Raw genomic sequence first — 44,500 nt, forward strand, 5'->3', positions numbered from 1 at the left:
AGATCCGGTTGTTGGTGCTGGTGATCCACTCACAGAATCTATCCCATACGTTGGCGCTTTCGCGACGTTGAATGGTTGTTGTCATTGTTTTATAAATGCGATTATTTGCGAATGAATTAGGTAGGTTTTACTACCTGTTACACATCTTAAAGGATTTATTGCGTTTTGTAAAGTACTTTCAGAAAAAAATTTTCTCTTAGGATTTACGCACCCGCAACAGAAAATCCCCGATCTACTGAAAAAGGGGATTTTGGGTAATACCATTTTGGATTGCGAAAAACGCACTTTATTCTTCAATTCGCTACTGGCTGCTTGGATATTGACTCTACACCCACTTCTTGTAAAGGTGGACGCACACACAAATAAATCAATGGGCCGAATAGCGGTATCAACGTTATTAACCAGAAAAACTGGGGATTCCAACTGCGACGCGCCATATCATCCCCTAGTAATGCGGGAAATAATAGGCAAAGTAGGCAGAAATCTAAACTCATCACATTGATGAAGCGGTTTGTTTGCCACTGTTGCACAAAATCACCCCAATCTCCTCCTCTTAAACCATAGGTAACTAGAATAACCGTAGCTACAGTCAAGACAACCCCAGTCACACGAGAATCTAGCAGCTTGAGCAAGGCATTCTTTTTACCGACAAACTTGTTATTAGGTTCCCTAAGGGCTAAGTAGGGTAACAAGGCAAATATCCCGACTGCGAAAGAGGCGATCGCAAATAGCCAAGCAGGTATTTTTTGCCCTCTGCCATCAATAAACACTACTGCGCTGTAAATAATAGGCCAGATGCCCATGAGGTTGAATAGTGCTATGACTAACGGGTTAACACCTTGCCACTGACCACTAGAAAGGTTTTTAATTAACTCGAATGTACCGGGTTGCTCAGGAGGAGCGAGGAAAAAAGCATAGACAATGAATCCCAGCCACAGCACGCCAAAGGCAATTTTTCTAACCATAAAAGATTTAAGTAGTATTAATTATTGATTGTGCCGCTACAAATTGAGCTATCTGCCTGCAATGGTATTGTTCACTTGCCTATACCCGTAGCAGCTTGTCACTAAACATCATCTTAAGGATTGAAATAACTGAAAGCTTCTGAGAGGTAATCAGCAGCAGATGCCACAACTGCGATCGCACTTTCATAATCTAGACGCGTTGGTCCCAAAACTCCCACACTTCCTACTGGTATTGAACCTCGGCGATAGGTGGAAGAAATTAAGGTACAGGTACGTATCGGTTCTAGTGGATTTTCGGCGCCAATGCGAACCGTTACCCTTGACTTACCCACATCCTCAGGCTCTGGTTCCTCAAATATTAATCGCCATAGTTGGTCTTGTTCTTCTTCCAGCAGGTGGATAATCGTTTGTACCTGCTGTAACTGGGAAAATTCCGGCTGGCGCAAAACTTCTGACACACCCCGAACCATAATTTGTGTTGTAGTTGGTGCAAGAGTGCGACGAGTCAATTCTGCAACTGAATTTTTCAAGAATTCTCCGTAGCGTTGGAACTCCTGATCTAGTTCGCTCCAGTTGAGGTTGGCTAATTCCAACAGACTTCGCCCCCGCAAGTGGCTATTCAAAAAATTAGAAACAATCTGCAACTCGCGATCAATTACCTCTGAATCCCGTTCTGTTTCCTCTGGTGTTGGCGACAAATCCATCAACTTAGAATGTGTCTCATAACCTTCAGTCACTACAATTAACATGATCCGCCCCGCTTCAATTTGCACTAATTGCAGATGTCGCAATAGCGCTGTAGTTGTTTGCGGCATCGTAATCAAGCTAATGCAACCACTTAAGGTTGCTAAAATTTGTGCGGCTCCTTGCAGTAGGGTTTCTAAACTCCAATCTTCCCACTGGAGGCGCTTTTGTAGTGCAACTTCTACTTCTCGTCCTAAAGTTTCCGTTCGCGTCGGGTCTGTCTGCGACACGCTGCGCGAACGCAGAGAAGGTGTAATTAGCTGGTCAACATAAATGCGATAGCCTGAGTCTGAAGGTATTCGTCCGGCAGAGGCATGTGGTTGGTAGAGTAATCCAGACTTTTCTAAAACGCCCATCACATTGCGAATTGTGGCTGAACTTACACCCAGATCGTACTCTTCGACCAAAGCCTTTGAACCAACAGGCTCTGCTGTAGCAATGTAGTGACGTACTGTTGCCCAAAGTATATGCTGTTGTCGATTTGTTAACTGGACTTCCATAGGGTATGTTTTGCTAGAGGCAAATTTTAATCAAACTCTGGAAAAATTCGTTGATTTGATCGAAAAAAAAGAATATTAATAATTAATTAAGATAATAAATTATACAATTATCTTGTGATAATTAATTTTAAGGTTTACATACAGCACTCTTTAAAAGTGCGCTTTAAAGAGAATTTAGGCTTTTGCAGCAAAAGCTGAAAGTTTGAATTTACAACATCCTTTCTCAACTTATATTTGCATAATTATACAGTGACAAAAGTATTATTAGATACGTAATTTTGCGGCGATCGCAGCTGAGATTAGGGTCGAAAAGTTCCGTAAACCTGTACAAATTTCCGAAAGTGGCAAGCTCCTAAATTTATGTACTGCTGTTTTCACAATAGTAAAAGCCAGATGGAAGTTATTCTTCCATCTGAGTAATGCACCTAAACACAAGCTAATACTGGGGAATTGAATGGTCTACTGAGAGGGAGTAAGCATCAATACCACCCGAAATATTTTGCACATTTGTAAAACCTTGAGCAATCAACCACTGGCACATCTGGGCAGAGCGGATGCCGTGGTGGCATAACACAAGGGTTTCAGCTTGGGGATTGAAGAGGTTAGGGACTTGATCTCCCCATTCGGCAAATTGACTCAGGGGTAGGTTAACAAAGCCCTCAATGCTGGCGATCACCAATTCTTGTGGTTCTCGTACATCTACTAGCTGAATATTTGCATCACCAGAAGAAAGACGTTGTGCCAGTTCTTCTACACTAATCTGGTTCATGGGTTGACTAAAAGAATTCCCTATAAAGAGTCCTAATACTATTTATGGTTACAGAAAATCTCTGCCTTTGCATGAGTATCCATTCTCAAGAAGGCTGATATATCCTGGTAAGCTTTCTGCTTAAATGGCTGTAAATTGTCTTTATCAAAGGTTTAATGTGAATAGGCAACGCTCATTTATTGGTTTTCTCGTCGCAGGTGCGATCGCACTGCTAGTGATTGCGATCGCTGGCTTTTACTGGTTTTTCGCCAAAAGTCCAACTAACCTGATTGCTTCTACCTCTGGGACTAATGCAGCCATATTCGTGTCAAAACTTTCCCCTGTAATGGTTTCATTACTGGAGAATCCTGACCGTTTGCAGGCGTTGGAGCGCGAAGAAGAACTATCTAAACTCAAAACCAGTTTATTCGCCAAGAGTGGCATAGATTACAAACAAGACATTCAACCCTGGTTAGGGAACGAAATTACATTAGCTATCACCACCTTAGATATTGATCGCGATCTAGAAAACGGACAGCAACCAGGGTATCTGTTAGCACTCTCAACCCAGCAATCAGAGAAAAGCCGCGAGTTTGTCGAGTTATTGTTTTCCAAACGGGCGTTAGCTGGAGCAAACTTAACTGTTGAACAATACAAAGGCGTAAAGCTGATTTCTGACAATTCTCAACCAGAGCAGGACTTGCTTGCTGGTGCTGTTGTTGGTAAAGACTTTGTGTTGTTTGCCAACGATCCTAAAGTGTTGCGAGACGCGATTAATAACGTCCAAGCGCCCGATCTGAATTTGACTAGCTCCCCCGAATACCAAAAAGCTACAAAACAACTTCCCAAAGGGAGTTTAGCTGTAGCTTTCTTGAATCTTCCCATTGTGGCAAAATGGCAAGGGTTAGAACTACCAGAACAACTTTATAACAGCCAAATTATTTCCCTGGCGTTGAACCCCAAAGGATTGCTAGCAGAAACTACCTTTCTGACTTCATCGGAAATTGTCCCTCCATCCCTACCGCTATCTAAACCTGTGGGAGCATTGCAATATATTCCAGCGTCCGCAGGTTTGGCAATTTCTGGCTCAAATTTAAGTAATTTGGGTGACAGTGATGTAGCCAAACTTTGGAGACAAGCAACAGCAACTATATATGGTTCTAAGGAAGATGTGGTATCTCGGTTAGCAAAACCTTTAGCGGATGTTCAAAAACGCTGGGGCATAAACTTCCCAGAGGATATTTTCAGTTGGGTACAGGGGGAATATGCTATAGCATTGTTACCAGAAGAGCAAACAACCCCTCATTGGATTTTTGTAGTGGAAAAATCCGAGGCTGTAGAAAAAGGTGTTACTCGATTAAATGCGATCGCCTTATCCAACGAACTCAGCATCAATACCCTGAATATAAACAAGCAAAAAATCTCCGCTTGGACAGAGTTAACTACGGCTACAAAAAAAAGTGATGTTAAAGAGAGAGCATCTTTCAGCATTGAAACAAAAGTGCGGGGATTGCATACAACTTTAGGAAATTATGAAATTTTCACCTCTGACTTAGAGACGATGGATGAAATTCTCACAACCAAGGATAATTCCATAATTGACAATCCCAATTTCAAAGATAGTATCGCTGCGATTCCCTTACCAAACCAAGGCTATATATATCTTGACTGGACAAAGAGCCAGAATTTGTTAGAGCGTCAAGTACCGATTCTCAAGTTAGTGGAAGTCTTAGGTAAACCATTTTTTAATAATTTGCGATCGCTCACAGTTAGTAGTTATGGCACTGACACGCGATCGCTCAAAGGTGGCGTCTTCTTCAAACTCAATAATTCGTGAGATTTTCATAAAAGCTCAAGTGCAGAAGGTTAAAAATTATTTTGCCTTCTGCATTTTATTGCCCCATGATATTTATGTAGATTTTCTGTAGTATTTGCTACTTGTATTTGTAATCTTTGGATAGGTACTGACTGCTGGCCTAGAAATTTAGGTTCGATGTGGCAGTGAGTCTCAAATACATCAGAAATAATTTACACACTACCCAGGTAGCGATCAGTAATGGGCAAGGCAATTGGCATTGATTTAGGGACGACGAATTCTGTCGCCGCTTTTAAGTTAGCAGAAGTTGAAGTGGTGACAGCTAACGATAATACGCCTCCAGACAGGAAACTGACGCGATCGGTTGTTGCTTGTGAGCAAAATAAATTTTTGGTAGGAGATCAAGCTTACAACCAACTCAGGGCTAATCCTGAAAACGTGGTTGTTTCCATCAAGCGCCTAATAGGAAGAGGTTTTGGCGATCCAGCCATACAAAAAAAAAAGTCGGAATTTGGTTACAAAATTACTGAACCGAGTCAGGGAACAGACAACGGTATTGCAGTGTGGCTAGGAGGTAAGGAATATCAACCAGAGGATATTTCTGCTGAAATTCTCAAAAAAGCTGTGCAAAATGCCCAAGCTTATCGCCAAGGAATTGGTAAAACAGGCGAAGTCATAGATCAAGCAGTGATTACCATTCCTGCTTACTTCAACGATAAACAACGCCATGCTACCCGTACAGCTGCATTTAAAGCTGGAATCACTCCCATAGAATTGCTACCGGAACCCACAGCAGCCGCCATATCTTACGGTTTTTCTCCAAATGGGGAAGATTTTAAAACAATTTTAGTTTTTGATTTTGGTGGTGGTACTTTTGATGCTTCGGTGATTCAAGCAGCAGGAACTTCATTTATTGAATTGGGAAAAGCTGGAGATTTATGGTTGGGAGGAGATGACATTGATTCTCGCATTATCAAATTTGTTAAACAGCAATTTGCCCAGCAAGAAAGAATTGTTGATATTGATGGCTTGATTACCAAAATGCCCCACTATCAACGGGTGCGATTTAATGCCGATTTGAAGTTAGCAGTAGAACGCGCCAAAGTTGAATTAAGCACTGCTACAGTATCTTGCATTGCTCCTGCGACTCAAATATTAGATGAATTAGGAATTGCCATTCCCATTGAAGTAGAAATCACCCGCGAGCAATTTGAGGAAATAATTTCTGATTTGGTAGAGCGATCGATTCAAATTTGCCGCCAAGCACTACAAGATGCTGAATATCACTTAGAGATGGTAGATGTAGTGTTATTGGTTGGCGGTTCTTGCCAGATTCCTGTAGTCCAACGCAAAGTCAGAGAAGCTTTTGGAGCAGATAAAGTAGTAGTGCATCCCCGTCCGATGTATGCGGTGGCGGAGGGTGCAGCAATTGTCGCGGCTGGACTAACAGAGAAAGTAACAACAGTTTCTCGTGATTATTTTATCAAGCTGGTGGATGGCAAAGAGAAAGTAATTAAGCGAGGTGAGATTTTACCACTGACCGAACCCCACACTTTTAAAACTGTTGCTGATGGACAACGGTTGATTCACTTTCAACTTTTCAGCCCCGATCAAGTAAGGCAAGATTTGGATGGAATATATGAAGATGAGAGTATTGGGGATATTTGGTTGGGTTTAAAGCAATCCTATCCACGCGGGACAGAAGTTTTAGTCAACTTGGAGTTAGATGAAAAAAATAGTGGGCTAAAGATGACCGCTACATTGAAAAATGCCCCTTCAGAGAGAGTGAGTCGCACCTTTTCGCGGGGAGGCCCAGACGAGAAAATATATAAGGAATTAGAGGAAACGATCGCAGAACTCAATAACCAAAACCTAACTCCTCTCGGTGTGGAAGAAGCCCTGAAGTTAGCCTTACCAGTGGTGGAGTCAGCCAACAAAATCATCGATCCGGATACGGGAGAGGAACGCGGCTATTTACGCGATGACGCTAGTGCAAACTTGAAAAAATTCCAGGTATCCATGTCTAAGGAAAGCCTAGAAGCTGAGTCCCTTGCAAATCAATGCGATCGCATAGTTCAACTCTGCGGATCGATAATTCCCCAACCACAGCAGGAACGATTACAAAAGCTGAGTCAAGAATTGCAAGATGCCATCAACACCAATAACCTCTCTAAGATGAAGTCTAAGAGTAAAGATGCAAGACGAGAACTTGACAATCTACCTGATGAAGTCCAGCTAATTCAAGCTTGTTTTTTAGCAATTCGTCAAGCCCACGCGGTTGCACCAACTCAAGCAAATGCCATGTCTGACAAACTTTATCGGATGCTTGCCGCTATAAAAAGTGATGATGGACAGGAAGCCAATGGCTTGTGGAGTGAATTGCAACCAGATATCCAGCGTTGGCTAAATCAGGAGTTACCCAGTAACAGTATTGTCACAGGATTAACACGATGAAGCTGAACTGTCCTGTGTGTGATTACCAAGAACTTGAAGGTGACACTTGTCCTAACTGTGATACCGACCTTTCTGTAATTCGGATGCTCAAAGAATTACCGCAGGTGGAAAACCCACTGCGGCAAGTAAAAATTACTAAATGGCAATTAGCAGTTGCTTTACTTCTGCTCATTATCGGCATTGGATTGGGAGCAATGGGCAGTTTTATATTCCTACAACCACAGTTACACACATTAACTGTCTCTTCTCCCAATCCAGTTATTAGCGATCGCCCAAAACTACCAGTTAATACTGCCCCTGTTACCGCTAATAAACCCCCAAAACCAATTACCTATACTGTCAAATTGGGAGATCACCTCAGTGCGATCGCTGAAAAATTTTGTGGTAAAGGAACCTCTTGGCAAGTAATGGTTAAAGCTAACCCCCAACTCAAAGGGCGGGAAGATGATATAGACGTAGGAGATGTGTTAAAAATTCCCAACTGCAAGGAGAGCGCTAGATGAGCATCTTTGATGGCTTGAACGCTTTAACTAAAACTTTGCTAAGAGTGGGTATTGTTGATGTCTGGAAGCAAGCATCACAGACTAAAGAAGCCAGCGAGAAAGCAGCACAATTAGCCCAAAACAAACACCTGCGAGAAGCAGTAATTATTGCAGAAAAAGCTCTCGCTGTCTGGTCTAGAAAACCAGGTTTTTGGGAGCGTTTGATTTGTCAATTGCTATTGGGTAAGCTGTTAGACAATTTTACTCAGCAACTAAAGCAATGGCGCTATCAAGTAGCAGAAGTGGATAAACTAGCTGCTAATGCCAAAACCCTTCTCAAGCAAGATACGGGCGACCCTTTAGAAACGCAAGCACTTGCAAATGCGATCGCAATTTATCAGCGCTGTACCAAAATTCTCCACGACGATCGCATATCGCGGGTAATCAAGCAGTGCCAAAAAGAATTGCAACAGCGACAGCAGTTCTTAAGTTTAGTGACACAGGCACAATCTCAGGCAGAAAATCTGTTTTATAAAAATGCGATCGCAGTTTACCGAGAGGCTGAAAAGCTTTATTCTACTGAGTCTTTAGAAAAGGCGATCGCTGCAAGTCTTGCTCAAGTCCAACAAGAAGAAATTTATGAAACTGCTTTTGAAAAGGTGCAACAAGCTGAAAGTGAAGGAAGATTACAGGGAGCGATCGCACTTTTAAAAAATGCCCTGATTAACTTTTCTCGCTCTGACGGACTTGATTTACTACAAAAGTTACAACAAGCACTTAAAGGAAGAGAACAGTTTCGCCAAGGGCTAGCAACAGAAAAAGCGGGTGATTTTAAAGCGGCTGCATCTCTTTATAAAAATGCTAAATTGCTCTTGCCTAACTCTACATCCTGCCAAATCCGGTTAGCACTTGTGGCAATCAAAACTCAAGAATGGGCAACTGCACTAACTCACCTAGAAGCTATACCTGGAGAACAAGCTGCTTATTTGCGGGGATTTATATACGCCCAACAAGAAGATTTACAGGTAGCTTATAAAGAATGGCTTGGGTTATCTACTGCTAACATTGCCAAGCAACGAGAGATTCTCAAAAATATCTCGCAACGTCAACGCCTGCTAAAACTACAGAATATTGAGCAGTTTGTAGCGGCTGAAAATTGGGAGAAGGCTAAAGCAGAGAGTACACAATTTCTCCAAAAATTTGGTTCCGATCCTTTAGTAGAGGAAAATCTCAATGAGCATATTCAGCCACGTTTAGAAGCAGAACTATGGAAAGATAAAGAATGGAAAATTATTGCCGATCAAACTGAAAAAGCTTGGATTTTACAGCCTAATATTACTACATTACATAATTTGGCAGTAGTAAATTATTATCTTGCTCAAACTTCTCCGATAAATCTGTTAAATTTAATATTTTCTTTATCAACAGCCTTAGCAAATCTAACTGAAGATCCTAGCCTTCAAGATGTGCCTTGGCTAGAAAATAAACCTGTAGAATTTGCCGCCGTCTCTTTAGAATTAAAACGTCGAATAGAAACCGCAATAGACATGAAAGATACAAATTTTATTGAGTATTTGTACCTGCGCGATCGCTACCGATTAGAAGCACTATCTCTAAATCTCATGGGTAAGCCGCCAAAGTGGGGAATGAAAATAAAAGATGTATTTATCACACCTATTTGTTATCAGTATTACCTTCCTCAATGGCAAGGGATTTTCGAGAATAGAATACATGCTAACCAAAAAATCTTAAATACCCTTTATACAAATTGGGGATTAGCCGTGGCTGCTTGTTTAGAAGGAGATTATCAAAGAGCAATTCAACTTAAACCTAAACCCTCAACTACAGATAAATCTGATATTACAGCATTTGCTGAGAAATTTGTCGCTTATCATGAAGGTTGCTATCAGCTACAACAAAAATGGCGAGAGGCAATTATTCCTCTCAAGCAAGCAAAGCCAGAAATTCAAGCTAGTCAAGATTGGCAACAAGAAATAGACAGACTTTGTGGATTGCAACGTCAAGTTATATCAGAATTTCAAGAACATTTAGAGTTTGCCCAGTTTTGGTATGATCTTTTAGGAAGTAGAGACGCTAGAAGTTATCTAGCTGAGTATAAGGCAGAACAAATACGCGAACAAATTGCTAGTGAACAAATTTCATCAGCAACAGCCCTAAGAGAACTACAAAAAATTAAAGAAATTGACAATCAAAATCCTATTGTAATTGACTTAATTGAAAGAATTGAATTTAACCAGGAATTAGAACTAGTTGACAATTTACTAAAAAATAATAAATTTGAAGAAGCTGTCCAACGTGCTAAAGAATCCCAGCATCAACGTCTACGTAATATTGTGTCAGACATTTGCGTAGAAATATTAATTAAGGGTTTCAAAAATCGTGATTTAGGATTTGAAGAGATTTATAAATTAGGCTATTGGGCTTATGAACTCTGTCCAGATGATCCAAATGTCCAAGAAGTTTACAGGTTTAGCCAAGAACTGAAGGATATTGAAAATCTAATGAAATGCGATCGCTTTGATGAAGCCGTCCATCGGGCAAAATATTCACAACATGACTCTATTCGTTACTATATCGCTGACTTTTTTATTAAGACATTACTTAAAGGTATCCAAAACCGCAATTTATCTTTTGATTTAATTCAGCAATTAGGTCGTTGGGCTTATGAACTTTGTCCAGACGAACCTGCTTTTCAAGAAAGGTACCGTAGCCTCAACCTTCGTTAATTAAAGGTATTTTATGGAATATAATCCTTATGATATTCTGGGTGTATCCCCAGCAGTATCCAAAGCTGAAATTGCAAAAGCTGTAGCAGTGGCAATGAAGCACAAAAAACATCCTGTGGATATCATTGCTAAAGCCCAAAAAAGCTTACTAAAACCAGAAGAACGGATCATAGCCGATTATTTGCGTCCGATACTGCCCACGATCAAGCACTTCAAATATAGTGATTTATCGGCTTTGCTTCAGCCAGCACCTAGACTGGTATTATTGCCAGAATTTGATAGATTAGAGCAAGTGATCGCTCAATCTGCCCAAGAAGAACGCCTAGAGCGAGAGCCTTTACCAATGACCCTATCAGAGTTATTTACTGAGGGCATTATAGCTTGTAAAGAGGAACGTTACCCCAAAGCGATAAAATACCTCGAAGACTACTGCCAAGGCTGTACAGACCGGAATAGTAAAGATTACATTCAAGCCCAAATGTGGTTGATTAAAGTGTATAAAATAGTTGGACAGTTAGAAAGAGCGATCGCGCTTTGTCAGCTTTTGAGTAATCATACCCATCCGCAAGTGCAAACTTGGGCAACTAAAACTTTACCGATGTTATCAAAAGAGGTTTCTCATGTCTAATTCTATTATCAGTCAAGAAAAGCTCGACTTAACCATACAAGAAATTAATAACCTCAAAAAGGACAAAGTTGTACTACAACAGTCCTTGCGAGAACAGCAAACTCAAACCACAGCAAATACTGAAGATTTATTTTTAGAATTGCTAGAAATTGCTGACGCATTAGAAGCCTTACTGGATTATTTGGAAAACAACCCTAACCCCAGCCCAGAATTTATCCAGCGTTTACCCAAGTCTGTAGGGGCGGTTAATCGTAAGTTTCTCGGTGTACTAGGAAAACGCCAAGTCTTATTTATAAAAATAGAACTGCAAACTACACAGCCAGATTTTAATTTATGTCGTGTTGTTGATCGTGAAGTCAGAAATGATGTGGCAGACCAAACAATTACTAAAATTGTCCGTCGAGGGTTTTCTTTAAAAGACAAGATCCTGCGTCCAACAGAGGTAATCACATCCAAATTAGAAGTTGAAGAATTGTAGCTGCTGTTTATATCAAGAAAAAGCCTAGCAATTAACGGCTTGCTTTCACAACCCTCTATTGTGGCACATTTTAATGTGGCACAAGCAACTGAAATTCCACTAAAATTTCTTCAGTAAAATATGTATATATCATTACTAATTTAAAAGCCTGTTGGAGGGCTACTATGAAATACTGTCGCCCCCGACTTCAGTTTAACGGTGGCTGGCTGTTGGCTATACTTACCACCATCACAGCTACCCCTGTAATAGCAGAGACAGCAAATTTTGGTACTTTCAAATTATCAACAAACTTTGATCCAGCACAAGGAAGAGTGCAGGGGTTTACAGGTGGTTCTTACTCATTGTCTGCCATAAGTAACCGCGATCGCGATCAAAAAGCCTGTATTGGCTTTGCTGATCCCACTCCAGATCACATTATGGTTTTGGAAAAGGACTTTTCCCAGCTGACAATACAAGTCGATAGCAACAACAACGACACCACTTTACTGATCAAAGGTCCAGATCAAACAACAATTCGTTGCGGTGATGACACTGGCAAAAGTAAAGATGCTAGCGTTAGCGATCGCAACTGGAAAAGTGGTACATATCGGATTTGGGTGGGTACATTTAATCCTGGGGTCAAGCGTGATTATACTCTGACAGTGGAGCAGCAGTGATGGAGAGTGTGCAGACGCGATTAATCGCGTCTGTACAGGTTACTAATACCCTAATACAACTCTTGGAGAGGCTGCGCCCTAAGCGTAGCTATGCCGTAGGCTTTACGACGTCGGCTCCATTGAGCGACTTGTGCTGAGTGCAGTCGTTGGCGCAGCCTCTCGAAGAGAAGCAAGCCGAGATGCTCAGTACAAGTGCCCCATTCCCAATTTTTAGGTATAACACCTGAGAGGATAATATGGGAGAGTCACTTGTTGTGCTTTCCGAGGGTGCTATCTCGTGCTATCTATACTACGTGCTGACTTTCGTATCATCTTTGAACGTGACCCAGCTGCTCGTAACTGGTTGGAAGTTTTATTTTGTTACCCTGGTTTGCAAGCCTTGCTATTCCATAGGCTGGCTCACTGGCTTTATACTGTTGGTCTTCCCTTTATTCCTCGCCTGATTTCTCACTTGGCTCGGTTTTTGACTGGAATTGAAATCCATCCTGGTGCAGCAATTGGGGAAAATGTGTTTATTGACCACGGCATGGGTGTAGTAATTGGTGAAACTGCGAGCGTGGGAAACTATGCCCTAATTTATCAGGGTGTCACTCTTGGAGGTACTGGTAAAGAATGTGGCAAGCGCCATCCCACTGTGGGTGAAAATGTCGTAGTTGGAGCTGGAGCGAAGGTACTGGGCAATATCCAAATTGGCAACAATGTGCGTATTGGCGCTGGGTCTGTTGTTCTCAGGGATGTCCCTTCTGACTGTACTGTAGTCGGCGTGCCTGGACGGATTATATATCGTTCTGGAGTCCGGGTTGCACCTCTTGAACACAGTAACTTACCAGATTCGGAAGCTGAAGTAATTCGTGCTTTAGTAGACCGGATTGAGGCGCTGGAAGAACAAATACAAACTCTTCAGCGCACCAACTCTTCTGGAAAAACTCTTGTTTTGACAGGTTGTGTAGCTTCTAACCAAGCTGATTTCTCACAAGATGCTCTTGTGTGTAACCTTAGAGATAAGGCAATACAGCAGTTTCTAGATGGTGCGGGTATTTAAAGAAAGTTAGGAGTTAAGAGTCAGGAGTGAGGAATAAAAATTATAGATGCTAACTTTGCAGATTCCAAATAGACTTGAAAACAACCTATCCGGCCGCACAGGAATGTTTACCTACTTTGATGATTACAACTTCATCACCCGGTAGCAAACATAGCTCGTTCTCATGAAACAAATGCTTGCGGAAAAATAGTCAGAATAAGGTTGCCCAAGGGATGATGTTGTGAAAGAAAACCGAACTGTATTTTCCCCATTCCCCTTTCAAAAAATTAAGGATTAATTTCTTCACAAAACCATTCTTGATTTTCATCGCAATGATAAAACTTTCTATTTTGTGGTTCGCCCTGCAATTCTAAGTGGTCTACCTGCACTGGGTCGAGTAGCAGTAGGCAAAAATTAGGCAATGGTTGCACGGGGTCGGGTGCTGGTGGTGCAAAAGCTTCTGGGGTTTCAACTCTGGGTTTACCAGGATGTGGCCAAGCAAACTGTAAACGTGCAGCATCACTCAGTTCTTGCCAAATGGAAATGCGGGCTGGTTGTAAATTCTGGTGAGAATCATCATTTCCTACCAGAGTTAAACAGCCAGTAATACGGAATTGTTCTCGTGTACTGGGGAAGTACCAACAAACTTCTGCCCAAGGTTCTTGCTGTATCTGGTCGGCTTTAGCGCTACGGCTATCGATGATAAATTTTAGCTGGTTTGTATCTTCCAGAAAGTTGCGAAAGACTAGGGTACGATTAGCGGGGCGACCGTTCGGCTGCACCGTTGCTAGTTGCAGGTAACGGGCATAAACAAGGCTGCGGTTGCGATCAAGTGCATCAGCGATCGCGCTTCGCCAAGGAGCAAGAGTCATTATCAAATTCCGTACCTAAGTATTGAGTATACTACTGTTAACAAAACACAAAATCTCTAATTATATATAAATGGTTACAATTCCGGTAATAGATTTAACTGCCTTTACCAATGGCGATACAATAACTCGGCAAACTGTTATCAAACAAATCTATCAAGCTTGCCATGAAATTGGCTTCATGTATTTACAGAATTCAGGAATATCAAAAGACCTAATCAGGCAAGTCTTCACTCACAACAAATATTTCTTCAATTTACCTTTAGAAGTTAAGCAAAAGCAAGCTTGGAGTGATGAGTTTAGTAACACGGGTTATGTTGGTCTTGAAAGAGAACGTCTTGACCCCAACAAACCAGGCGACTTGAAAGAGGCGTTTAATGTAAACAAACAAGCGGCTGTAGACATAGATGTTTCTATTGTCGCCTTTTATGATATTTGCACAGAACTTGCAAACACAGTATTGCAAGCATTTGCTTTAGCGTTGGAATTGCCAGAAGATTTTTTAATCATAAGACACAATCAACAAAATCATACGTTGCGATCGCTGCACTATCCCCCATTGCAAACACCACCCAAAACCGGACAGGTGCGTGCTGGTGAGCATTCCGATTATGGCAGTATTACCTTACTTTTCCAAGATGACGTTGGGGGGTTGGAGGTACAGACAGCATCTGGAGAGTGGATTGCTGCACTGACAATTCCTGATACTGTAATAATCAATACTGGCGATTTAATCCAACGGTGGACAAATCATCTGTTTTGCTCAACCAAGCATCGAGTAATGATTCCCAGTGATAACAGGGTGAATCAGTCCCGGTATTCCATCGCTTTTTTCTGTCATCCTAATAATGATACAGAAATTGCTTGTTTGGAGAGTTGCCAAAAAGAACAATCGCCTATTTATCCCCCTATCCTTGCAAAAGAATATCTTTTACAACGTTTACAAGCTACATATTAGATGAAAACTTACGATTGGATTGTGGTTGGTGGTGGAATTGCGGGTGCTGCACTCGCTTACGAATTAGTCAAAAGAGGTTTTGCTGTACTTTTATTGGAGCAATACCAAACACCACAGAATGCAACTCGCTATAGTTATGGTGGGCTTGCTTATTGGTCGGGGAATACGCCACTAACTCGGCAATTGTGCGAAGATGCGATCGCACGTTACCATATCCTATCTCAAGAGTTAGACGCTGATATCGAATTTCGGGAATTAGATTTATTACTAACTATTTTAGCTGCTAATGACCCAGAAGCTACTGCTGCATCATATAATCATTTTGCTATTCCACCTTGTTTACTAAGTGTCCAAGAAGCTTGTGACTTGGAACCACTGCTAAATCGAGAGGTGATATCTGGTGCTTTAACTGTCAAACACGGTCATATTCACCCAGAAAAAACAGTGCAAGCTTACATCCAAGCCTTTCTGCGGGCTGGGGGTGAAATGCAGATTACGCAAGTATTGCGAGTACTGCAAGATGGTGTAAAAACAACTATTGCAACTTTCCACAGTACTAAGGTTGTCATTTGTGCGGGTGGACTCAGCCGCCAGATGCTAAAATCTGCCGGTATTCCCATCAAGCTGTATTTTACTCACGCAGAAATAATTGAAACCCTACCCATTGATGTACAGTTACGCACCTTAGTTATGCCAGCTAATCTGCAACGATTTCAACTAGAAGCTGAATCTACTCAAGTTGATGAATTGTGGAATCAACCCGGTAATGAGCCAGTACCGCCAATTTTAGATGCAAGTGCGATTCAGATGCAAGATGGTAGCTTCCGCATTGGTCAAATTAGCCGCGTTCTCACAGATCCTCTTGCCTTGGTAGACTCAGACGCGAGTGAAAAGTGGCTGCGAAAAAGTGTCGGTGAAGTTTTGCCAGTTTTGGAGAATTTACCAGGAACTTGGCATCATTGCTTGGTGGCATTTAGTAGCGATCGCTTGCCCTTGATTGGTACTATCCCAGGATTCGAGAGCGTTCATCTATTCTCTGGATTTAGCAATCCTTTGGTGATTGTACCACCTTTGGCGAAACGCTTTGCTAACTTTGCTTCTGGCAAGGAAGATGAAATTATTACCCAGCTATCTCTTCACAGCTAACAATAATTTCATAATATTAAGCTTAACAAAGATTAATATGACAAATTCATTTTTGTAATAAAAAATAAATTTTTTGTATAACAAATAACTTTTTTCTAGTAAAATATCGCACTATTATCACACTTTAAAGGTTTGATATTGTCATTTTTCTATTAAGTTAGTTGATTCATCAAAAGGAAAATTCATAAAGATTGTGTTTTTACAGTGGAAGCCTGCGGGAATTTTTCCGCAGAAGGGACGTACTGTTGATGTTTAAACCGCAGAGGCGCAAAGGACGCAGAGAATGAGAAGGAAGGGAGGAGGATTATTAATTGAGGTGGGGGTGGTGGTTGCGATCGCACTCTTGCTTATAATTATCATGCCAGTGGTACTTTCGGAGTTTCGTCTGAATTTGTTGGGGCGATTTTTATCGCTGGCGATTGTGGCTTTGGGTATCGATTTGATTTGGGGTTATACTGGTTTACTAAGTTTGGGACATGGTATTTTCTTCGGTTTGGGTGGATATGCGATCGCAATGTACCTTGCCTTTTCGATTGAAATGGTGATTTGGGTGGCTGTAGGGGGACGCGCTACTTTAATTGGGGCGATTGTTGGAACTTTGTTAGTCAATTATGCCCGCACTTTTTTAAGTGAACAATTTGCTGAAATCTGGCTATTTTTCCAAGGCGCACTATTTTTGATAGTTGTCACAGTACTTCCTGACGGCATAGTGGGATGGTTACGTAGTCAGAATATCCTTTTTTTCAACCGTCATCAACAAATTGCTACATATCCCACCTTGGAAGAAGATGCCGAAGTGCAACATGAACGCGAAAATATTGGAAACTGAAAACGTAACTGTTAGTTTTGACGGTTTTAAGGCTTTAAATCAGCTAAACTTTAGCATGGATGTGAGTTAATTACGGGTAGTAATTGGCCCTAATGGTGCAGGAAAGACAACATTTCTGGATGTGATTACGGGGAAAGTGCAACCAACCGTTGGGCGAGTTTTATTCAAAGGTAAAAACCTATTCGTTATGTGATGCTATAAGTTTTGTGTTGATGCGTAGGCAAGGAATTATGGAGGCATTAACAACTGATAAACACTTTGAGCAAGAAGGTTTTACTCGTTTGTTGCGGTCAGTAGGCTAACATTGCTCTGCTGCTCTTACCTGTAAGCCTATTACGCATCCCAAACTTGAGGTAATTGACCTGGCAAACTTTGGTTTTAAACTTGTAAATTAAGTTTTTGAACTCGAAAACTTAGTTTTGAACTCGAAAACTTAGTTTTGAACTCGAAAACTTAGTTTTGAACTTGAAAACTTAGTTTTGAACTTGAAAACTTAGTTTTGAACTCGAAAACTTAGTTTTGAACTTGAAAACTTAGTTTTGAATTCGGAAATTAGCTTCAAAACTTCTAAACCTGTTTTTTTGAACAAATTTCAGCAAATATACCCGCATTCCTCTTGTTTGCTCATGTATATGCCATATTTTGATCTGATTTGTCACGAAAAACACAATCAAAGCACCTAACCCAACGGTAGTTAAAATCTAAGGAAGCCTAAGTTCATCCTGTCTCCTCTCCCCTTTCCTATGCTAAAAATTTCTAACCTTAACCAACATTTGCACTTTGTCCGTCAGGCTGATTACTATTACGCTATGCAAAAAGGTGGTATTGTCGCCTCCGGTTCCACCACCGAACTCAGCCAAGATGTGATTCAACGCTTTTTAGCGGTTTAGTTTTTGATATTTCTATATCAATTGTGTCAGCAGCAATCAAGTCTGCTGCTTCTTCTAAAAGTTCATTTTGTTCTTTTTGAATTGTTTCTAAGCGACTAGAAATTTCTGCCAATCGTTGTTGTTTATTTTGTTGAAAACTTTCAGGTAGTAAAGCTGGCAGATTCTCAATTGTTTTAGTAGCTGTGATTCGTTGAACACCAAAGCTGCCAACTTTAACTAAGGAGAAAAAACTAACTTTAATAAAAGCCTGAATTAATTTTATCGGTACTTTGAGTATTGACCAACTAGCTGTTTCAATTAAGCGGACAATTGCTTTGATGATGCTCCAAACTAGAGCAAGTGCAAACAGCAGAATTACTACACTAATAATTGGGTGATTAGTCGCCCAATTTAGTATTTGAACTAACCTAAAAAATATCGGGTGTTGTGTCAGCCAATCACTTGCAGAAGATGCGATCGCATCTTTAACTGCTCCCGATGTTGTACTCTTAAATTTATCAGCAGTTTGCCAACTTTGTTCTAAGCTTGTCGTAACTGTATTAATTGCTCTATCAGTTGTTGTAGTGGCTGTTGCCTTCAAAGACTCCCCAAATTGTTGTGCTGAGTTATTTAGAGAGTTAACATTTTCACCTACAAAATCTCTTACATTTTGTAAGCCTTGTAAAACTCCATTAGGCAAATGTATGTCTATTTGAGATGCCATAAAACATTTTACCGAGGTTGAAATCTAACCCGTAACCCATCTTTAGGGCGATTAGTGGAAATCCTAACTGCCTCTAAATTTTGATTGGCTAATATCTCCCAATGATAACTACGTAGAAGATGAGCAGCAACAATCTTCATTTCCATTTTGGCAAAGGCTATACCAATACAGATGCGTAACCCACCACCGAAACCAACTAAACTAAAAGGATACTTTTTGTGTTCTTGGCGTTGGGGACTGAAACGATCTGGATCAAAACGCTCTGGTTCAAGGTAGATTTCCTTTAGGCTATGAGTTATTACAATTGAATAAAGCAACTGCCAACCAGCAGGAACGTGATAACCTTTAAACAGCTTCCAGGAAGAATTTGATTACTTTTTATATGTTAACTTTATGTTGCTCCAACAATGGACAAGGCGCTGCTTTGTCTACGCTCTAACTCGAAGCACTAGTATAAAACCGCAACGCAAACCGCCAAAACCAAGTGGAAAACAAAAACAGCACTACTGCTAATATTACCGCACCTATCAACCAGCTAATTTCACTCCTACCCAACAGCGCTTGGGCTGGTACAGTAGTTAAAAAAGCCACTGGCATCACGAAGGTGAAGAAAAAACGGTAAGCAGTGGGATATGCGGCGATGGGATATCGTCCAGCATCCAACAAACCACGCAATACTTCGGTAACGTTGTATACTTTGACGAACCAAATACTCGTCGCTCCCAGCATAAACCACAGGCTGTACAGAATCACCAAGCTGAACAAGAACGGCAGCACGCCAAGTAGATAGTCGTCTATTCTTACACCGAGACGTTTACCTGCGTAGCCAATAATAATACTACCAAAAACTAGATCCGGGAGTCCCCAAGGTGAAAGGGTATGGGTGGAAAGCCAAAATTGACTGCGGATAGGTTTTAATAATATAAAGTCTAAAGTGCCTTGCTGTACATGAAGGACAATGCGATTCAAATTCGATGCCAGAAAAGTAGCAGAAAATCCTTGTAGTAAGGTAAAAATTCCCAGAACTACTAAAGCTGCTTCCCATGACCAACCACTAAAAGTGTAGCCAGTGCGGTAAAACAAGAATAGTCCAAAGAGACTGCCGACAAGATTTCCCAAGCTGCTGATGGTAGCTATGAAAAAGTTAATCCGATACTCTAATTCTGATGCGATCGCAGCAGTCCAAAATAGTCTTAATACTTTCAAATATCTTTGCATTTTGCACTTCTAACATAAAATATGCTATCTGTAATTACATTTCCCAAGATTACACAATAACTTTACGTAAATTTAATATTACTTTTTATTCAGGAAAATTGCTAAACGTTAAGATGTGGTGGATCTATTGTTGAAAGGTAAGAAATTCTATGCATCTAGATTTACCACAACTGGTTAAATCAATTGGCTATTTTGGGGTATGGGCGATTGTTTTTGCTGAATCTGGCTTGTTAATTGGTTTTTTTCTGCCTGGAGATAGTTTATTGTTCACTGCTGGATTTGTCGCATCTCAGAATTTACTGAACATTTGGGTTCTGATTTTTGGTGCTTTTATTTGTGCAGTCTTTGGTGACAATGTTGGCTATTTTACTGGGCATAAATTCGGCAGAAAACTATTTTCAAAAGAAGATTCATGGTTGTTTCATAAAAAACATCTTGTTAAAACCCAAAACTTTTATGAACAGCATGGAAAAAAAACGATTGTTTTAGCACGTTTTTTACCCATTGTACGGACTTTCGCGCCGATTGTGGCTGGGATTGGTGCGATGCATTATCGCACATTTATGTCTTACAACTTAGTCGGTGGCTTTCTTTGGACATTCGGCATCACCATTTTAGGGTTTTTCTTAGGAAAATCTCTGCCAGCTGAACAGGTAGATAAGTATTTGTTACCGATTATTGGATTAATTATAGTTATTTCTCTAGTGCCATCGATTATTCATGTAATACAAGAAAATAAAGCAAACAAAAGTTGAAATATTTTTCGTAGCTTCTTAGTAAATGTTTTCTTGTAGAGACTAAGTATATTTATTTACTGAAGCCACAAATATCAGAGCTTGATAAAATACCCTGATGACCGATAAAGAAAAAATACAGAGCAACTAAATTTACTTATGGGAATTTTGAATTTTGAATTCTTACCCACTAATAAGTTTTCAGTGCATTCAAGATTAGTCGTAGGGATACTCCTCATCACACTACTTTGACGTTGAGGCTGGGGACTCCCGCGATCCGTTGAAAGGCTAGTTAAATTTTAAAAAATTGTTTAGCCTAGTAATATACCACAAAACTTTTTTGCAAGAGGTCTAATGAATCATTCTTACAAGAAAAACGTTGTCATTATGGGAGGAGGCCCGGCGGGATTAGGTACAGCTTTAATGTTAGCGAAAAGAGGTTGGAAAGATATTACAGTTCTTGAAAAAAGACCATCAGCAGATTATTACGAACCAGATAAATCCTTCAGTTATCAAATTGATGGTAGAGGGCAAAAATTAACTGATTTGTTAGAACTAACTGCCAAACTAGCTGATTTGAGTGTCGCTAATACTGAATTTTATTTGACTCTCATTCAAAAAGATGGCACACGCAAAACAACGAAACTACCCATTACTGATTCTAAACGCAAGACTGCCTATTGGCTGCCAAGAGCATCTTTTGTGGAGTTACTTTACCAAGAAATTCATCAGTATTGGCAAGATTCGATTCAAGTATTATTTAATACTGAAGGTGTAGAAATTAAACAACATGTAGAGCATTTAGAAATTATTACCCAATCTCAAGATCAGGAAAAATTGAGCTTTATTCCTACTCTGATAGTAGGTTGTGATGGCTTAAACTCTATTGTGCGTGAAACTCTTTATCAAATGGAAGGTGAATCACATTCCTTTGAAATGCAAAAATTTCCTTCTCCTAGTTCCGGTTTAAAATACAAAATTATCACTTTACCTCCTCAATTTCCCTTATCAGAATTAGAAGGAGATTTAGCACAAACTACAATGGCTTACGCCATTAGGTCTACTTTTAAAGGGCGTAAAAAAGCAATTTCTCTAGGGTTATTACCCTTTAAAAATCCTCATCAACCTAGAACTGCAAATATTATTACCTACCCAGAACATCAAATCTGGCAATTAGAAACCAAAGAAGAAGTTAAACAATTCCTGAAAGAAGCATTTCCTCAGCTTCCCCTAGAAAAGATTATTTTTCCTGAAGAAATAGCTAGATTTACATCTAGTGATGGGGGTAAATTTCCTATTCCTCAATATTGTTCAGGGTTGTATCAAATTTGGGGAAAACCTGAAGATAATCAAGGAACAGCGGTAATTTTATTGGGAGATGCAACTCATTGTTTTCCTCCCGACATTGGACAAGGCGTTAATTCAGCCTTAGAAGATATCTATCAAATTCATGGAATTTTGGCAGCAACTGAAGATAATCTCTCTCAAGCACTTCCTCGCTATCAAAGCTTACGTCAACCAGATATTAAAGCCTTAATCCGTTTAGCACAAATTAGTTATCCTTGGCAATATAATCAAGACCTTATACAGAAGCGATTATGCAATCTTAACTTCTTTCTACGCTTACTTTTGAATCGTTTATTACCTTTTTTATTTAATCCTCATTCCTTTTTACTAATTCAGAATCATGAACTATCTTACTCAGAAATTCTCGCTAAAAGTAATAGAACTACTCAAGTTTTAACTATTTTAGGAGGATTAGCAATATTGACTTTAATCGTGAGTTTGATGACTTAGAAATAAAAACCTTTGGGTTCTAAAGTGAGTTGCAGTGGGTACGATATTTATTAGTTTTTGAATTGGTGCTGTGGATTGTTAACTACGCCATAAATGTTTATCAATCACCACAACTGTTTCGCTCTTAAGTAAAATCAAACTCTGACGTTAGCTAGGGATTAATCGCAGAATTAGCCATTTTTACCAAAGAAGTGCGATCGCCTGCTTTCAACCCAACAATATATTGCACACCTTGTTGCCGCCAAGTCAAGGTAGCATCTGAGCAACCAGCACCACAAGTAAAATCTACAAAATAGCCAGTGATGCCCTTAACTAAGGATACAGGTTTACCACTAAAGCGGGGTGTTTTGCGGGTTATGGCTTCAGCAGAAACAACGCCCAAACGACATGCAGAGGCACCATTACAGTCTGGAGTGAAACCCAGTAAAATATCATACTTTTTTTGCGTAGCAGCTTCTATAATTGCATAAATTGGATTTTCCCTATCTGACTCAGGAATAAACTTCGGCAATAAAATCTTAATTTGAGTCTTTTGCTTTAATTTGGGCAGAATAGATTTAAAAACTGGGTGTAGCTGGGTTTTGCTCTGCTGTGCTATCAGTTGGGACTGGTTGTTTATAGTTGCTATGGCAGATTTGTGAAAGCTGCTAACACTGACCAATAAAAATACGGCACACACAGCACTGGTATTTCTAAAGCTTAAAATCATCTTTTAAAACCTATATCATCTAAAGTACTTATTTGTAATACCCATTTTGAGTATCAAATTACGTATTAAAGAGCGCTTGGAGTCAGTTAAACTGAAGAAGAAATTGCTTAATAAGTTTTAATAATTCTGTTATGAGTACTGATTCATCTGTTAATTCCCCCGATAAATCTGAATCCACATTCGGGAAGCGTTTGAGAAACTTCTTGATTGTAATGGTAGCGATCGCTCTGGGCGTTGCCCTGATATTAGGATTGCGAACTGAAACAACCTCGGTTTCCCTTGCCAAGTTAAGTGATTCGTCCACACCGCTAGAAGTAGCAATCAGCAACGGCAAACCATCTTTAGTAGAGTTTTATGCAGATTGGTGTACTGTCTGTCAAAAAATGGCACCAGATATCGCTCAACTAGAAACAGAGTATGCTGACAAGATGAATTTTGTCATGCTGAATGTGGATAACACGAAGTGGCTACCAGAGATGTTGAAATATCGGGTGGATGGGATTCCCCATTTTGTATTTTTGAGTCAGCAAGGGGAAACCATAGCCCAAGCGATCGGTGATCAACCCCGGACGATTATGGCTAGCAACTTAGAAGCTTTGGTTACTAGTTCGTCTCTCCCCTATGCTGAAGCTAGCGGGAAAGTTTCCAAATTTTCAGCCCCAGTAGCACCAACGGCTAGTCAAGATGATCCCCGCAGTCATGGCAGCCAGGTGGTAAATTAGCAAAAACAACAGGATCTTGAAGTTTGGGCGATAAAAAGGAAATCCAAAGCAGGCAAACTTCCTTAATGCGATCGCCCCAAAACTTCACTTTTAATGTCTGTAAAATAATTTTCTCTCTTTGGAGCAATTTCCAGTAAGACATTAAGCTCAAGTTAGTCTTTATACGACTCCAAAATACCACTGCGAATCATTAGTTGTGGCCAAAACAATACAAAAAATCCCATCCACGTCACTATAGGAATAGAGACGAGAACTGTTAGCCAGATAGTTTTAAATAGTAACCAGCTACCACCAATCAGTGTTACACCTGTGAGAACTATAGACCAGGGTTGACACCACCAAGGTTTGTAATTCCAGGGACTTACGGGCTTTTGTTCAGACATTGGTTTTATTTAATAAAACTCCAAATTTTCCTTTTACAATTTTTAGGATAAATGCAGATAAATTCAATGGTATTACTATAGCGCTTATCGTTTGTATGCAATACACTTTTATCTCACTCCTTTTAGGAGTGAGGCTTTGAATCTTACCCCCTAACGCTACAAGGGTTGAGGGAAGAGGTGTAAATCCTGTCCTTATCCCAAGCGTATTGTGATCTGAGGGTGACGGGTTTGCCAGATATACATCAATTCTCAAGTATCTCCAAAAACTGCACCTCACTTAACTGCGTAATTCCCAAAGATAGCGCTTTTTCTAATTTAGAACCTGCATCTTCTCCTACCACCAAATAATCTGTTTTTTTACTTACTGAATCAGTCACTTTTCCACCAGCTTTTTGAATCAAAGCCCTTGCATCATCTCGCTTTAAGGTTGGTAATGTACCCGTAATTACAAAAGTTTTACCTGTAAAGTTTTGATTACCATCAACAACTGTTTTTGTTGACTCTGTGGCAGTTAATTGCAATCCTTCTGCTTGCAAGCGTTCTATCAACCTTTGGTTGGCGTCAATCCGAAACCACTGGTACACAGATTGGGCAATTTCAGCACCGATACCGTAAATTCCTTCAATATCTGATTGCTTTGCTGTGGCTAACTGGTCTACAGTGAAATATTTCTGAGTCAACAATTGGGCATTTACACTGCCAACGTGACGGATGCCTAAACCATACAATACCCTTGACCAAGGTTGGTTTTTCGATTGAGCGATCGCATATACCAACTTTTCTGCTGACTTTTGCCCCATCCTTTCCAATGCAGATAATTTCTCTGCTGTCAACTCATATAAATCGGCGACGGAATGCACCAAACCTTTATCAACGAGTTGATATACCAACTTTTCGCCCAAGCCTTTAATATCCAAAGCATCACGACTTACCCAATGTTCAATGGAACCTTTGAGAATCGCTGCACAGGAAGCATTGACGCACCGAGTTACCGCCTCACCTGATTCTCGCACCACTGGTTGACCACAGACTGGGCAATCAGTGGGCATAATGAAGGGTTCAGTGTCAGCAGGACGGAGTTCTTTGATTACCCTCACCACTTCTGGAATGATTTCCCCAGCTTTGCGGACAATCACAGTATCGCCAATGCGGATATCTAATTGAGCAATGCGATCGCTGTTATGTAAAGTCGCGCGAGAAACTGTTGTTCCCGCCAGTTGCACAGGGCGCATCTCGGCTAACGGCGTTAACGCCCCCGTTCGTCCCACATTCACAGCAATATTTTCTACACGAGTGGGTGCTTCTTCGGCTGCGTACTTCAAAGCGATCGCCCAGCGAGGGAATTTCTGCGTAAACCCTAGCTGTTCTTGAAGTTTAAAAGAATTCAGCTTCACTACTACCCCATCAGTCATGTAGGGTAAATTTAGCCGTTCTGTATCCCAATATTCATAATATTTTGCCACTTCTGCGATCGGGGCACACAGTTTATGGTTAGGGTTGACTCGAAAACCCATCTTTTCTAATAACTCCAATGCTTCCCATTGGGTATTGGCAATACTGGCGTCATCTCTACCAGGAATGTGCAAGGTGTAGCCAAAGAAATCTAATCGCCGTTTAGCGACAATGCGCGAGTCTAGTTGCCTGAGTGTACCAGCTGCGGCATTACGGGGATTGGCAAATAATTGCTCACCTGCTTTTTGTCTTTCCTCGTTAATTTGTTTAAATACTTCCAACGGTAAAAACGCCTCGCCCCGTACTTCCACCCTTTCTAGAATTTCTAACCCTTCAAAATTCAAACGCAAGGGAATTGAGCGAATTGTCCGCACATTTTGGGTGATATCTTCACCCATCGCCCCATCACCCCTAGTTGCACCCCTAACTAGAATGCCATTTTGATAGGTAAGAGCCAAAGCAGAACCATCAATTTTAAGTTCACTGACATATTCCACCGAGTCTATTTTCGGTACTTGTCGCCGCCAACGATGATCCCAGGCTTGCAACTCATCAATATTAAATGCATTCTCCAGACTGTACAGAGGGATATTATGTCGCACCGAGGTAAACGGGGTATGCTTAAGCTCACCCACGCGCACAGTCGGACTATCGGGAGTCGCCAATTCTGGATATTGAATTTCCAGTTGTTGCAATTCTCGATATAGCTGGTCATAAATTGCATCCTCCATAATTGGAGCATCTAAAACGTAATAAGCATAGCTGGCTTGTTGCAATAACTGGCGCAGTTCTTCTGTACGTTTTACTTCCGGCTTAATCTGGGTCATTAGACTTATTACACAATACCTAGCGAATAGAATAGCCTGCTGATGCAGGCTTTGTTTGGGTAGCCACGACTTGTAGTCGTTGGGACTTAACGATCCCAGTCTTCGACTTCATATAAAAATCGAGTTTTGCCAATCAGTTTACGATTAGCAGAGGTACTTTGGACAAACACAACATACTTTTCTAGGTTACTCGGTTTAATCCGAATCGTTGCATCCATCGGTAGACCTAACATTTCTCGTGCCGCACCTCCTTCAAATAAATCACCCGTTCCCCGATCCATTAAGATAATTTCTTTTTGAGCCTGGATAGTTTCTGTTTTTGTGAATTCGTAGAAACCCCGCCCAACTTTAAAACTTAAACCATTTTCTAATACAAACGCTTTAATAGAAATCTCTTGTTCAATCTCTAAAATCTGGAAACGCCCTGGAGAAACTGCCCGTAAATCAGCCGATTCGTAATAGGATGTTGCTTCCCGCTTCATCATGGTGTTAAATATTTTATTTAACCCCCGGCTCATGCGTCCTTGATCAATTACTTCTTGTTCATAAGCTTGTAGCTGATCGTTAGAAGATTGTTGGTAGCAAACTGCTAAAAACAAATCACTAATATACGAAAACTGGTCTAAGTTGATATGAAAACCGCCAGACTTTTCTGCAAGTTCTTGATAAAAAGGACTAGCATGAGGGCGATTGAGTGCTTGAACTCCGTAAACTGTAATTTCTGCCTCAGCTAATTTATCTAACTCTTTGCGCCAATTTAGTTTTTTCGGATTGTGTGCTGGAGGGTGGGGAATATCATCGCCAATCAAAACTAATGATTTTGTTGCTGATTTTGACCAAGATAAAGATTGGGATTCATGTAATACTAACTCGTAACATTCTGGTGCATCTCCACCGCCAGTAGGTGCGACATTTTGTACAAAATCACAGATAGCATCAACATCACCGGATATATTAAATGTTTTGGTGACATAAGTTGAGCCTTCATCGCAGTAGTCACCATGAGCAATAATCCCAATCCGAATCAAGGGAATTTCGTTTATCAGTCTAGTAACGGTATTTTTGATCTTTCGCCGTACCTGGGTAAGACAAGGATACATACTCCCAGTTGTATCAAAAGTGAAAACAATCTCAATATTATTACTAGTCATTTACTCACCTAAATCACCTAAATTAATATTTAATTTTTAACTTACAAAATTACAAATGGCACGCAATCATGGTTAAAAATTTTACAGGTAAACCGCCAATTATCATTGCTCACCGAGGTGCTAGCGGCTATCGTCCAGAACACACTTTAGCTGCTTATGAATTAGCGATCGCACTTGGGGCTGACTATATTGAACCTGATTTAGTTTCCACTAAAGACGGTGTTTTAATTGCTCGTCACGAAAATGAGATTTCTGAAACCACCGACGTTGCTAGCTATGCAGAATATGCTCACCGTCAAACCACTAAAATAATTGATGGCGAATCAAAAACAGGCTGGTTTACTGAAGATTTTACCTTAGCAGAACTGAAAAGACTACGAGCCAAAGAGCGAATTCCTCAAGTGCGATCGCAAAATACCGCCTATGATGGACTCTTAGAAATTCCGACGCTGCAAGAAATCATCGATTTAGCTAAAACTAAAAGTGCCGAAATTAATCGGGCGATCGGTATTTACCCAGAAACTAAACACCCAACTTACTTTAAATCTATTGGGTTAGCCTTAGAAGCACCCCTACTTACAACTTTGACAGCCAACGGTTATCAGGGAGCCAATGCACCTGTTTTTATTCAGTCTTTTGAAGTGAGTAATTTACAAGATTTATCTACAAAGACTGATTTACCTCTGGTGCAATTGCTGAATAACAGTGGTAAACCTGATGATTTTATAGTTAGTGGCAATGAACGCACCTATGCAGATTTAGCAACTGCATCAGGTTTAAGGGAGATTGCTAAATATGCACAGGCGATTGGGGTTCATAAAAATTTGCTGGTTCCTAGAGATAGTAGTGGTAAATTGCGTAGACGCGGAGCGGTTTGTCGCCAGATATCGCCTACATCTTTAGTCACCGATGCTCATGCGGCTGGTTTGCTGGTTCATGTCTGGACTTTCCGCAATGAAGACTGCTTTTTGCCATTGGACTTTCAAGGAAATCCCCAAGGGGAATATGAACTATTTTTCAGCTTAGGTGTTGATGGCGTATTTAGCGACTACCCAGATACGGCAGGTTTTTACTCTACTGTCCAGTGGTAATTTAGTAGAGTAATAAAAAATCATGGAAAAGTCACATGCTTTTACTTAAGTGGAAATCCTGTATAACAACAATAACCTTGACCGCAATCAGTCTTACTGCATCCAAGTCGGTATTGGCGGCATCTCTATACTCAGTTACTGACTTAGGCGCTCTTACGGGACAAGCCTTCACTTATGCTACAGGCATCAATGACTCAGGTGAGGTAGTCATTAATTCTTTGACGAGTTCTTTTTTTTACAGCAACGGTTTACTTAAAAAAATTAGTCCCCTGCCTGGCGATAATCAACTTGCAGTAACTGGTATCAATAACTTGGGGCAAGTAGTTGGTAATTCGGTTGGTAGGAATAAGTTTAATCTAAATAACCCTTTCCTATACAGCAATGGCATCACCCAACCCCTCTCTATCCAATACGCTATTCCTTATGCGATTAACGATCGCACCCAAATAGTAGGGGGAGCAAGCGGACTTGGTCCTTTTTTATACAGTAATGGTACAGCAACCAGTATAGGAACTCCTGGCACTGTTGCCTACGGTTTAAATAACTTGGGACAAGTAGTAGGTCTTCTCAGTTCAAACACAGGTTTTCTGTACGAAAACGGCCAAACTACTAATTTGGGAACTTTGCCAGGTGACGCGTACAGCGTGGCAAATGATATTAATGACTCAGGACAAGTAGTAGGTAGTTCTGGACTCACTGGAATAGATGATGGTCGTGCTTTTCTGTACAGTTCCAGCACGGGACTCGAAAACCTCGGTAGGTTACGTCCTACAGATTTGTTCAGTGCTGGTTTGGGGATCAATAATTTAGGTCAAGTAGTCGGGTTTTCTGGCACTAACCATGACTTTTATGCAGCAAATGGCAATGGTTTGCGGGCTTTTCTTTATAGTGATAACACTCTGTACGACCTGAATGACCTAATTGCTCCTGGTTCAGACCCTGGCTTTACTTTGACAGCAGCATCTGCTATTAATAATAATGGACAAATTGTTGGTCGTGGTGCAGTTAATGGTGAATTACACGCGTTTCTCTTGACACCAACCTCATCTGTCTCTGTAGCTGAACCAACTTCAGGCGTTCCTATTTTGTCGTTCGGTGCTATTGTAACTTTATTTGCAGCACTCAAGCGAAAAGGTCACTCTAGCAGTGCAGCCATACAACAAACAAGTTAATGCAATAACTTCAGGTAAACAAAGTGATTACTTGAGAATATGAATTTATTTAATATCGCGTAATTCCCCTTCCTGCAAAACGCTAAGGAGAAATACGCGATGCTTGCTGCAAAATACGTTTACGCACTGGCTCTAAAACTAAAAGTGAAAAGCGATGTCTACGACGGGCTATTTAGCGTCGCACCTATGCAGATTTAGTAACTGAATCATGTTTAAAAGGTATTGCTAAGTATATACATAGGCGGTTGACATTTAGAAAAATTCACTATTTACTAGAGACAAAACTGGGAAGTTGTTCTCAATTTTCACAAACTAGTTATCACCTGAGCTAATTGATTAGATAAATCTACTACAGGCTCCTGGCATTTTTTAAATAAGACGCCAGCTAAAAAATAATAATCGCCAGAATAAAAGGCCATTTTATTTTTTCGGAGTTCTTCTATATGTTTCTTTACCTTAGGATCAGAGCTATAGTAGCCAAACTCCAGAGGTAACACCATGAACTTTTGAACACAATATCCATTTTCTTTTGCTAGGTTCAGCGTACTTATGGGATTAGAAAAGCTAGATATTAAAACCAACACATTTTCATAATCTAACGACAAAAGCTCATTGGTAACTGTGGCTCCATCTACACCCCCAAATAAGAGTGGCATATAAATATCATTATTTGGTGCGGGGAGATATGGTGGATTTGCTACAAGATACTCTGCATCAAGTTGAGAAGAATTAAACAAAGATGAATTATGGATTACGTATTTATTAGTGAGATTATATTCATCGATGGTTGAATTGGCGACTTTCCATGCAGAAGTATTTAATTCAAATCCCTGAATTAGACCATTAAACTTGTTTCTTAATAAGGAATTAATTACAGGACTACCATCTCCTGAACCAAACTCCACAATAGATTCGGAATTTTTACAATTTCTGATCACAAAGCTTTCTAAGCAGTTTGAGTAGAAATTAGATTCTTCAGGACAAAAAAAGATATCTTTCATTTGACTGCAATTCAATGTGTAAGGTATAATCAATCTAACAAGGGGTTATTTAATACCTTAATTTCAAGGCAATAAATAACCGTTTCTTTAGTAAAGAATTCTCACTAAATAAATTGGGTTGTAAGTGGATTTGCAATAGAATGGTTTAGAAAAGTGAAATTAAAAATGGCAGATTCTTTCTGGCATTTTTCATTTCTAATTTTTGATATTTCTTAGATGAGTCAGGCGGCTTGTTCTGCTTCACGTATTGATCGCAAAACAGCACCAGCCGCGCGATCGCCCATTAGTTTTTCCTGGTCATACCCAAGCACTAATTCCCATGCATCATTGGGATATCGTTCTGCCAAAGGCAAAGCCACATCATCCAACATCCAACGGCCGTGGCGTTCATCTTCTTTGATGTGCAGTTCCCAATAACCCATCGCCGCCTCTGAGAGTCCCAGTCGTTGCGCCGCTACCAGATAGTTTCTGTAAGCCGCAGGCCCAGCCACCTCAAAATAAGTCAATCCGCCACTATAACGGAGGAAATAGCGTTTGCGATCAGTGGTCAGAAAGCTATGATTAGCGCAAGCTAAAACTTCCCAAGGTACTAAATCAAAATATCCTTCTGGTTCGGTGTTCATCCCAAACTCAGCCAGCATTTGAGCAAAAAATGTCGAGTGCTTGCGAGATAAACGACCATTACCGTATTCTTCTAATAATACTCGTACCAGCGTACATTGCATTTCATTAGCAGCACCACCTAATACGTAGCAAAGACGACTACCTTCTACCAAGCCATCAAAGGAGCCGATCGCCAGTAAGTGACGATAGCCAGCTTCAGTCATTTCCTCACGAATGTAGCGACTACTCTCCGATAAAGGCGGATTTAAATCGGCAGATGCACGCTCAATCAAAGCTTGTTTTACATCTAATTTTTGCAGTGCAGCCACATCGATTTGTGCCAGTTCCCACTTTTGCCAAGCAGCTTCAATTTGGTCACGACATGAGTACAAGTAAGGCGATCGCTCATTGGTATAGTGCCGCAAATCGTCGTACCAAAACAGCTTTAGTCGATTAATTCGATAAAGTATCCGCTGGAGAAAACGGTGAGCCTGTTCATCAGAGCGATCGTTTTTATAGGCGGCGTGAATTGCTATAGAGAGCGTCTGTTCAAACTCATTAGCTCTTGCAGGTTTTAGATCCAGTTGATTGTCCAGATCCTCCATTGCTAGCAGTTCTATAAATTGCTCCTCAGCACGGTCGTACTTGGTAATTGTCCTTTCTTCTGTTTGCGTGCTCTTTTTCGCAGCCCCAGTGTTAGGAAATATAACTAAATTACTTTGCATGGAATCTTCAGTAGCTTTGCAAAAGTGAGAAATTAATTTCACCTCTAATACTTAGGTTTTCACATAACTAGCTTTCTGTACCTCTTTCCCTGGTTATAAAGAAAGATTAAGTTTAGAAGAACATTGGGAATGAGTCTTTAATACTCGCTGACGAGTCTTTGAACTCCGTTAATGAGTCTTTGATACTCGCCGACGAGTCTTTGAACTCCGTTAATGAGTTTTTAAACTCCACTCCTCTGCCCCCCTGGTTACTGAGCGCAGCGATGTACTGAGCTTGCCGAAGTGTCGAAGTATGCCCCCCTGCCTACGGCGCTTTCGTCTGTTGCTCAATCTCCTTACTTGGCGGAATCTCCTCAAGAGGAATCAGGGCTTCGATTACCGACTTCACAATTGGGGCGGCGACAGTAGAACCATAGGCACTTTCTCCTTTTGGCTCATCCACCACTGCAAACACTACATAGCGAGGAGATTCCACTGGCAAAATAGCCACGAAGCTGGTCATTCTAGCACCCTTGATGTAGCCGCCATTAGGACTAGCTTTTTGGGCTGTACCAGTTTTACCAGCAATGCGATATCCCGGAATTTGTGCCGCCTTCCCGCTGCCCTCAGTAACAACAGTTTCCATCATTTGTACAACCTTTTGGGTTGTTGCAGCTGAGAAAATTTGGCGGGGGATGGTGCGAGGGGGTGAATCATGCATCTGCCCTTTGCTATCAATCAGCCCCCGAACTACATGGGGTGTGACCAATTTACCGCCATTAGCTAAAGCACCGTGCATTTGCACTAACTGTAACGGTGTCATGGAAAAGCCTTGTCCAAAGGAAGTAGTAGCTGGTTCAATTGGCGAAGCGATAAATTCTTCTTGACTTTTGAGCCGACCGCCAACTTCAAAAGGTAAATCTGTATCAACTTTTTGTCCTAGCCCCAAGCGTTCTAGCCAGTTGTAGTAGATTGAAGGCTTTAAACGTTGGATAATTTGCACCATGCCAATGTTGCTGGAATATTGCAGAATCTGAGCGATGCTGATTCGCCCATTAGCATTATTCATCGCATTTTTGATAGTGTAATTAGCTACTCGAATAGAACCGGAGTCATTAAACATATCATCTGGTTTGATGACGCCATTTTCCAAAGCGATCGCCACATTCAAAGGCTTGAAAGTCGATCCCGGTTCATAAAGATCCGCCACCGTCCAGTTTTTAAATAGCGAGATATTAGCTTTAGAGTATTCATTAGGGTTATAGTTAGGCTGAGAAACGAGGGCCAGTAAGGAACCATCCAACGCATCCATCACAATTACCGCTCCCCGTTTGGCGTTAAACTTCTCCATCTGTTGTTTGAGCGCAACGCGAGCAATTCGTTGTAGACGGGTATCGATAGTGAGTTGCAGTTGCAAATCATCAAAATGTAGAAAACCTTCGGGCGCATGATCCGGCATCAAGTCCCCATTACCCGACCGACTGAGCTGCACCGTTTGCACAGGACGTTCTAGCAACTTCTCTTGAGAGTATTCCACACCTGCTTGACCACGACGGTCAAGATTCACATAGCCCACTACATCAGCAACCAAATCATCTGCCGGGTAATATCGGGAGTATTTTTGAATCCACTCCAAGCCATTTAAGCGCAAAGAGATGACGCGATCAATCATTTCTTCCGGTAAGTCTGGGGCAAGTATAATTCCGCTTCTTTTGCTTTGGAAAGTTTTCACTAATTCAGCAGTATCCTTTGCCAATATTGGGGCAAGTCGCTCTGCCATATCTTCATTAGACTTATCAAATAGCTTGGGATGAGCGTATAAAGTATATACAGGACGGTCAATCGCCAACAAATTACTATTGCGATCGACTACCGGGCGACGGGGCATAAAAGGTCGCAAATTCACCATTTGCTGATTTCGCGCCTGTTCCGTTAACTTTGGCCCTCGGACAATTTGCAGGTTATACAAGTTGACACCTAACCCTAACCCTGCTGCCATTAGTGCGCCCCAGACTATAAACAGTCGAGACTTGGTATTGGATGTTTGGTCTTGGATATTAGAGGCAAGTGTCCCTAACAACCCTCGTTTAGAACCCTTCTGTCGCCTTGTGAATGCCGGATTCCGGAACTTTCTGAATTTTATTTTGTTTGGTGATTTTTGCATTGCCCTACTCAGTAGCAAATTGCTTTTCGGAATTAAGAGTCAAGGGTTAAAGTTAGTTACCCTCAACTTTGAGCTTTGACTCCTAACAAGTGGCAATTTTAGATTTTGAAATTTTGGTGAAGCAGCGCGGTCTTCTCCCTCGGCGCTAGCCTCTCCCAATGTGATTCGGGGAGACGCGCAAGGGACAAGTTGGGAAACCGCTTGGGCGCACTGCCTCCTTTATGCCTCTTAACCCGTCCACCGCAGTGGCTGCCTATGAGTGACTGCTGTTAGCGAGGAACGAGCGTCACCCGAAGGAATTGAAAGAAAAATTTAAAATCTAAAATCTAAAATCTAAAATTGAATGACTCCTAACCTTAATACCCCAGTGGCGAGAGTGTTTGCTGTTGTGTTTCAGAATTTGGCGTTGTATTAGACGATGCTGGCTTCGGACTATGAGATGCTGGAGGCAAGAAAATCATCCCTTGAGGAGTCGGCGATACCAGTCCTGCTGCTGGTTGTTCTGCTTCATCAGCGATTTTATTTGTCAGCGTCGCGTTAGTAGTCGTTAGCAGCCGCTCATGACGTTGGAGGTTTTGCAGTCTGCGATATGACTGACTCCAAAGCTCTTGAGAATATACCGTCCAGCCATAAACAGCAAGTGTCGATGTTACTAACAACAACGCCAAAGCTGACGAATAACGATCAAAGATGTACAAGCGCAGCAACCATAACGGTGCCGCTCCAGAATTAGGCATTATGGGAAGGCGAAGAAAACCTACCCTCGGACTCTTCTGATTCGCACTCGACTGCTGATTGAGATTTGGCAGTTGTTGTCTACCCAACTCTTTCACAGATTTGGGCAAAACTGCCTCATTTGTGGGAGAAACCGCGAAACTTTTCGAGGAACGCTGTTGTCTTTGAGAAAATACTGGTGCAGCTTGAGCAGCGGGTGTAGAAGCGCTCCGTGCTGCTGACTCCAGACGCAAAGAACGTCGCCTCCCTAAAGAAAGGATAGAATCTCGCCGGAACCAAGTACCTCTTGTAGAAACAGCAGATTTACGAGCAACTACCATAAATTTTTTTAGATGGGAAATATTGTACTTTAGATTGATTGTCTGTTTTTGCTGAGGTTAAAATTGCCTTCTGTGCAACAAGCACACATAACACACTACACCCTTTTAACTGTTCTGATAGGTAGCTATACCAATGTTTGCATCCTCTAGATATTGCAATGTTTCCAATCAGCGATTAGTAACTGGACAGCTTGCCCTTTAAATATCGCACCTAAAGTATGGCAATGCGGGGCAGCAAAATGCAATACTCCGTAAAAAAAAATAAAATTTTTTGCTATCGTAGCTCGGTTTGCTAGAAAATTTGGGAATTTCCGTTTTGCTCCTGAGTTAAGAGAAACTAATCAGATGGCTGTATGATACCTAATCTGAAAAAAATACCCCAAAAGATTGTTTTTTAAGTATGTAATCTCACAGCATTTAAAAAAAAGCAATAAATACGGTATCGTATTCAACAGGTGAAAAATTGTTCTAGCCGCAATTGGTGAAAGAGGAGTTATGAAAACAAAAATCTTTGGTTTGGCTGTAATGTTAAGTCTGGCGACAATTCTCGGAGCCTGTGAAGGCGGTGGTGATGGTGCTGGTACTACTACTAGTACTCCAGCTGCTACAGGTGAACCAACTGATGCACCTGCTACTGGGTCTAGCCCTACCGTTACTCCCCTAACTACTCCCGCAGCTACTCCCGCAGCTACTCCCGGAGCTACTCCCGGAGCTACTCCCAAAGCTACTTCCACTACTAAGCCCACTAGTAGTCCTAAATAAGGCACCGTAAGCTTTAGTTGGATTTACGCACACTCTATGAATTCTTCTCTTCTCTACGAGAGGCTGTGCCGACGAGACCTTCCGCGTTGGTGTTGGCGGAGCCTCTCGTAGAGAAGGCGCTTTTAGCGTGAACTTTTGGAGAGGCTAGACCTTGCCCTAGCGTCTGGTAGAGAAGGCGGTAGCCTGCGGCATGCCACTACGTGTCTACGATAAATAAAGTTTTTTACCCATTTTTGCGTAAGTCCTGTTTGGTTGAAATCATGCCAAAAACAGCTTAATAATAACGCTCATTACCATATAGCTTGAATTAATTAGGTTCACGTAAAAACCTGCATATTTTCTATTGGTGTATCAAAGCCTAGAGTTTGCTCAAATATCAGCTAAGTAGGGCAGCCAGAAAAGGATATTGTTGATGAGGGTTAACTCTTTAACCAAGTGTCTGCCTGAAATTATCACCTGACCGAACCTTGTTCCAAGTCCAAGGGAGTTGAGTTCTGTAAATCTAAGCGAGCTTGTGGGCAAGGTACTTGCCTCATTTTGTGTTTGGAATGGCTTGGACTACTGAGTTTTGAGAGGACAAAATAATTCATTGCGATCGCTGGCAATTGCTCAAAAGCATTTACTGTAGTCTATTCCTGATCACGAGAGACCTAGTAATGTCCCTTGATATTGCCAGATTTTTCTTGGAAAAATTCTCATGTCTAGTTTTAAAATTGGGCATGGGGGAGCCACTGCATTGTCCAGATTTCCCGGCTTGTACTCCTACAGGGATCTTCGCTAGCAAAAGCGTCTTACGCCACTTGCTCTACTTGGGAGAGGGCCTGCCGTAAAATGCCCAAACGCAACAGCGTCTCCTGTCTTGAGAAGAGCTGTAGGGAAAAGCAAGTGGCGTCATGGGGCATGGGAAAAACAGATTTTCATCCTGCGTTGTGAACGCAGTCCAGGAAATGGGGAGAGTTAAAGCGAGAAAGGCGATAAAATTACTAAGTATAATTGTAATTAGTGCAATGTTGGTTGGATTAAGTAGCCATTGGGGATCAGCGGTAATAGCATTACCACCACCAGAGGACACACCAGAAGAAATATTACGCACAAAGATTATCATAGAAGCGCGATCGCCTATTGATGGGAAATTCCTAACAGCTGCTGAATACGTCCAATTGCAAGCGCAGCTGCAAGAAGCCCCGCGACCTAAACTAGACCCCAAAATTCGGGAACAGATTTTCTTGCTTCGCCTACGTAAAACATTATTGCAGTTTTTCCCATTTTTAAATTTTTGATAAATTACTTAAGGGTCAAAAGTCAAGAGCTTTCCCCCATGCCCTATTTGGGCCATACCCCAAAAAGATTGATCACTCATTCTGAGGTACGATAACGGTGGCGAGAAAATTGCAAATAAATGTAAAGAATATATAAATATATATAGATGTGAAAAAAGTAGATTTAGTCAATCACGTTATTTCATTTAGGTAGCCTCATGTCCATGACCACGATCGCCTCTGAACAGGTTAACCGTATCGTTTGGAATCAGCATAACGATCCCTTTGAAATACTAGGTTCTCATCCCATAGAACAAGATGGCAAAACTGTCTGGGCTGTGCGGGCCTACCTACCAAATGCAAGTGCAGCATGGGTTGTTCTTCCTGAAGAACGCAAGGAATACCCAATGCAAACAGTGCATCATCCCCATTTTTTTGAATGCACAATTGAGATTCCAGAACTGGCAAACTACCAGTTACGCATTAAAGAAGGGGAAAATGAGCGTGTCACCTATGACCCTTATGCTTTCCGTTCTCCCAACTTGACAGACTTTGACTTGCATTTATTTAGTGAAGGCAACCATCACCGGATTTACGAGAAACTGGGAGCGCACCCCACGGAAATAGGCGGCGTTAAGGGCGTTTATTTTGCTGTTTGGGCACCCAACGCCCGTAATGTTTCATTGCTGGGAGATTTCAACCTCTGGGATGGGCGCAAACACCAGATGCGTAAAGGCCCCACGGGAATTTGGGAATTATTTATTCCTGAAATCGGTGTGGGAGAGCATTACAAATATGAAATCAAAAATTTTGAAGGGCACATTTACGAGAAATCCGATCCCTACGGTTTCCAGCAGGAAGTCCGCCCGAAAACTGCATCCATTGTCACTGATTTAAATGCTTATAGTTGGAATGACGAAGACTGGATGGTAAAACGGCGTCGCACTGACCCCCTTACCCAGCCAGTTTCAGTCTACGAAGTGCATTTAGGCTCTTGGTTACACGCTTCGAGTGCTGAACCTGCTAAACTGCCAAATGGCGAAACCGAACCTGTAGTTGTCGTTTCTGGACTGAAGCCGGGCGCACGCTTCCTTACCTACCGGGAACTGGCAGAAAAACTCATTCCCTATGTCAAAGACTTGGGATACACCCATCTAGAATTGCTGCCCATTGCGGAGCATCCCTTTGATGGTTCTTGGGGTTATCAAGTAACTGGGTACTATGCCCCCACCTCCCGTTTTGGCAGCCCCGAAGATTTCATGTATTTTATTGACAAATGTCATGAAAATGATATAGGGGTAATTGTAGATTGGGTTCCTGGTCACTTTCCCAAAGATGGACATGGTTTAGCTTTCTTTGATGGTAGCCACCTATACGAACACGCTGACCCCCGCAAAGGTGAACATAAAGAATGGGGTACTTTGGTGTTCAATTACGGTCGTCATGAAGTTAGTAATTTCCTCGCAGCAAATGCTCTCTTCTGGTTTGATAAGTACCACATTGACGGGGTTCGTGTCGATGCTGTTGCCTCGATGCTCTATAACGACTATTGCCGCGAACCAGGAGAATGGCTGCCCAACCAGTATGGCGGCAGAGAAAACCTAGAAGCAGCAGATTTTCTGCGTCAGGTAAATCACATTATCTTTAGCTATTTCCCCGGTGTTCTCTCAATTGCTGAAGAATCGACTTCCTGGCCAATGGTATCTTGGCCCACCTACACAGGCGGATTGGGCTTTAACTTGAAGTGGGATATGGGCTGGATGCACGATATGCTGGATTACTTCAACATGGATCCTTGGTTCCGTCAGTTCCACCAAAACAATATCACCTTTAGTATGTGGTACAACCACAGTGAGAACTTCATGCTGGCCCTGTCTCACGATGAAGTAGTGCATGGCAAGAGCAATATCATCGGTAAAATGCCGGGGGATACATGGCAGAAGTTAGCTAATGTGCGTTGTTTATTTGCCTACATGTTTGCTCACCCAGGCAAGAAAACCATGTTTATGAGCATGGAGTTTGGGCAGTGGAGTGAGTGGAATGATTGGACAGATTTGCAATGGTATTTATTGCAGCATGAGTCGCACCAACAGTTAAAAACGTTTTTCCACGATTTGAACCATCTCTACCGTTCTGAACCAGTTTTGTACACGCAGGATTTTGCCCAAGCGGGGTTTGAGTGGATTGACTGTAGCGATAACCGCCATAGTGTAGTTGCCTTCATGCGTCGTGACAAGGATTCTGATGATTTTGCGATCGTGGTTTGCAATTTTACACCGCAACCCCATTCTCACTACCGCATCGGTGTACCGCAAAAGGGATTTTATACCGAGTTGTTCAATAGTGATGCGCGTAAATATGGTGGCAGCAATATGGGCAACTTAGGTGGTAAGTGGACGGATGATTGGTCTTTGCACAGTCATCCCTATTCGCTGGATTTGTGTTTGCCACCTTTGGGTGTGCTGATTCTCAAGTTGGATAAGGAGAAGACTGCTGAGGCATTGCAATAACAATTAAGGGTGGGCGTCTAGTCTAGCCCGCTCTTAATTAAGGGCGGACAAGATGTCCACCCCACAAGATTGGATAATTTCTTTGTTGGTAATTTTCAAAGACTCATTAACGAGTATCAAAGGTGGATGAATCTAGTTCAAACACTCGTTAATGAGTATCAAAGGTGGATGAACAAAGCTAAAAGACTCATTAATGAGTATCAAAGGTGGATGAACAAAGCTAAAAGACTCATTAATAAGTATCAAAGGTGGATGAATCCAGTTCAAACACTCGTTAATGAGTATCAAAGGTGGATGAACAAAGCTAAAAGACTCATTGATGAGTATTAATTTCTCAAGAGCCGGAAGTTTTTGCTGCTCTGCCTATACTAATAGCTTTAAAACGATCGCTCAACAGTTCTGCTACAGTCTTTAAGCCTGGAGTCTTTTTCGCTGCTGTCTTGACGTAATCATAAACTGTCAAACTGCCGAGCATCGCTTCGCTACCGACTGCCAATAGCGTATCATCTATTCGTTCGGTGAGTTGCCGCATTGAGATTAAAAGTTCGCTGAGTGTGGTGGCTAGTTGATAATCCCGGATAAATTCCTCAATGTCAAAGCTGGCTGGGAAAATCTCACGGTTAGACTGAGCAGCGTTGACGCTATTGTTCACAAAGGCTAGGCTTTTATCGCCCATTTTGAATAACTTGCGGCGTTCTTGGGCAGTTAAAGCAATCAGAAAGGGCATCTTTTGTTCGATTATTTGTAGCGCTGCTTTAATTTCTTGGATATCTTCTGGCGAAAGAGTGCCTGCAATCTTTTGATAAGCCATCGTATAATTACCTGGGGATACTAAAGAGTTAGTAGCAATATTGGCAAAGTATATGATTCCCAGAGTAAATGCGATGTCTACAACGGGCTACGCTTACGCACATCTTCTGAAGAGATTATTGAACAGACTATGCTGTTGGTTAAACCAATAAAGTATAACTTAGGATTATTTGGGTAGATGTTGAGCGATGCCTACGGCGGTAAACTACGCTCTTTTGGAGTTATGCTACTTTTTCGGAAGTTGAAATAGTAGATTACTACTGACGCTTGGAAATAATCATGAACAAGAACCGTCTGCCAAATATCTACCCTGGAGAAATCCTACAACTAGAATTTTTAGAGCCATTAAATATCACCCCTTATCGATTAAGCAAAGATATAGGTGTAGCTCAAACAAGAATTAGTGAAATTTTCTCTGGAAAACGCACTATTACAGCAGATACAGCTTTGCGTTTATCTCGCTATTTTGGTAACAGCGCTCAGTTTTGGTTAAATTTACAAACGCAATACGATATCCGTCAAGCTCTTGAAGAAAATGCAGAAGTTTATAATCAAATACCGACACTTTCGTTTAATGATGTAACTTGAGTTTGTCAAGTAAAATTTTAAATCTTGTAGGTTTCAGTTGCTCAAAGCACTTAGCAATCTTTTTGGCTAAAGCTTGGTTTGCAAAAGCATAAATCTCCTCTGCTTCAGCAGATAAAATAAGGCTATACATCAGACCGAATCGTTCTCCAAGTTTTTACCCGACCCTCAGCAACATCTTTTTTACCCCTCTCGAAAGATTCAATAAATCCAGGAATATCAACTAACTCTTGGGTAGCGTCTTCACTTTCTTTATCTGCTAAATAAGCTAAGAAGTCAGCAACCAGTTGTAGGCGTTCTGAAGACAATCTATCTAGATATTGGTCGATTTATTGACGAACTTCTGTGTTGTTCATATTTTTGAAACTCTTTTACTTCTCAAATTCTGCCAACTTCTCTTGAGCAAAGTTTCGCACTTCCTCATCTGGGTCATTCTCTGCTTTGTCGTGCAACAGTGGTAAAGTCTGGGAGTGTTGAGGAAATTGCTTGATAATTATCTCCAGCGCAACCCGCCGAGGATTGGTTTCATTGTCTTGCTTACGCTCAAAGGGGTCATTGACAACGCAGTTGTAGTAAATTTCAAACAACTCAGGCTGATTTCTGAAGTATTTAGCTAATGCTTCGATGGCTGCACGTCGCACATACTCATGATTATCAGTGGCCCGGTCTTTGAAAATCGAGCAGGTGTCTGGGTCATCTTTGAAATTGCTGGCTAATGCTTCGATAGCTGCACCTTGCACATACCCATGATTATCAGCAGTGGCGCGGTCTTTGAAAAACGAGCAGGTATCAAGGTTATCAGGGAAATTACTAGTTAATGCTCGGATGGCTGCACTTCGCACATACTCATGATTATCAGCAGTGGCGCGGTCTTTGAGAAACGAGTGGGTGTCCGGGTCATCTTTAAAATTGCTAGCTAATGCATGGATGGCTGCACGTCGCATAAACTCATGATTATCAGCAGTGGCGCGGTCTTTGAGAATCGAGCGGGTGTCCGGGTCTTCTTTGAAATTGCTGGCTAATGCTCGGATGGCTGCACCTCGCACAAACTCATGATTATCAGCAGTGGCGTGGTCTTTGAGAAACGAGTGGGTGTCCGGGTCATCTTTGAAATTGCTGGCTAATACTCGGATGGCTGCACCTCGCACATACTCATGATTATCAGCAGTGGCGCGGTCTTTGAGAATCGAGTGGGTGTCCGGGTCATCTTTGAAATTGCTGGCTAATGCATCGATGGCTGCTTCTCGCACAAACTCATGATTATCAGCAGTGGCGCGGTCTTTGAGAATCGAGTGGGTGTCTGGGTCATCTTTAAAATTGCTGGCTAATGCTCGGATGGCTGCACCTCGCACAAACTCATGATTATCAGCAGTGGCGCGGTCTTTGAAAATCGAGCGGGTGTCCGGGTCTTCTTTGAAATTGCTGGCTAATGCTTTGATGGCTGCTTCTCGCACATCCTCATGATTATCAGCAGTGGTGTGGTCTTTGAGAAAGGAGTGGGTGTCCAGGTCTTCTTTGAAATTACTGGCTAATGCTTCCATGAGTGTATCTTGCACATACCATTCATTATCGGCAGTGGCGTAGTGTTTTAGAAACGAGCAAATGTCTGGGTCTTCTTTGAAATTACTGGCTAATGCTTCGATGGCTGCACCTCGCACATGCCGATGATTCTCAGCAGTGGTGCAGTCTTTGAGCCAGTGTAAAGTCTCACGGTTGTCTTTCCAAATTGCAGTGACTATTGCAATTGCTTGAGTGCGAATTTTTATAACTAGTATAGTTTCTTTGTAATTTCCTATTGGTCTATAATAATACCAGAGGTCATATTTAGTTAAGTCTTGTAGCTTATTAAGCAATTTATTAGCCACTGACGCAATCACCGAGCGATTTCTCACTTCTGCAAGACACTTAGCAGCTAAAAACAAGTTGATAAACTTTTCCTCTTCGCCATCTTGCTTCATCAAGTACTCAAGAATTTCACCAACAAACTTAACATCAATCATTCCCGCAATTAACAGCAATACCTCATGCCAAGTTTCATCTTGCCAGTGTTTGCCAAAAACTTCAGTTTTGAGATCCTCAATTGTAATGCTGCGTTCCTTCTCAAACTGCCAGACAAACTCCCAAGCACAGAAATATTCTAAAAAAGTCCGATGCACGAAGGCATAGTAATCTGCACCCAAGAAACATAAAATAAAATTGCGAGTCCGCAGTTGATTAATCATCACCCGCGCAATTTCTCTAGCTTGAGTGATTTCTAGACTTTTGAAATAGTCAGTCAAAATCTTCTCTAAATCACCTACACTAATCAAATTGCCAGCCAAACCTTTATCGCCGATTTGCATATGATAGGCAACCTGACGCAACATTGCTTGCTTATCTTTATAATGAATAATTTTAGGATCTAACCTCTTGTCTTCTTGCAAAGCACGTTCCACATCCCATTGATGCAGCAGTACCCGCGATGCTTGATTATAAAGTTCGGCTCTATCTCTTGGCAATTCCTGATTCCGATTCAGAATCGCCATCATCGTCAACAACAGAGGATTTCCTGCTAGTTCTGCAATAGATTGTGAAGTCTTAATCCCGATTTGCAGCCGTTCCCGTTTTCTAACTTTATCCGCAGTATCGATAAAAGTTAACTCATGCCAGCGGTAAATAAAATCCTGAATTTGTTCTGGTTCTAAATCTTGCAATATAAAGTGGTGAAACTCAGCATCCCGCAAACGTTGCGGTTTGTAGCCAATCACGCGAGAAGTGACAATAACCTGCACATCACGATATTCATTAGTGAAACGATGAATATCAGTAATTACATCTTCTCGTTGAGCAGGATCAAATACCTCATCCAAACCATCGAACATCACCAAAGCCTTACCACTCTTTAGCTGTTCGTGCAGTTGATGTTGGTTGAGGTGAGAAATCGCACCACTACATTTATGAAAAAATTCGAGAAAATTATCACATTCTTTATCCTCCCGCCGCCGCATATAAGTGCGTAACTCAATCAGCACAGGAATCGGTAGAGAAAAAGAATTATTCAGAGGACTCCTAGCCCAATTTAAGGGTCTTGTCCACTTTTGGTGATCATGTTTGGGGATGCTCTCAATTGAGCGATGGTGCAAGCACCCGCCAAGCGCGATCGCAAAAGATGAATTTT

The 44,500-nt window shown here is 41.4% G+C and carries 38 protein-coding genes and 2 pseudogenes; 22 read left to right on the top strand and 18 right to left on the bottom strand.

Features of this window, described 5'->3' with window-relative positions:
* Positions 1–293: 293 nt before the first annotated feature.
* From V7K21_RS12805 to V7K21_RS12815, 3 genes are all read right to left on the bottom strand, one after another.
* Positions 294–965 carry a DUF2834 domain-containing protein gene (locus V7K21_RS12805; RefSeq protein WP_335174735.1) on the bottom strand — a complete coding sequence of 224 codons (672 nt, stop codon included), beginning with the start codon at positions 963–965 and terminating at the stop codon, positions 294–296.
* Between the two features lie 113 nt (positions 966–1,078).
* Complete coding sequence (hrcA, locus tag V7K21_RS12810) at positions 1,079–2,209, bottom strand: heat-inducible transcriptional repressor HrcA (protein WP_335174737.1); 1,131 nt, start codon at positions 2,207–2,209, stop codon at positions 1,079–1,081.
* A gap of 436 nt (positions 2,210–2,645) precedes the next feature.
* The gene (locus tag V7K21_RS12815; RefSeq protein WP_335174739.1) at positions 2,646–2,978 is read right to left on the bottom strand and encodes a rhodanese-like domain-containing protein; all 333 of its coding nucleotides are present in this window, start codon (positions 2,976–2,978) and stop codon (positions 2,646–2,648) included.
* 157 nt (positions 2,979–3,135) lie between these two features.
* Here V7K21_RS12815 and V7K21_RS12820 point away from each other — a divergent pair, with 157 nt between their 5' ends.
* From V7K21_RS12820 to cysE, 8 genes are all read left to right on the top strand, one after another.
* Entirely contained in the window at positions 3,136–4,794 is a 1,659-nt protein-coding gene (locus tag V7K21_RS12820; protein WP_335174741.1) for a DUF3352 domain-containing protein, read from the top strand.
* 219 nt (positions 4,795–5,013) lie between these two features.
* A complete protein-coding gene (locus V7K21_RS12825; RefSeq protein WP_335174743.1) occupies positions 5,014–7,227 on the top strand; it encodes an Hsp70 family protein in 2,214 nt (737 codons plus the stop codon).
* Positions 7,224–7,730: a LysM peptidoglycan-binding domain-containing protein gene (locus tag V7K21_RS12830; protein WP_335174745.1), complete on the top strand. Its 507-nt coding sequence runs from the start codon at positions 7,224–7,226 to the stop codon at positions 7,728–7,730. The genes V7K21_RS12825 and V7K21_RS12830 overlap by 4 nt, the downstream gene beginning before the upstream one ends.
* Positions 7,727–10,456 (top strand): peptidase M, neutral zinc metallopeptidase site, encoded by a 2,730-nt coding sequence (locus tag V7K21_RS12835; RefSeq protein ID WP_335174747.1) that lies wholly within the window; start codon positions 7,727–7,729, stop codon positions 10,454–10,456. The genes V7K21_RS12830 and V7K21_RS12835 overlap by 4 nt, the downstream gene beginning before the upstream one ends.
* 13 nt (positions 10,457–10,469) lie before the next feature.
* Complete coding sequence (locus V7K21_RS12840) at positions 10,470–11,084, top strand: molecular chaperone DnaJ (RefSeq protein ID WP_335174749.1); 615 nt, start codon at positions 10,470–10,472, stop codon at positions 11,082–11,084.
* Positions 11,077–11,562, top strand: coding sequence for a nucleotide exchange factor GrpE (locus V7K21_RS12845; RefSeq protein ID WP_335174752.1), 486 nt, complete (start codon positions 11,077–11,079; stop codon positions 11,560–11,562). Before V7K21_RS12840 ends, V7K21_RS12845 begins: the two co-directional genes overlap by 8 nt.
* Positions 11,563–11,726: 164 nt before the next feature.
* Positions 11,727–12,218 carry a hypothetical protein gene (locus V7K21_RS12850; RefSeq protein WP_335174754.1) on the top strand — a complete coding sequence of 164 codons (492 nt, stop codon included), beginning with the start codon at positions 11,727–11,729 and terminating at the stop codon, positions 12,216–12,218.
* Positions 12,219–12,495: 277 nt separating this feature from the next.
* The gene (cysE, locus tag V7K21_RS12855) at positions 12,496–13,260 is read left to right on the top strand and encodes a serine O-acetyltransferase (RefSeq protein ID WP_335174756.1); all 765 of its coding nucleotides are present in this window, start codon (positions 12,496–12,498) and stop codon (positions 13,258–13,260) included.
* A 266-nt stretch (positions 13,261–13,526) separates the two neighbouring features.
* Here the strand turns inward: cysE and V7K21_RS12860 are convergent, their stop codons facing one another.
* Complete coding sequence (locus V7K21_RS12860; protein ID WP_335174758.1) at positions 13,527–14,111, bottom strand: Npun_F5749 family FMN-dependent PPOX-type flavoprotein; 585 nt, start codon at positions 14,109–14,111, stop codon at positions 13,527–13,529.
* 70 nt (positions 14,112–14,181) lie between these two features.
* Here V7K21_RS12860 and V7K21_RS12865 point away from each other — a divergent pair, with 70 nt between their 5' ends.
* From V7K21_RS12865 to V7K21_RS12885, 5 genes and pseudogenes are all read left to right on the top strand, one after another.
* Entirely contained in the window at positions 14,182–15,066 is an 885-nt protein-coding gene (locus V7K21_RS12865; protein ID WP_335174760.1) for an isopenicillin N synthase family dioxygenase, read from the top strand.
* A complete protein-coding gene (locus tag V7K21_RS12870; protein WP_335174762.1) occupies positions 15,067–16,212 on the top strand; it encodes an NAD(P)/FAD-dependent oxidoreductase in 1,146 nt (381 codons plus the stop codon). It abuts the gene before it with no gap.
* A gap of 283 nt (positions 16,213–16,495) precedes the next feature.
* The gene (locus V7K21_RS12875) at positions 16,496–17,041 is read left to right on the top strand and encodes an ABC transporter permease subunit (protein WP_335174764.1); all 546 of its coding nucleotides are present in this window, start codon (positions 16,496–16,498) and stop codon (positions 17,039–17,041) included.
* Positions 17,016–17,222, top strand: a pseudogene (locus V7K21_RS12880) (ATP-binding cassette domain-containing protein); the annotation flags it as partial. The gene V7K21_RS12875 and the pseudogene V7K21_RS12880, both read left to right, overlap by 26 nt.
* 580 nt (positions 17,223–17,802) lie before the next feature.
* A pseudogene (locus tag V7K21_RS12885) lies at positions 17,803–17,931 on the top strand (ABC transporter ATP-binding protein); the annotation flags it as partial.
* Here the strand turns inward: V7K21_RS12885 and V7K21_RS12890 are convergent.
* The 3 genes from V7K21_RS12890 to V7K21_RS12900 form a co-directional block, all read right to left on the bottom strand.
* Complete coding sequence (locus V7K21_RS12890; RefSeq protein WP_335174766.1) at positions 17,894–18,634, bottom strand: hypothetical protein; 741 nt, start codon at positions 18,632–18,634, stop codon at positions 17,894–17,896. The pseudogene V7K21_RS12885 and the gene V7K21_RS12890 sit on opposite strands and share 38 nt — an antisense overlap.
* Before the next feature lie 8 nt (positions 18,635–18,642).
* Positions 18,643–18,987 (bottom strand): cytochrome P450, encoded by a 345-nt coding sequence (locus V7K21_RS12895; protein WP_335174804.1) that lies wholly within the window; start codon positions 18,985–18,987, stop codon positions 18,643–18,645.
* Positions 18,988–19,069: 82 nt separating this feature from the next.
* Positions 19,070–19,852, bottom strand: a complete 783-nt coding sequence (locus V7K21_RS12900; RefSeq protein WP_335174768.1) for an ABC transporter permease — start codon at positions 19,850–19,852, stop codon at positions 19,070–19,072.
* Positions 19,853–20,001: 149 nt separating this feature from the next.
* Here V7K21_RS12900 and V7K21_RS12905 point away from each other — a divergent pair, with 149 nt between their 5' ends.
* Together V7K21_RS12905 and V7K21_RS12910 are read left to right on the top strand one after the other, a co-directional pair.
* Positions 20,002–20,607 (top strand): DedA family protein, encoded by a 606-nt coding sequence (locus V7K21_RS12905; protein WP_335174769.1) that lies wholly within the window; start codon positions 20,002–20,004, stop codon positions 20,605–20,607.
* Positions 20,608–20,940: 333 nt separating this feature from the next.
* Positions 20,941–22,383: an FAD-dependent oxidoreductase gene (locus V7K21_RS12910; RefSeq protein ID WP_335174770.1), complete on the top strand. Its 1,443-nt coding sequence runs from the start codon at positions 20,941–20,943 to the stop codon at positions 22,381–22,383.
* 151 nt (positions 22,384–22,534) lie between these two features.
* Here V7K21_RS12910 and V7K21_RS12915 read toward each other — a convergent pair whose 3' ends face one another.
* Complete coding sequence (locus V7K21_RS12915) at positions 22,535–23,092, bottom strand: hypothetical protein (protein ID WP_335174771.1); 558 nt, start codon at positions 23,090–23,092, stop codon at positions 22,535–22,537.
* A 131-nt stretch (positions 23,093–23,223) separates the two neighbouring features.
* On the opposite strand from V7K21_RS12915, the gene V7K21_RS12920 reads away from it, so the two are divergent.
* Positions 23,224–23,814 carry a thioredoxin family protein gene (locus V7K21_RS12920; RefSeq protein WP_335174773.1) on the top strand — a complete coding sequence of 197 codons (591 nt, stop codon included), beginning with the start codon at positions 23,224–23,226 and terminating at the stop codon, positions 23,812–23,814.
* A 152-nt stretch (positions 23,815–23,966) separates the two neighbouring features.
* On the opposite strand, the gene V7K21_RS12925 is transcribed toward V7K21_RS12920, so the two are convergent.
* The 3 genes from V7K21_RS12925 to V7K21_RS12935 all read right to left on the bottom strand — a co-directional run bounded on the left by V7K21_RS12925 (position 23,967) and on the right by V7K21_RS12935 (position 27,627).
* Positions 23,967–24,197, bottom strand: a complete 231-nt coding sequence (locus V7K21_RS12925) for a DUF6737 family protein (protein WP_335174775.1) — start codon at positions 24,195–24,197, stop codon at positions 23,967–23,969.
* 242 nt (positions 24,198–24,439) lie between these two features.
* Positions 24,440–26,476 carry an NAD-dependent DNA ligase LigA gene (gene ligA / locus V7K21_RS12930; RefSeq protein WP_335174777.1) on the bottom strand — a complete coding sequence of 679 codons (2,037 nt, stop codon included), beginning with the start codon at positions 26,474–26,476 and terminating at the stop codon, positions 24,440–24,442.
* An 86-nt stretch (positions 26,477–26,562) separates the two neighbouring features.
* Entirely contained in the window at positions 26,563–27,627 is a 1,065-nt protein-coding gene (locus V7K21_RS12935; protein WP_335174779.1) for a vWA domain-containing protein, read from the bottom strand.
* Between the two features lie 68 nt (positions 27,628–27,695).
* On the opposite strand from V7K21_RS12935, the gene V7K21_RS12940 reads away from it, so the two are divergent.
* Complete coding sequence (locus V7K21_RS12940) at positions 27,696–28,718, top strand: glycerophosphodiester phosphodiesterase (protein ID WP_335174781.1); 1,023 nt, start codon at positions 27,696–27,698, stop codon at positions 28,716–28,718.
* Positions 28,719–28,795: 77 nt separating this feature from the next.
* Entirely contained in the window at positions 28,796–29,890 is a 1,095-nt protein-coding gene (locus V7K21_RS12945; protein WP_335174783.1) for a DUF3466 family protein, read from the top strand.
* 305 nt (positions 29,891–30,195) lie between these two features.
* Here V7K21_RS12945 and V7K21_RS12950 read toward each other — a convergent pair whose 3' ends face one another.
* From V7K21_RS12950 to V7K21_RS12965, 4 genes are all read right to left on the bottom strand, one after another.
* Positions 30,196–30,891 (bottom strand): SAM-dependent methyltransferase, encoded by a 696-nt coding sequence (locus tag V7K21_RS12950; protein ID WP_335174785.1) that lies wholly within the window; start codon positions 30,889–30,891, stop codon positions 30,196–30,198.
* Positions 30,892–31,112: 221 nt separating this feature from the next.
* Positions 31,113–32,219 carry an iron-containing redox enzyme family protein gene (locus V7K21_RS12955; RefSeq protein WP_335174787.1) on the bottom strand — a complete coding sequence of 369 codons (1,107 nt, stop codon included), beginning with the start codon at positions 32,217–32,219 and terminating at the stop codon, positions 31,113–31,115.
* 304 nt (positions 32,220–32,523) lie between these two features.
* On the bottom strand, positions 32,524–34,362 hold the full coding sequence (locus tag V7K21_RS12960; protein ID WP_335174789.1) for a peptidoglycan D,D-transpeptidase FtsI family protein: 1,839 nt from the start codon (positions 34,360–34,362) through the stop codon (positions 32,524–32,526).
* 356 nt (positions 34,363–34,718) lie between these two features.
* Entirely contained in the window at positions 34,719–35,417 is a 699-nt protein-coding gene (locus V7K21_RS12965) for a hypothetical protein (protein WP_335174791.1), read from the bottom strand.
* Positions 35,418–35,912: 495 nt separating this feature from the next.
* Here V7K21_RS12965 and V7K21_RS12970 point away from each other — a divergent pair, with 495 nt between their 5' ends.
* The 3 genes from V7K21_RS12970 (at position 35,913) to glgB (ending at position 39,948) form a co-directional block, all read left to right on the top strand.
* Entirely contained in the window at positions 35,913–36,179 is a 267-nt protein-coding gene (locus V7K21_RS12970) for a hypothetical protein (protein ID WP_335174793.1), read from the top strand.
* A 947-nt stretch (positions 36,180–37,126) separates the two neighbouring features.
* Positions 37,127–37,459: a hypothetical protein gene (locus V7K21_RS12975; protein ID WP_335174806.1), complete on the top strand. Its 333-nt coding sequence runs from the start codon at positions 37,127–37,129 to the stop codon at positions 37,457–37,459.
* Between the two features lie 197 nt (positions 37,460–37,656).
* Positions 37,657–39,948: a 1,4-alpha-glucan branching enzyme gene (gene glgB, locus V7K21_RS12980; RefSeq protein ID WP_335174795.1), complete on the top strand. Its 2,292-nt coding sequence runs from the start codon at positions 37,657–37,659 to the stop codon at positions 39,946–39,948.
* Positions 39,949–40,282: 334 nt separating this feature from the next.
* Here glgB and V7K21_RS12985 read toward each other — a convergent pair whose 3' ends face one another.
* A complete protein-coding gene (locus tag V7K21_RS12985) occupies positions 40,283–40,759 on the bottom strand; it encodes a hypothetical protein (protein WP_335174797.1) in 477 nt (158 codons plus the stop codon).
* Positions 40,760–41,037: 278 nt separating this feature from the next.
* On the opposite strand from V7K21_RS12985, the gene V7K21_RS12990 reads away from it, so the two are divergent.
* Entirely contained in the window at positions 41,038–41,346 is a 309-nt protein-coding gene (locus V7K21_RS12990; RefSeq protein WP_335174799.1) for a HigA family addiction module antitoxin, read from the top strand.
* A gap of 122 nt (positions 41,347–41,468) precedes the next feature.
* On the opposite strand, the gene V7K21_RS12995 is transcribed toward V7K21_RS12990, so the two are convergent.
* Positions 41,469–41,651, bottom strand: coding sequence for a hypothetical protein (locus V7K21_RS12995; protein WP_335174801.1), 183 nt, complete (start codon positions 41,649–41,651; stop codon positions 41,469–41,471).
* Between the two features lie 63 nt (positions 41,652–41,714).
* The gene (locus V7K21_RS13000) at positions 41,715–44,354 is read right to left on the bottom strand and encodes a HEAT repeat domain-containing protein (RefSeq protein ID WP_335174803.1); all 2,640 of its coding nucleotides are present in this window, start codon (positions 44,352–44,354) and stop codon (positions 41,715–41,717) included.
* Positions 44,355–44,500 lie beyond the last annotated feature (146 nt).

It is taken from the genome of Nostoc sp., assembly GCF_036919595.1.
GTDB lineage: Bacteria > Cyanobacteriota > Cyanobacteriia > Cyanobacteriales > Nostocaceae > Nostoc.

Coding starts and splice junctions, on each gene's coding strand:
- V7K21_RS12905 (WP_335174769.1), top strand. CDS start 20,002: ATGCATCTAGATTTACCACAACTGGTTAAATCAATTGGCTATTTTGGG.
- V7K21_RS12915 (WP_335174771.1), bottom strand. CDS start 23,092: ATGATTTTAAGCTTTAGAAATACCAGTGCTGTGTGTGCCGTATTTTTA.
- V7K21_RS12815 (WP_335174739.1), bottom strand. CDS start 2,978: ATGAACCAGATTAGTGTAGAAGAACTGGCACAACGTCTTTCTTCTGGT.
- V7K21_RS12965 (WP_335174791.1), bottom strand. CDS start 35,417: ATGGTAGTTGCTCGTAAATCTGCTGTTTCTACAAGAGGTACTTGGTTC.
- V7K21_RS12985 (WP_335174797.1), bottom strand. CDS start 40,759: ATGGCTTATCAAAAGATTGCAGGCACTCTTTCGCCAGAAGATATCCAA.
- V7K21_RS12875 (WP_335174764.1), top strand. CDS start 16,496: ATGAGAAGGAAGGGAGGAGGATTATTAATTGAGGTGGGGGTGGTGGTT.
- V7K21_RS12850 (WP_335174754.1), top strand. CDS start 11,727: ATGAAATACTGTCGCCCCCGACTTCAGTTTAACGGTGGCTGGCTGTTG.
- glgB (WP_335174795.1), top strand. CDS start 37,657: ATGTCCATGACCACGATCGCCTCTGAACAGGTTAACCGTATCGTTTGG.
- hrcA (WP_335174737.1), bottom strand. CDS start 2,209: ATGGAAGTCCAGTTAACAAATCGACAACAGCATATACTTTGGGCAACA.
- V7K21_RS12860 (WP_335174758.1), bottom strand. CDS start 14,111: ATGACTCTTGCTCCTTGGCGAAGCGCGATCGCTGATGCACTTGATCGC.
- V7K21_RS12935 (WP_335174779.1), bottom strand. CDS start 27,627: ATGACTAGTAATAATATTGAGATTGTTTTCACTTTTGATACAACTGGG.
- V7K21_RS12890 (WP_335174766.1), bottom strand. CDS start 18,634: ATGGCATCTCAAATAGACATACATTTGCCTAATGGAGTTTTACAAGGC.
- V7K21_RS12975 (WP_335174806.1), top strand. CDS start 37,127: ATGGGGAGAGTTAAAGCGAGAAAGGCGATAAAATTACTAAGTATAATT.
- V7K21_RS12845 (WP_335174752.1), top strand. CDS start 11,077: ATGTCTAATTCTATTATCAGTCAAGAAAAGCTCGACTTAACCATACAA.
- V7K21_RS12840 (WP_335174749.1), top strand. CDS start 10,470: ATGGAATATAATCCTTATGATATTCTGGGTGTATCCCCAGCAGTATCC.
- ligA (WP_335174777.1), bottom strand. CDS start 26,476: ATGACCCAGATTAAGCCGGAAGTAAAACGTACAGAAGAACTGCGCCAG.
- V7K21_RS12900 (WP_335174768.1), bottom strand. CDS start 19,852: ATGCAAAGATATTTGAAAGTATTAAGACTATTTTGGACTGCTGCGATC.
- V7K21_RS12970 (WP_335174793.1), top strand. CDS start 35,913: ATGAAAACAAAAATCTTTGGTTTGGCTGTAATGTTAAGTCTGGCGACA.
- V7K21_RS12990 (WP_335174799.1), top strand. CDS start 41,038: ATGAACAAGAACCGTCTGCCAAATATCTACCCTGGAGAAATCCTACAA.
- V7K21_RS12865 (WP_335174760.1), top strand. CDS start 14,182: ATGGTTACAATTCCGGTAATAGATTTAACTGCCTTTACCAATGGCGAT.
- V7K21_RS12960 (WP_335174789.1), bottom strand. CDS start 34,362: ATGCAAAAATCACCAAACAAAATAAAATTCAGAAAGTTCCGGAATCCG.
- V7K21_RS12925 (WP_335174775.1), bottom strand. CDS start 24,197: ATGTCTGAACAAAAGCCCGTAAGTCCCTGGAATTACAAACCTTGGTGG.
- V7K21_RS12805 (WP_335174735.1), bottom strand. CDS start 965: ATGGTTAGAAAAATTGCCTTTGGCGTGCTGTGGCTGGGATTCATTGTC.
- V7K21_RS12940 (WP_335174781.1), top strand. CDS start 27,696: ATGGTTAAAAATTTTACAGGTAAACCGCCAATTATCATTGCTCACCGA.
- V7K21_RS12870 (WP_335174762.1), top strand. CDS start 15,067: ATGAAAACTTACGATTGGATTGTGGTTGGTGGTGGAATTGCGGGTGCT.
- V7K21_RS12950 (WP_335174785.1), bottom strand. CDS start 30,891: ATGAAAGATATCTTTTTTTGTCCTGAAGAATCTAATTTCTACTCAAAC.
- V7K21_RS12955 (WP_335174787.1), bottom strand. CDS start 32,219: ATGCAAAGTAATTTAGTTATATTTCCTAACACTGGGGCTGCGAAAAAG.
- V7K21_RS12835 (WP_335174747.1), top strand. CDS start 7,727: ATGAGCATCTTTGATGGCTTGAACGCTTTAACTAAAACTTTGCTAAGA.
- V7K21_RS12910 (WP_335174770.1), top strand. CDS start 20,941: ATGAATCATTCTTACAAGAAAAACGTTGTCATTATGGGAGGAGGCCCG.
- V7K21_RS12825 (WP_335174743.1), top strand. CDS start 5,014: ATGGGCAAGGCAATTGGCATTGATTTAGGGACGACGAATTCTGTCGCC.
- V7K21_RS12830 (WP_335174745.1), top strand. CDS start 7,224: ATGAAGCTGAACTGTCCTGTGTGTGATTACCAAGAACTTGAAGGTGAC.
- V7K21_RS12920 (WP_335174773.1), top strand. CDS start 23,224: ATGAGTACTGATTCATCTGTTAATTCCCCCGATAAATCTGAATCCACA.